This is a genomic window from uncultured Nisaea sp. (assembly GCF_963974195.1).
Lineage (GTDB): Bacteria > Pseudomonadota > Alphaproteobacteria > Thalassobaculales > Thalassobaculaceae > Nisaea.
Genome location: NZ_CAXBDC010000020.1, coordinates 1 through 51,907 on the forward strand (window position 1 = coordinate 1; position 51,907 = coordinate 51,907).

42 protein-coding genes are annotated in these 51,907 nt (G+C 60.7%); 21 read left to right on the forward strand and 21 right to left on the reverse strand.

Translation table 11 applies throughout. The features are described from left to right. Positions 1 to 172: 172 nt before the first annotated feature. The 4 genes from AAC126_RS06590 to AAC126_RS06605 form a co-directional block, all read right to left on the reverse strand. Entirely contained in the window at positions 173 to 1,405 is a 1,233-nt protein-coding gene (locus AAC126_RS06590; RefSeq protein WP_339851303.1) for an FAD-dependent oxidoreductase, read from the reverse strand. A 42-nt stretch (positions 1,406 to 1,447) separates the two neighbouring features. After that, entirely contained in the window at positions 1,448 to 2,524 is a 1,077-nt protein-coding gene (gene choV / locus AAC126_RS06595; protein WP_339851305.1) for a choline ABC transporter ATP-binding protein, read from the reverse strand. Beyond that, positions 2,521 to 3,363 (reverse strand): choline ABC transporter permease subunit, encoded by an 843-nt coding sequence (choW, locus tag AAC126_RS06600; RefSeq protein ID WP_339851306.1) that lies wholly within the window; start codon positions 3,361 to 3,363, stop codon positions 2,521 to 2,523. Before choW ends, choV begins: the two co-directional genes overlap by 4 nt. 84 nt (positions 3,364 to 3,447) lie before the next feature. After that, positions 3,448 to 4,389, reverse strand: coding sequence for a choline ABC transporter substrate-binding protein (locus tag AAC126_RS06605; RefSeq protein ID WP_339851308.1), 942 nt, complete (start codon positions 4,387 to 4,389; stop codon positions 3,448 to 3,450). 135 nt (positions 4,390 to 4,524) lie between these two features. On the opposite strand from AAC126_RS06605, the gene betI reads away from it, so the two are divergent. The 7 genes from betI (at position 4,525) to AAC126_RS06640 (ending at position 13,021) form a co-directional block, all read left to right on the forward strand. Next, the gene (gene betI, locus AAC126_RS06610) at positions 4,525 to 5,115 is read left to right on the forward strand and encodes a transcriptional regulator BetI (RefSeq protein ID WP_339851310.1); all 591 of its coding nucleotides are present in this window, start codon (positions 4,525 to 4,527) and stop codon (positions 5,113 to 5,115) included. Continuing rightward, positions 5,112 to 6,629 (forward strand): choline-sulfatase, encoded by a 1,518-nt coding sequence (gene betC, locus AAC126_RS06615; protein WP_339851311.1) that lies wholly within the window; start codon positions 5,112 to 5,114, stop codon positions 6,627 to 6,629. Before betI ends, betC begins: the two co-directional genes overlap by 4 nt. 5 nt (positions 6,630 to 6,634) lie before the next feature. Further along, entirely contained in the window at positions 6,635 to 8,284 is a 1,650-nt protein-coding gene (betA, locus tag AAC126_RS06620) for a choline dehydrogenase (RefSeq protein WP_339851313.1), read from the forward strand. A 23-nt stretch (positions 8,285 to 8,307) separates the two neighbouring features. Beyond that, the gene (betB, locus tag AAC126_RS06625; protein WP_339851314.1) at positions 8,308 to 9,771 is read left to right on the forward strand and encodes a betaine-aldehyde dehydrogenase; all 1,464 of its coding nucleotides are present in this window, start codon (positions 8,308 to 8,310) and stop codon (positions 9,769 to 9,771) included. Between the two features lie 68 nt (positions 9,772 to 9,839). Continuing rightward, positions 9,840 to 10,985, forward strand: a complete 1,146-nt coding sequence (locus AAC126_RS06630) for an FAD-dependent monooxygenase (RefSeq protein ID WP_339851316.1) — start codon at positions 9,840 to 9,842, stop codon at positions 10,983 to 10,985. Next, a complete protein-coding gene (locus tag AAC126_RS06635) occupies positions 10,982 to 12,604 on the forward strand; it encodes a benzoate-CoA ligase family protein (protein ID WP_339851318.1) in 1,623 nt (540 codons plus the stop codon). Before AAC126_RS06630 ends, AAC126_RS06635 begins: the two co-directional genes overlap by 4 nt. Before the next feature lie 12 nt (positions 12,605 to 12,616). Next, positions 12,617 to 13,021 carry a hypothetical protein gene (locus AAC126_RS06640; RefSeq protein WP_339851320.1) on the forward strand — a complete coding sequence of 135 codons (405 nt, stop codon included), beginning with the start codon at positions 12,617 to 12,619 and terminating at the stop codon, positions 13,019 to 13,021. An 18-nt stretch (positions 13,022 to 13,039) separates the two neighbouring features. On the opposite strand, the gene AAC126_RS06645 is transcribed toward AAC126_RS06640, so the two are convergent. From AAC126_RS06645 to AAC126_RS06675, 7 genes are all read right to left on the reverse strand, one after another. Continuing rightward, positions 13,040 to 13,849 (reverse strand): ABC transporter permease subunit, encoded by an 810-nt coding sequence (locus AAC126_RS06645; protein WP_339851322.1) that lies wholly within the window; start codon positions 13,847 to 13,849, stop codon positions 13,040 to 13,042. After that, on the reverse strand, positions 13,846 to 14,766 hold the full coding sequence (locus AAC126_RS06650) for an ABC transporter permease subunit (protein WP_339851324.1): 921 nt from the start codon (positions 14,764 to 14,766) through the stop codon (positions 13,846 to 13,848). The genes AAC126_RS06645 and AAC126_RS06650 overlap by 4 nt, the downstream gene beginning before the upstream one ends. After that, positions 14,767 to 15,924 carry an ABC transporter ATP-binding protein gene (locus tag AAC126_RS06655; protein WP_339851326.1) on the reverse strand — a complete coding sequence of 386 codons (1,158 nt, stop codon included), beginning with the start codon at positions 15,922 to 15,924 and terminating at the stop codon, positions 14,767 to 14,769. It abuts the gene before it with no gap. 175 nt (positions 15,925 to 16,099) lie between these two features. Continuing rightward, complete coding sequence (locus AAC126_RS06660) at positions 16,100 to 17,137, reverse strand: NADP-dependent oxidoreductase (protein ID WP_339851328.1); 1,038 nt, start codon at positions 17,135 to 17,137, stop codon at positions 16,100 to 16,102. A gap of 149 nt (positions 17,138 to 17,286) precedes the next feature. Next, the gene (locus AAC126_RS06665; RefSeq protein WP_339851329.1) at positions 17,287 to 17,910 is read right to left on the reverse strand and encodes an ATP-binding cassette domain-containing protein; all 624 of its coding nucleotides are present in this window, start codon (positions 17,908 to 17,910) and stop codon (positions 17,287 to 17,289) included. A gap of 2 nt (positions 17,911 to 17,912) precedes the next feature. Continuing rightward, positions 17,913 to 19,661: an ABC transporter permease subunit gene (locus AAC126_RS06670; RefSeq protein ID WP_339851330.1), complete on the reverse strand. Its 1,749-nt coding sequence runs from the start codon at positions 19,659 to 19,661 to the stop codon at positions 17,913 to 17,915. Then, on the reverse strand, positions 19,624 to 20,838 hold the full coding sequence (locus AAC126_RS06675) for an ABC transporter substrate-binding protein (protein WP_339851331.1): 1,215 nt from the start codon (positions 20,836 to 20,838) through the stop codon (positions 19,624 to 19,626). The genes AAC126_RS06670 and AAC126_RS06675 overlap by 38 nt, the downstream gene beginning before the upstream one ends. A 275-nt stretch (positions 20,839 to 21,113) precedes the next feature. Between AAC126_RS06675 and AAC126_RS06680 the strand changes: the two genes are divergently transcribed. From AAC126_RS06680 to AAC126_RS06695, 4 genes are all read left to right on the forward strand, one after another. Then, on the forward strand, positions 21,114 to 21,929 hold the full coding sequence (locus AAC126_RS06680) for an IclR family transcriptional regulator (RefSeq protein ID WP_339851333.1): 816 nt from the start codon (positions 21,114 to 21,116) through the stop codon (positions 21,927 to 21,929). Between the two features lie 44 nt (positions 21,930 to 21,973). Continuing rightward, positions 21,974 to 23,527, forward strand: a complete 1,554-nt coding sequence (locus AAC126_RS06685) for an AMP-binding protein (protein ID WP_339851334.1) — start codon at positions 21,974 to 21,976, stop codon at positions 23,525 to 23,527. A 196-nt stretch (positions 23,528 to 23,723) separates the two neighbouring features. Next, positions 23,724 to 25,187 (forward strand): DEAD/DEAH box helicase, encoded by a 1,464-nt coding sequence (locus tag AAC126_RS06690; protein WP_339851336.1) that lies wholly within the window; start codon positions 23,724 to 23,726, stop codon positions 25,185 to 25,187. A 76-nt stretch (positions 25,188 to 25,263) separates the two neighbouring features. Beyond that, positions 25,264 to 25,473, forward strand: a complete 210-nt coding sequence (locus tag AAC126_RS06695; RefSeq protein ID WP_339851338.1) for a cold-shock protein — start codon at positions 25,264 to 25,266, stop codon at positions 25,471 to 25,473. A gap of 58 nt (positions 25,474 to 25,531) precedes the next feature. Here the strand turns inward: AAC126_RS06695 and AAC126_RS06700 are convergent, their stop codons facing one another. From AAC126_RS06700 to AAC126_RS06710, 3 genes are all read right to left on the reverse strand, one after another. Further along, complete coding sequence (locus AAC126_RS06700) at positions 25,532 to 26,587, reverse strand: dipeptidase (RefSeq protein ID WP_339851340.1); 1,056 nt, start codon at positions 26,585 to 26,587, stop codon at positions 25,532 to 25,534. Positions 26,588 to 26,980: 393 nt separating this feature from the next. Then, on the reverse strand, positions 26,981 to 28,984 hold the full coding sequence (locus AAC126_RS06705) for a TRAP transporter fused permease subunit (protein WP_339851341.1): 2,004 nt from the start codon (positions 28,982 to 28,984) through the stop codon (positions 26,981 to 26,983). Positions 28,985 to 29,079: 95 nt separating this feature from the next. Then, entirely contained in the window at positions 29,080 to 30,240 is a 1,161-nt protein-coding gene (locus tag AAC126_RS06710) for a TAXI family TRAP transporter solute-binding subunit (RefSeq protein WP_339851343.1), read from the reverse strand. 282 nt (positions 30,241 to 30,522) lie between these two features. On the opposite strand from AAC126_RS06710, the gene AAC126_RS06715 reads away from it, so the two are divergent. Then, positions 30,523 to 31,305 (forward strand): DUF2189 domain-containing protein, encoded by a 783-nt coding sequence (locus tag AAC126_RS06715; RefSeq protein WP_339851345.1) that lies wholly within the window; start codon positions 30,523 to 30,525, stop codon positions 31,303 to 31,305. Here AAC126_RS06715 and AAC126_RS06720 read toward each other — a convergent pair. After that, positions 31,302 to 34,490 carry a response regulator gene (locus AAC126_RS06720; RefSeq protein WP_339851348.1) on the reverse strand — a complete coding sequence of 1,063 codons (3,189 nt, stop codon included), beginning with the start codon at positions 34,488 to 34,490 and terminating at the stop codon, positions 31,302 to 31,304. The two genes, AAC126_RS06715 and AAC126_RS06720, sit on opposite strands and share 4 nt — an antisense overlap. A 279-nt stretch (positions 34,491 to 34,769) precedes the next feature. Here AAC126_RS06720 and AAC126_RS06725 point away from each other — a divergent pair, with 279 nt between their 5' ends. Then, complete coding sequence (locus AAC126_RS06725) at positions 34,770 to 35,246, forward strand: VOC family protein (RefSeq protein WP_339851351.1); 477 nt, start codon at positions 34,770 to 34,772, stop codon at positions 35,244 to 35,246. Positions 35,247 to 35,249: 3 nt separating this feature from the next. Here the strand turns inward: AAC126_RS06725 and AAC126_RS06730 are convergent, their stop codons facing one another. The 6 genes from AAC126_RS06730 to AAC126_RS06755 all read right to left on the reverse strand — a co-directional run bounded on the left by AAC126_RS06730 (position 35,250) and on the right by AAC126_RS06755 (position 41,109). Continuing rightward, complete coding sequence (locus AAC126_RS06730) at positions 35,250 to 35,789, reverse strand: cysteine hydrolase family protein (RefSeq protein WP_339851354.1); 540 nt, start codon at positions 35,787 to 35,789, stop codon at positions 35,250 to 35,252. Between the two features lie 31 nt (positions 35,790 to 35,820). Continuing rightward, complete coding sequence (locus tag AAC126_RS06735; RefSeq protein ID WP_339851356.1) at positions 35,821 to 37,026, reverse strand: CaiB/BaiF CoA-transferase family protein; 1,206 nt, start codon at positions 37,024 to 37,026, stop codon at positions 35,821 to 35,823. A gap of 28 nt (positions 37,027 to 37,054) precedes the next feature. Further along, on the reverse strand, positions 37,055 to 37,690 hold the full coding sequence (gene upp / locus AAC126_RS06740) for a uracil phosphoribosyltransferase (RefSeq protein ID WP_339851359.1): 636 nt from the start codon (positions 37,688 to 37,690) through the stop codon (positions 37,055 to 37,057). Between the two features lie 97 nt (positions 37,691 to 37,787). Beyond that, positions 37,788 to 38,702, reverse strand: coding sequence for a DMT family transporter (locus AAC126_RS06745; protein ID WP_339851362.1), 915 nt, complete (start codon positions 38,700 to 38,702; stop codon positions 37,788 to 37,790). Between the two features lie 99 nt (positions 38,703 to 38,801). Continuing rightward, entirely contained in the window at positions 38,802 to 40,301 is a 1,500-nt protein-coding gene (gene glpD / locus AAC126_RS06750) for a glycerol-3-phosphate dehydrogenase (RefSeq protein ID WP_339851364.1), read from the reverse strand. A 13-nt stretch (positions 40,302 to 40,314) separates the two neighbouring features. After that, a complete protein-coding gene (locus AAC126_RS06755) occupies positions 40,315 to 41,109 on the reverse strand; it encodes a DeoR/GlpR family DNA-binding transcription regulator (protein ID WP_339851367.1) in 795 nt (264 codons plus the stop codon). Positions 41,110 to 41,471: 362 nt separating this feature from the next. Between AAC126_RS06755 and AAC126_RS06760 the strand changes: the two genes are divergently transcribed. The 8 genes from AAC126_RS06760 to AAC126_RS06795 all read left to right on the forward strand — a co-directional run. After that, entirely contained in the window at positions 41,472 to 43,208 is a 1,737-nt protein-coding gene (locus AAC126_RS06760; protein ID WP_339851369.1) for an ABC transporter substrate-binding protein, read from the forward strand. 175 nt (positions 43,209 to 43,383) lie between these two features. Continuing rightward, a complete protein-coding gene (locus AAC126_RS06765; protein ID WP_339851370.1) occupies positions 43,384 to 44,466 on the forward strand; it encodes an ABC transporter ATP-binding protein in 1,083 nt (360 codons plus the stop codon). Between the two features lie 12 nt (positions 44,467 to 44,478). Then, positions 44,479 to 45,570, forward strand: a complete 1,092-nt coding sequence (locus AAC126_RS06770) for an ABC transporter ATP-binding protein (RefSeq protein WP_339851371.1) — start codon at positions 44,479 to 44,481, stop codon at positions 45,568 to 45,570. Next, positions 45,567 to 46,430 carry a sugar ABC transporter permease gene (locus AAC126_RS06775; protein WP_339851372.1) on the forward strand — a complete coding sequence of 288 codons (864 nt, stop codon included), beginning with the start codon at positions 45,567 to 45,569 and terminating at the stop codon, positions 46,428 to 46,430. Before AAC126_RS06770 ends, AAC126_RS06775 begins: the two co-directional genes overlap by 4 nt. Before the next feature lies 1 nt (position 46,431). Beyond that, entirely contained in the window at positions 46,432 to 47,241 is an 810-nt protein-coding gene (locus AAC126_RS06780; RefSeq protein ID WP_339851374.1) for a carbohydrate ABC transporter permease, read from the forward strand. A gap of 14 nt (positions 47,242 to 47,255) precedes the next feature. Beyond that, positions 47,256 to 47,537 carry a DUF2160 domain-containing protein gene (locus AAC126_RS06785; protein ID WP_339851377.1) on the forward strand — a complete coding sequence of 94 codons (282 nt, stop codon included), beginning with the start codon at positions 47,256 to 47,258 and terminating at the stop codon, positions 47,535 to 47,537. Between the two features lie 261 nt (positions 47,538 to 47,798). Continuing rightward, positions 47,799 to 51,449: a DUF4347 domain-containing protein gene (locus AAC126_RS06790; RefSeq protein WP_339851379.1), complete on the forward strand. Its 3,651-nt coding sequence runs from the start codon at positions 47,799 to 47,801 to the stop codon at positions 51,447 to 51,449. Between the two features lie 81 nt (positions 51,450 to 51,530). Further along, the coding region (locus AAC126_RS06795) for a carboxymuconolactone decarboxylase family protein (protein ID WP_339851381.1) at positions 51,531 to 51,907 on the forward strand (377 nt) is incomplete at its 3' end.

A 51,907-nucleotide genomic window follows, 5' to 3' on the forward strand; every position in this document is an offset into this window, starting at 1 on the left:
GCGTGGGTTCTGGTATATCACACACGTTATGCCATGGAATACCTAAATTGCGATCTGAATGTCTTCAGCTTCCGCAGCCTGGCCGGCTGATAAGCATTGATAAATCAGGCCGCACGGTATCGTGGGACCAGACAAGCTGCGGAAATGCGGCCGGGTGCGGCAAAATGTGGTGTCAGGAGCGGGCCCGCTTCATCAAGCCACGCAGGTCAAAATCAGGGTCTGCCGCCTGCTCCGGCGTCAGACCCGCATCCAGAGCCAAAAGCCGGCGCCCGAGGGCATGGTCGCCGGCCTTGTTTACCGACTCGACGCAGCGCAGCTTGCCACCGGCGAAAAGAAAAGCGGAAAAGGAGCCGCTTTCCGGGTCGCCACGCAGGACGGCCTCCTCCGTGCCATCAGAAAGCCCGGCAATCTGCAATTTTGCATCGGCCTGATCGGACCAGAACCACGGCACCTCATGATACGGCTCCGCCTCGCCCAGCAGCGCCGCCGCCGCCGTTTTTGCCTGATCGACGGCATTCTGCACGGATTCGAGCCGGACCCGGCGCCCGACCTGCCAATGCGTGTAACTGGCACAGTCCCCGATCGATGCCACTTCCGGCACGGAGGTAAGCATGGTCGGGCCAACAGCAATCCCGTTCTCGATATCGAGACCAGCGGCTTCGGCCAGCTCCGTACAGGGCAGCACCCCGGTTCCCGAAATCACACAATCGGCATCGATCACACTGCCATCCGCGAGATCGGCGCCGGAAGCCAGCCCGCCGGACAGCCGAATGCCCGAGACGCGGGCGTTCAGCCGGATATCCGCCCCAAGAGCCGTCAGATAGCCGAAGAAATAAGCGGAGACCGCGGGCGAAACCGCCCGGGCCATCAGCCGTCCCTCCGCTTCAAGCACAGTCACCTGCTTGCCGAGAACGGCCGCCGTCGCCGCGATTTCGAGGCCGATGAAGCCGCCGCCGATGACCAGCACGGAGCTGGCAGCGTTGAAACCGGCCTTGATCGCCTGGCTGTCCTGATAGGTCCGGAGTTCCAGCACCCCCGGCGCGTCCATATTCGGGATCGGGATGCGGCGGGGGCGGGAGCCCACCGCCAGCGCGATCTTCGAGCAGGGAATGGCCGAGCCATCCGCCAGCCGCACTTCTCCGCCACTCAGGTCTAGCGCGGCCGCCGTCGCGCCAAGGCGCAGGTCGATGGAACGATCTGTATAAAATTTCTCGGGCCGAAGCGGTGTCGGCTTCGGATCGGGCTCTTTGATATAGCCTTTGGAAAGCGGTGGCTTCTGATAGGGCAGGTCCGGCTCGGACGTAAGCATGGTGAGGGGGCCGTCATAGCCCTTCTCTCTCAGGCTGGCCGCCAACTGAACGCCGCCGTGGCTGGCCCCGACGATCACGATGCCCTTATCCGACACGGCTTCCTCCTGCACTTTAGTTCATGTTTTGTGAGTCCTACCCTATTCCTTGAGGAGAGAGGAATAGATTTCGGCATCGCCGATCCGCCCGACCGGTTTTCCGTCCGCCACGACGATGATTTCTTCCCTGCTCTGCAATCGGCATCGCATCAGATCCGCCATCGGCGTGTCCGGCAATGCGACCGGCACGACTCCCGCCGCGATTTCCTCGGAGCCGATCATCTGCATGCCGCCCGGCAGAGGTGTCCCATCCGGAACCGGCGCCATCACCGAATCCGCACGCAACACATTCAGCGGGTTCATGTGAGAGACGAATTCGGCCACATAGGCATTCGCCGGGTTCATCACGATCTCATGCGGTGTACCACACTGGACAATGCGCCCGCCTTCCATGATCGCAACCTTCGATCCGAGTTTCAGGGCCTCGTCCAGATCGTGACTGACGAAAATGATCGTGCGGTGCAACTGCGACTGCAGCTCCAACAACTCATCCTGCAGCTTGGCCCGGATCAGCGGATCGAGCGCGGAGAACGGTTCATCCATCAACAGCACCGGTGCTTCCGTCGCGAAGGCCCGGGCCAGGCCGACGCGCTGCTGCATACCACCCGACAGCTCGTGTACCTTGCGGTCCGCCCATTGCTCGAGCCCGACCAGCGCAAGCTGCCGCGACACACGTTCGGCGCGCTCCGCCTTGCCGACACCGGACAATTCCAGCCCCAGCCCGACATTGTCCGCCACCGTGCGCCAGGGCAGCAGGGCAAAGTTCTGGAACACCATGGTAACGTGCTCTGTGCGGAGCCGGCGCAACGTCGCCTCGTCCGCGCTGGCCGCGTCGATTTCCTGCTCGCCGTCATGCACCCAGACGGCACCTCGGGTGACGGGGTTCAGGCCGTTTACCGCCCGGAGCAAAGTCGACTTTCCGGAGCCGGAAAGCCCCATGATCACGACGATCTCTCCCGGGTCGACCGTCAGGCTGCAATCATGCACGCCGAGGATCTGGCCGGTCTCGGTCTCGATCTCGGACCGGTCCATGCCCCGGTCCATCAGAGGCAACGCCTCCTCGGGCCGCTTGCCGAAGACGATATTCACCTTGTCGAAACGTACGGCGGGAGTCCTCATTTGCCGTCCTCCCCGCGTCCGCGGAACATCCGGTCGAGAATGATGGCGATCACCACAATGGCGAGGCCGACTTCGAAGCCCTTGGCGATATTCACCTGATTAAGCGCGCGCAGTGTCGGCACACCAAGCCCGTCCGCCCCGACCAGCGCGGCGATGACGACCATGGAGAGCGACAGCATGATGGTCTGGGTCAGGCCCGCCATGATTTGCGGCAGGGCATAGGGCAGCTCCACCTTCCAGAGCAACTGCGTGCGCGTCGCGCCAAAAGCCTGCCCCGCCTCGATCAGCATTTTCGGTGTCGAGGAAATCCCGAGATGGGTCAGCCGGATCGGCGCCGGAATGGCGAAGATCACCGTGGCGATCAATCCCGGCACCATACCGAGGCCAAACAGGATCAGCGCCGGGATAAGATAGACGAAGGTCGGGATCGTCTGCATCAGGTCAAGCACGGGGCGCATGGCGGAGAACAGCCAGGGCCGCCGGGCGGCGGCAATGCCGAGCGGAACGCCGAAGCCCATGCAGACAACGGAGGACGCCAGCACCAGGGCAACCGTCTCCGTGGTTTCTTCCCAATAGCCTTGGTTGATGATCAGCAGCAAGCCGACCGCGACAAGCAGCGGGAAGGTGATCGTCCGGCGCACCGCATAGGCGATACCGGCAACGATGACCACGGCCAGCAGCGGATGCGGTGTCTGGAGCACCCAGAGGATGCCGTCGATCATGAATTCAAGGCCGGCGGCAAGCCCGTCGAAGAACCAGGCGCCATGATCGGTCAGCCAGTCGACGAAGATTCTCGCCGCCTTCCCGACCGGAAGTTTGTTATCGGTCAGCCAATCCACGGAAAGCTCCCCCGCCCCGCCGTCGCTCTGTGACGCAACTAGAAGAGGCGGCACGCATGCCGCCTCCGTCCGAAATGTTATGCCTTAAAGACCGAGCGACTTGCGCACGGCCGGCAGCGCGGCCTTGCCGTCCACCGTCGTCACGCCGGAAAGCCATGCATCGAGGATACCGGCATTGGCCTTCAGCCATGCCTTGGCGGCATCCTTCGGCTCTTCATTATCGTTCAGGATCGCGCCCATGATCTCGTTCTCCATACGGAGAGAGAACATCAGGTTATCGAGCAGCCGTCCGACATTCGGGCACTCCGTGCCATATCCGGCGCGGGTGTTGGTCAGGACCGACGCACCACCGAGATCCGGGCCGAAGAAATCGTCGCCACCGGCGAGATAGGCCATCTCGAAATTGGCGTTCATCGGGTGCGGCTCCCAGCCGAGGAACACCACCGGCTCCTCTTTCTTCACCGCGCGGGCCACCTGGGCCAGCATGCCCTGCTCGGAGGATTCGACCACGTCGAAGCCCTTCAGGCCGAAAGCATCCTTCTCGATCATGTCGAGGATCAGGCGGTTGCCGTCATTCCCCGGCTCGATGCCATAGATCTTGCCGTCCAGTTTGTCCTTGAACTTGGCAATATCGGCAAAGCTCTTCAGGCCAGCGTCGTAAGCATATTGCGGCACGGCGAGCGTATATTTCGCGCCATAGAGATTGACGCCAACAGTCTCGACCGAGCCTTCGTCACGGTATTTCGCGATATCCCCTTCCATGGTCGGCATCCAGTTGCCGAGGAAGACATCGATATCCTTGTTTTTCAGCGATGCGTAAGTCACCGGAACGGAAAGCACTTTCACATCAGTCTCGTAGCCCATCGCTTCAAGTACCGTCGTGGTGGCTGCAGTCGTCGCCGTGATGTCGGTCCAGCCGACATCGGAAAATCGCACTATCGAACAGTTATCGTCGGCCATCGCGGCGCCGGATGACATGATTCCGGCCGCCAGAGCGATGGCGAATGCAGTTCTGGATTTCAGCATGATTGATGCTCCCTTTTAGGATTGCCCCCGTTATTAGCCGGGTTAGGCAAACATTATAGATGATCTTGCGCAAGATTTTTATTGATTGAGCAATCAATCAAAAATACGGTCCCCCGCGAAAGGACCCTGCCGCCCATGCCCAAGATCGGAATGGAACCAATCCGCCGCAAAGCCCTGATCAACGCCGCGATCGAGGCTATCCACGCACGCGGGTCCTTCGAGGTGACGATGAGCGAGATCGCCCGCCAGGCAGGCGTCTCGGCCGCCCTCGCCCATCACTATTTCGGCAGCAAGGACCAGCTTATCGTCGCGACGATGCGGCATCTCCTCAGTGAACTTTCCGTCGAAATCGTCGCGGCCCTGCGTTCGTCCCAAACGCCACGAGAGCGTCTGTCAGGGATCATCCGGGCCAATTTCGGCTCCGACCAGTTCCGGCCCGCAACCATTTCCGCCTGGCTTACCTTCTATGTGAAGGCACAGAGCATGGCCGATGCCCGCCGCGTGCTGTCCGTCTATGCAAAGCGGCTGCGCAGCAATCTGCAGCACGCGCTGACACAACTGACGGACCGGGAGAACGCCCAGCACATTGCTGAAGGCACGGCGGCCCTGATCGACGGTCTCTATCTGCGCCATGCATTGCTGGACAGCGATCCTGACCGCGCCGCCGCGATCAGGCTGACCGAAGATTATATCGATGCACAACTCACTGCCGGGGGAAACAAGTGACGAAGCAGCCCAATATCCTGATCCTGATGGTCGACCAGTTGAACGGAACACTCTTCCCGGACGGCCCGGCGGATTTCCTGCATGCACCGGCGCTGAAAGCGCTGGCGGCACGCTCCGTCCGGTTCAGGAATTCCTATACGGGCAGCCCGCTTTGCGCACCCGGCCGCGCCGCCTTCATGTCCGGCCGTCTGCCGTCCCGGACAGGTGTCTATGATAATGCCGCCGAATTTACATCCGACATTCCGACCTACGCCCATCACCTGCGCCGGGCCGGGTATTACACCTGCCTCTCCGGCAAGATGCATTTCGTCGGGCCGGACCAGTTGCACGGCTTCGAGGAGCGGCTGACAACGGATATCTACCCCGCCGATTTCGGCTGGACGCCGGATTACCGCAAGCCCGGCGAACGGATCGACTGGTGGTATCACAATCTCGGTTCGGTCACCGGCGCGGGCGTCGCCGAGATCTCCAACCAGATGGAATATGACGACGAGGTCGCCTTCAACGCCGAACAGAAGCTCTACCAGCTTTCCCGTGGCGGAGACGAACGGCCGTGGTGCCTGACGGTCAGCTTCACCCATCCGCACGACCCCTATGTCGCCCGCCGGAAATTCTGGGATCTCTATGAAGGCTGCCCGGAGCTGGAGCCGCGCGTCGCAGCCGTGCCGTTCGAGGATCAGGACGCCCATAGCCAGCGGCTCTACCTCGCCAACGATTACAAGAATTTCGACATCACCACCGAGGATGTCCGCCGCTCCCGCCAGGCCTATTTCGCGAATATCTCCTATCTGGACGACAAGATCGCGACGCTGCTGGACACCCTGAAGCGCTGCCGGATGGACGAGGATACCGTGGTTGTCTTCTGCTCCGATCACGGGGACATGCTGGGAGAGCGCGGGCTTTGGTTCAAGATGAGCTTCTTCGAAGGCTCCGCCCGCGTGCCAATGATGATCGCAGGACCCGGCATCGAAGGGCGCACCGTCACCGCACCGGTTTCGACAATCGATATCACGCCGACCCTGGCGGATATTGCCGGTGTCGATCTGTCCGAGGTCGCGCCCTGGACGGACGGGGAATCCCTGAAGCCGCTGATCGAAGGCGGTGAGCGCACATCTCCGGTCCTGATCGAATATGCGGCGGAAGGCTCCTACGCCCCTCTGATCTCGATCCGGCGCGGCCGCTTCAAATTCAATCACTGCGAACTCGACCCGCCACAGCTTTTCGATCTGGAAGCAGACCCGGACGAGTTGACCAACCTCGCCACCGACCCGGCCCATGCCGAAACTCTCGCCACCTTCCAGGCCGAGATGCGGGACCGCTGGGACATGGCGCAATTCGACCGCGAGGTCCGGGACAGTCAGGCGCGCCGCTGGGTTGTTTACGAAGCCCTGCGCAACGGCTCCTACTATCCGTGGGACTTCCAGCCGCTGCAAAAAGCGTCGGAGCGTTACATGCGCAACCACATGGATCTCAACACCCTTGAGGAGGCCGCGCGTTTCCCGCGCGGTGAATAAACCCCATGCAGGCAGATTTCGTGATCGTCGGCTCCGGCTCCGCAGGTGCTGTCATGGCCGACCGGCTTTCGGCCGACGGCAAGCATTCGGTCATCGTCGTGGAATATGGCGGAAGCGATTTTGGCCCCTTCATCCAAATGCCGGCCGCCCTGTCCTATCCGATGAACATGAGCCGCTATGACTGGGGCTATCAGAGCGAGCCGGAGCCCCATCTCGGCGGCCGCCGTCTCGCCTGCCCGCGCGGCAAGGTGATCGGCGGCTCCTCCTCGATCAACGGCATGGTCTATGTCCGGGGTCACGCCCGGGATTACGATAACTGGGAAGAGCAAGGCGCCACGGGGTGGGCCTACAAGGACGTACTGCCCTATTTCGAGCGCATGGAAACCAGCCATGGCGGGCAGGATGGCTGGCGCGGCACGAACGGCCCGCTGCATGTTAGCCGCGGCCCGCGCAAGAACCCGCTCTATCACGCTTTCGTCGAGGCCGGGCAGCAGGCCGGGTTCGAGATGACGGAAGACTATAACGGCGAGAAGCAGGAAGGCTTCGGGCCGATGGAGATGACGGTCTATAACGGCCGTCGCTGGTCCGCCGCGAACGCCTATCTGAAACCGGCCCTGAAGCGCCCGAACCTGACCATGGTGAGCGGCCTCGCCCGCCGTGTCCTGTTCGACGGCAAACGCGCCATTGGCATCGAGATCGCGCGCGGCAGCTCAATCGAGACCATCACCGCGAACCGCGAAGTGATCCTCGCCGCCTCCTCCATCAACTCACCGAAGCTGCTGAAACTGTCCGGCATCGGTCCGGCAGCCGAGCTGGCCCAGCATGGTATTGAGGTTCTGGCCGACCGGCCCGGCGTCGGTGCCAATCTGCAGGACCATCTGGAGCTCTATATCCAACAGGAATGCACCCAGCCGATCAGCCTTTATTCGAAGTTGAACCTGTTCTCCAAGGGCCTGATCGGCCTCGAATGGCTGCTGTTCAAGTCCGGCCTGGGCGCCACCAACCATTTTGAGAGCGCTGCCTTTCTGCGTTCGAAGGCAGGCGTCGAGTATCCGGACATCCAGTACCACTTCCTGCCGGTCGCGATCCGTTATGACGGGAAGTCGCCAGCCAAGAGCCACGGCTTCCAGGCCCATGTCGGGCCGATGCGCTCGAAGTCGCGCGGCACCGTCACCCTGCGTTCGGCCGATCCGAATGACGCGCCGGTGATCCAGTTCAACTATATGAGCCATGAGGATGACTGGGCCGACTTCCGGCACTGCATACGGCTGACCCGCAATATCTTCGGGCAGGATGCCTTCACGCCCTATCGCGGACGGGAGATCTCGCCGGGTGAGGATGTGGCAAGCGACGAGCAGCTGGACGCTTTCATCAGCGAAGCCGTCGAAAGCGCCTATCATCCGAGCGGCACCTGCCGGATGGGCGCGACGAGCGACCCGATGGCCGTGGTGGACCCGGAATGCCGGGTGATCGGGGTCGAAGGGCTGCGGCTCGCGGACAGCTCGATCTTCCCCCGTATTCCGAACGGCAACCTGAACGGCCCTTCGATCATGGTCGGCGAGAAGGCTTCCGATCACATTCTCGGCAAAGCCCCCTTGGCGCCCTCGAACAAACAGCCCTGGATCAATCCGCGCTGGGAAACCTCAGACCGCTGATACCGACAAGAAGGACAGACCATATGCGCGCGCAACCGACCGCCTCCCACTTCATCGCCGGCAGCCCGATGGAAAGCCCCAAGGGCAAGAGCTTCCCCAGCATCTACCCTGCCACCGGGGAGACCATCGCGGAACTTCATGCCGCCGATGCCGAAACCATCGACAAGGCTGTTTCCGGCGCGCGGGAAGGCCAGAAGGTCTGGGCCGCGCTCAACGGCGCGGAACGAGGCCGGGTGTTGCGCAGGGCCGCCGATCTGATCCGCGAACGTAATCGGGAGCTTTCGCTGCTGGAGACGCTGGATACCGGCAAACCGCTGCAGGAAACGCTAGTGGCGGACGCCGCTTCAGGCGCCGACTGCCTCGAATATTTCGGCGGCATCGCGGCGGACATTCATGGCGAATATACCGATCTCGGCGGCTCCTTCGCCTATACACGTCGCGAGCCGCTCGGTGTCTGTGTCGGCATCGGGGCCTGGAATTACCCGATCCAGATCGCCTGCTGGAAATCGGCACCGGCGCTGGCCTGCGGCAATGCGATGATCTTCAAGCCGTCGGAGATGACGCCGCTCACCGCCCTGAAGCTGGCCGAGATCTACAAGGAAGCCGGCCTGCCGGATGGTGTCTTCAGTGTGGTTCAGGGTTTCGGCGATGTCGGCGCGGCCCTGGTCAATCACCCGGGCGTGGACAAGGTTTCCGTCACCGGCTCCGTTCCGACCGGCGCGAAGGTTATGGCGGCGGCAGCCGAGGGATTGAAACAGGTCACGCTGGAGCTTGGCGGCAAATCACCGATCATTGTGTTCGAGGATGCGGATATCGAAAACGCGATCTCCGGCGCCATGCTCGGCAACTTCTATTCCAGCGGCCAGATCTGCTCCAACGGGACGCGCGTTTTCGTGCAGAAAAGCATCAAACAGAAATTCCTCGACCGGCTGCGCGAACGCACCGCGAAGATCCGTCTCGGCGATCCGATGAACGAGGAAACCCATCTCGGCCCCCTCGTCTCCAAGCCGCAGTTCGAGAAAGTGCTCGGCTACATCCAGATCGGCCGCGACGAAGGCGCCCGCGTGCTCATCGGTGGAGATGCCGCCACCGTCCCGTCTTTCCCCGACGGCTGGTTCGTCGCCCCGACCGTCTTTGCCGATGTGCAGGACAGCATGACCATCGCCCGGGAAGAGATCTTCGGCCCGGTCATGTGCGTGCTCGATTTCGACACCGAGGAAGAAGTGCTGGCCCGCGCCAACGCCACCGATTTCGGCCTCGCCGCCGGGGTCTTCACCAAAGACATCCAGCGCGGCCACCGCGTCGTCGCGGGGCTCGAGGCCGGCACCTGCTGGATCAACGCCTACAACCTGACCCCGATCGAAATACCGTTCGGCGGCGTGAAAAAATCCGGCATCGGCCGCGAGAACGCCCGCGCCGCCATCGAGCATTACAGCCAGCTCAAGAGCGTCTATGTCGAGATGGGAGACGTCGACAGCCCCTATTGATCGACGTTTGGTTGCGCTCCGCTGGCACTGCCGTAATGATATCCCCAAGAACTTAGGGGGTAGCGCCAATGCGCATCGAAATTATCGGCGGCGGGCCAGCCGGGCTTTATTTTTCTTACCTTGTGAAGCGGCAGCGGCCAGACTTCGAGGTAACGCTTGTCGAGCGCAACCCGGAAGGCGCGACCTTCGGCTTCGGCGTGGTGTTTTCGGACCAGGCGCTGGCCTTCATGGCGGCGGATGACCCCGAGACCCATGACGCGATCCTGCCCGCGATGGAAACCTGGCGTAATCTGACGCTGGATCTTGAAGGCGAGCGGATCGATATCGACGGAATGGGCTTTGCCGCCATCGGACGGCTCGACCTGATCAAAATTCTAACGGAACGGGCCCGGAGTGTCGGTATCGAGCCTCGCTTTGAAACCGAAGCTGACAACCTGTCCCGGCTGGAAGATGCGGACCTGATCGTCGGGGCAGACGGGTTGAATTCGTTCATTCGCGGTGATGGAACGGAATACGGCATGGAGATGCCGCAACTCGAGAACCGCTTCATCTGGTACGGCACGGACCGGCCGTTCGATACCCTCACCCAGTCGTTCCGGCGCTCGGTGGACGGGCCGTTCAACGCCCATCACTACCGCTACACCCCGACCCTCAGCACCTTCATCGTCGAGACGGACGAAGACACCTGGCAGGCCGCCGGTTTTGACGGCATGGGCGAGGCGGAAACCAAGGCCTATTGCGAAGCCATCTTCGCCGATGTGCTGCAGGGCCATAGCCTGATCGCGAACAATTCCTATTGGCGCCGCTTTCCCAAGCTCTCCTGCAAGAGCTGGTACAGCGGCAAGCATGTGCTGATTGGAGACGCAGTCCACACGGCGCATTTCAGCATCGGCTCCGGCACCCGCCTCGCGATGGAGGATGCCCTTGCGCTCTCCAAGGCCGTGCTCGCCACTCCGGATGACATTCCGGCCGCACTTGCCGCCTACGAAGCCGCCCGCAAGCCGATTACCGAAAAGATCGTCCGCGCGGCGAATACCAGCGCGGCCTGGTACGAGGATTTCGCCAGCCACATGGACCTGGCCCCGGCCGACTTCGCTTATTCCTACATCCAGCGCAGTGGCCGCATGGACGATGAAAGGCTGCAACGCCTGGCACCTGAATTCTTCGCCGCCTACAGCCCGCACTGGAGCGGCGATGCGGGAGCCCGGCCATGACACCCGAGATGATTCTGGACCGGGTTCCGAGGGATGCGGCGGAGACAGTTGAGATCGGGTTTTCCGTACCAGAGACCTACAACGCTTCAAGCCTGCTATTCGACAATCTGGCACAGGGGCGCGCGGACAAGATCTCGGTCTATTCCGACAAGGGAAACCGCACCTATGGCGCCCTGGCCGAAGATTCTTGCCGGTTTGGCAACGGCCTGCTTGCGCTCGGGCTTGAACGGGGCGACCGGGTATTGCTGCTGATGGCGGACACCCCGGCTTATCCCGCTGCAATCTTCGGCGCCATCCGGGCGGGCCTTGTGCCTATTCTGGCCAATACCCTGTCGACCGCCGATCTGATCTCCTTCTATGTCGAGGATGCCAACGCCAAGATCCTGATCTTCGATGAAGAACATGCTGACACGGTGACGGCGCTCGACGCCTCCGTGCTGACCTCGCTCACCGCGATCTCGATCAATGGCGCGGGACCATCCGGCGTGCTGGAAGCTCTCAATGGCACCATCTGGCTGGCGGAACAGAACACAGATCTGGAAGCTGCGCCGACCGGCCGGGACGACCCCGCTTTCATGATGTATTCCTCGGGCTCCACCGGACGCCCGAAGGGCATTCTCCATCTGCAGCATGATGCGCTCTACACGGCCGAAAGCTATGCCCGGCACATTCTGAAAATCGGCCCGGACGATATCTGCTTTTCGATCCCGAAGATCTTCTTCGCCTATGGCTTCGGTAATGCGCTTGCCTTCCCGTTCCATGCAGGCGCAAGCGTTATCCTATTCTCCGGCAGGCCCAAACCGGATGCCGTCTTCAGCATGGCCGCACGCTTCAAACCAACCCTGTTGTTCGGCCTGCCGACCCTCTACACCGCAATGATCAAGGACCCGTCGGCAGCAAGCGCGGACCTTTCCTCCGTCCGCATGTGCATCTCGGCGGCGGAAATCCTGTCGCAGGAAATCTTCGATGCCTGGAAGGGCCGTTTCGGGCACGAAATCGTGGAAGGACTCGGTTCAACCGAAGTGCTGCACATCTATCTCTCGAATACGGAATCCGAAAAGAAGATCGGCTCTGCCGGCAAACGGGTGCCCGGATACGAGGTCATGCTGGCAACACCCGAAGGTGCTCCGGTTGCGGCAGGAGAAGATGGTGTGCTGTCCGTACGCGGCGATTCAAACGCCCCCTGCTACTGGAACCGTCCCGACAAGACGGACGAGACCATGCGGGACGGCTGGATCTATACCGGTGACCGATTCCGCTGCGACGAGGACGGGTTCTATTTCTTCCTCGGCCGGATAGACGATCTGGTGAAAGTCAGCGGCCAGTGGGTCTATCCGCTGGAAGTCGAGCTTTGCCTGAACGAGCACCCGCAAATCGTCGAATGCGCCGTCGCCGCCGTCCAGATGCCAGATCGCCGGACCATCCTGCGCGCCTTTGTCAGGCCAGCCGCAAGCACTACACCGGGCGATGATCTCACCGTCAGCCTGAAAACCTATATCCGGCAGACCCTGCTGCCCCACAAGGCACCGCGCGATTTCATCTACCTCGAGGACCTGCCCAAGACCGGCACCGGCAAAATAGATCGCCAGGCACTGCTCAGGCTCAGAGGCAATGTCTGACCGGTCTGCTCATTGAAAACAATACTTCTCCAGCCGCTGAAAACACAAAACAGATACACGACATCTCCTATAAGAAAGTCTTTTGATCACATGATAAAGCTCATAGTCTTCACTTTTGTCCTTGCTCTTGGCGCCTGCAACACCACACACAATGGCAAAAAACCGGGCGAATTCGAAAATTTTCAAGACGCCAAGTTCTATTGCATCAACCAGGTAAGCGGCCCTGTTCGCGTTGAACTGATTAATGGTGGAGTTTTGGGCGCAGCCATTGTCGGTGCGCTCTCCGGACTCCAGAATAATTGGGTCGAAACCGGCACTCGCCCCGTTTACGAAGACTGCATGGCGCAATATGGGTATCAGCAGGAAGCCTTGGAAGAACGGCCTGATGATTATGTTCCCCCGGCGCCAGTTTCCTGACTGGATTTTATAGAATACCTAACTGCCCGATGACCGCCTGATCTGGATCCAGGTCGCCGCGCCGGCGGCGAGCGCGACGGCGCCGATCAGGAGTGTGGCCAGTGCATTGATCTCCGGCGTCACGCCAAGCCGGACCTTGGAGAAAATCACCATCGGCAGGGTCGAGGAGCCGGGTCCGGAGACGAAGCTGGCAATCACCAGATCGTCGAGCGACAGGGTGAATGCCAGAAGCCAGCCGGAGGCCAGCGCCGGGGCCAGCATCGGCAGGGTCACGAGCAGGAACGCCGTCATCGGCCGCGCGCCGAGATCGAGCGCCGCTTCCTCGATCGAGCGGTCAAGACCGCTTGCCCGGGACTGCACGACGATCGCGACATAGGCGGTTGAAAAGGTGATGTGTGCGATCAGGATCGTGTCGATACCGCGCCCGTGCGGCCAGCCGATGAACTGCTCCATGGAGACGAAGGTGAGCAGCAAGCTGATGCCGATAATCACATCCGGCATGACAAGCGGCGCCGCGATCAAACCGGTAAAGAGCGTCCGCCCGCCAAAACGCCCGAACCGGGCAAGCGCCAGCCCTGCCATGGTGCCGAGCAGGGTCGCCCCGGTCGCATTGATCATGGCGATCTTCAGGGACAGCCAGGCCGCGTCCAGGATCTGCTCGTTCCGGAACAGTTCCAGATACCATTTCGCCGACCAGCCGCCCCAGACACTGACCAGCTTCGAGGCGTTGAAGCTGAAGACGACGAGCACGACAAGCGGCAGATAAAGGAAGGCAAACCCGGCCACCACCACGCCGAGCAATGCGACTTTCCCGCCCCGCGTGCTCATGCCCGTTCCTCCCGCCGTGCCTCGACGACCTGAAACAGCATGATCGGCAGAACCAGCACCAACAGCAGCACCACTGCGAGTGCTGATGCCAGGGTCCAGTCCCGCTCGCTGAAGAACGTGTCCCACAGCATGCGTCCGATCATCAGCGTATCGGATGCACCGAGCATGTTCGGGATGACGAACTCCCCGGTTGCCGGGATAAAGACCAGCATCGCCCCGGCTATGATTCCCGGTATGGAGAGCGGCAGCGTGACCAGGAGAAACGCTTTCCAGGGCCGGCAGCCCAGATCCTCCGCCGCCTCGACCAGAGACCAGTCCAGCCGCTCCAGCGTGGCGTAGAGCGGCAGGATCATGAATGGCAGATAGGTGTAGGAAATACCGACATAGAGCGCGAAATCCGTCTGCAGCATCCGGATCGGCGCATCGATCAGGCCAAGGTGCAGCAGCAACCCGTTCGCCAGTCCTGTATCGGCCATGATCGTCTTCAGCGCATAGACCCGCAGCAGGAACGAGCTCCAAAACGGCAGCATGACCGCCATCAGCAAAAGATTGCGCACAAGCGGCGTTGCCCGGGCAATGGCATAAGCCATCGGATAGCCGATCAACAATGTCACCAGAGTCGATATGCCCGCGATCCAGAGCGAATTCAGATAAGCCGCCCGGAACAGCACATCATCCGCCAGCAGCTGGTAATTGAAGAACGATCCCTGATAGCCGCCGTCAGCACCGAACAGGGGTGAATAAGGCGGCTGCGCGATCATCGGCTCCGACAGGGAAATCCGGAACACGATGGCAAAGGGCACAAGGAAGAAGATAAACAGCCAGAGATAGGGGATCCCCGTGACCGCCCCCTTGCCGGAGAACCAGAAGGTCCGGCGGCGCGCGGCCGCGACCTGCAAACGCTCCGCGACCGCCATCTACGCGTCTCCAAGCAGCAGGGCGTTTTCCGGCGCGAACCAGATATCGACCCGGTCATCCCAGTCGACATCACGCTCGGCTGCATTCTCGCTGTTCGCCCGGGTGACCTCGACCAGCGCCCCATGGTCCGTCCGGACCCGGTAGGAGGTAACATCCCCAAGATAGGCAAGTCCCTCGACACTGCCGCCAAGGCGGTTTATCTGGCCGCCGGGCGCCCCGCCTTCACGGGCAATGCGCACCTTTTCCGGCCGGACAGCAAGCGCCCCTCTTGCCCTGGCGGGAACGTCACCCGCAGCGGCAAAAAGCGGGCCCTCCAGCCCATCCACGGCCAGTTCAGCGATCCCGTCGTCCCGAATAGCTGAAACGGTCCCGTCGAACAGGCTGATGTTACCGAGGAACGCCGCCACGAACCGGGAACCCGGCTTTTCGTATAACTCAGAAGGCGTGCCCACCTGCCGGACCTGCCCCTTGTCCATGACAGCAGACCGGGTCGACAGCACCATGGCCTCTTCCTGATCGTGCGTGACCACGATCATGGTGATGCCGGTATCGTCGGCCAGCTTCATGAGCTGGTATTGCGCGTTCTCGCGCAGCCGCTTGTCGAGAGCGCCCAGCGGCTCATCGAGCAGCAGAAGTTTCGGACGTTTCACGATGGCGCGGGCCAGAGCCACCCGCTGGCGCTGGCCGCCGGAAAGTTGATGCGGCTTGCGGCCCGCGAAATTAGTCAGTTCAAGCTGTGCCAGCGCATCCCGTACCCGGGTTTCGAGCTCCTCCCCCCGGATACCGTCGCGCTTGAGGCCGAAGCTCACATTCGCCGCCACACTCATATGCGGGAACAGGGCATAGCTCTGGAACATCATGTTGACCGGCCGCTCATAGGCCGGCAGAGCGGTCACGTCCTGCCCGTCGATTTCGATGCGGCCTTCGTTCGGCAGCTCAAGCCCGGCCAGCATGCGGAGCAAGGTTGTCTTGCCGCAACCGGAACCGCCCAGAAGGCAGAAAATTTCCCCGCGATATATGTCCAGGTCGACGCCGGAGACGGCTTCCACGCTGCCAAACCGTTTTACAACGCCACGGAGCCGCACCACCGGCTCGTTCCGGTCCGGTGCCTCCCATGGCCGGTTGGCATATGCATCGGTTATTGCTTGATCTGACAAGGCTCGCCCCCGAAAGCCGTGTGCCGGTTATCTAGTGCTCCGGCAATGAAATGTGAGGGTCCGGCTTCGCGGCGGCGCTGTCAATCGCAACGCGCGCCGATGGCATATTCTGTCAGACGGATACGCCATCGGCACATTGTTGAATGTGTCCTTACCCGATCACCCTCAACGGCGTTCAGGAAGAGACAGGATCGGCGCCGACCTTCACCACGAGCTTGCCGAAATTCTTCCCCTTGAGAAGTCCGACGAACGCCTCGGGCGCCTGCTCGATACCGTCCACGATATCCTCGCGATACTTGACCCGGCCCTCCTCGATCCAGCTCGCCATATCGCGCGCGAAATCCGGATAATCGGACGCGAAATCATAGACAATGAAGCCCTGAATGCGGAGCCGCTTGGTCAGCACGGCGCGCATCAGCGTCGGCACATACGTTTCCATCTCCGGAAAGTTCGTCGCATTGTAAAAAGCGATGGTGCCGCAGACAGGCATCCGGGCGAACTGGTTGAACAGCGGGAAAACCGCGTCAAACACCTTGCCGCTGACATTCTCGAAATAGACGTCGATCCCGTCAGGGCAGGCCTTGGCAAGCTGCTCCGCGAAATCGGGCGCCCGGTGATCGACGGCGGCATCGAAGCCGAGCTCATCGATCAGATAGGCACATTTCTTGGCGCCCCCCGCGATCCCCACGGCCCGCGCACCGCGGATCTTCGCAATCTGCCCCACGGCGGAGCCAACCGGACCGGATGCAGCGGCAACCACCACCGTCTCGCCCTCTTTCGGCATGCCGATATTCTTCAGTCCCGCATAGGCCGTCAGGCCCGGCATGCCGAGCACGCCAAGTGCCGTCGAGATCGGCACGGAGCCACGCGCGACCTTGCGTACGCCGCTGCCGTCGGACAGCCCGTAACTCTGCCATCCCGCCCGGGCAAGCACGATATCGCCGGGCACATAATCCGGGTTGTTCGAGACCATCACCTCGGCAACGGTCTCCCCTTCCATGACACCATCGATGGGCACCGGCGCAGCGTATGATTTCGCATCGCTCATCCGGCCACGCATATAGGGGTCGAGAGAAAGATAGATCACCCGCAACAACATCTCGCCCTCACCCGGCACCGGGATTTCGGCCTCGTCCAGACGGAAATTCTCCGCAACCGGTGCGCCATCAGGACGCGATGCCAGCAGCCAGCGGCGATTGACTTCGTTGCTCATGAAAAGGCCTCCCAATTCGAGTGAAGGACTTGGATAGCGCCATGAGCCGCAGCAGGTCCAGCGCCGATCCGTGTCCGCTACCTTCGCGATTAGGATCGGCTCCCGGTCTTCACCTCTGATCGTACTGGCGATTTCCTCACGGAAACGCTCTAAAGGGCGAGCTCCAGCACCGGGCCTCCGGCGGCCTCGGCATCTTCCGGATCATGCGTTACCAGGATCGACGGCAGCCCCGCTTCCCGCAGACGCTCGAAGGTAAAGCGCCGGATATCGTCCCGGAGATGACGGTCCAGTTTGGAGAAAGGCTCGTCCAGCAAGGCCGCCCTCGGCTCGGACAGGAGCAGCCGGAGCAAGGCCACGCGGGATGCCTGCCCGCCGGACAGGGTTGCCGGATCGCGATCCGCAAATCCCTTCAGACCGAACCGCGTCAGCGCCTCTTCGGCCCTTACGCGCCGCCCTGAAACATCAGACGGCATGCCGAACAGAAGATTGCCGCCCACGCTCAGGTGCGGAAACAGCATCGGGTCCTGAAACAACAGCCCGACATGCCGTTTTTCCGGCTCCATCTCAGTGATATCGGCGCCGTTGAGCAAGACCGATCCGTCCGCCGTAAACGGCGCGCCGAAAAAACCTGCAATATAGGACAGCAGCGTCGATTTGCCGGAGCCGGACGGCCCCATCACCGTGAGCACCGATCCCGGTTCTATCGCGCAATCAAGCGCCAGCAGCTCCTCGCCGCCAAGCGCGATCCGGACATTCTTCAAAATCAGTCCCACCGTCACCGGTCTCCCCCAATCATGCCCCTGCGGTTGCGCCAGATCACCCGTGGCGCCGCCAGCGCCAGCGCGAACCCGGCAACGGGCAGGATTGCCTGTGTCAGTGCCCATGCTCCAATCAGACGCCTGTCGCCGCCCGCAGCCAGCGCGATCGCCTCCGTCGTTACCGTCTCCACCCGGCCGGCTCCAAGCAGGCGCGTGGCCAGATACTGGCCGACACTGATCGCGGCACCAACGGCAAAGGCAGTCAATAAAGGTGTCAGCAGCATCGGCAGGCGCACGCGCCAGAACGCACCGGCGGCGCTTTGGCCAAGTGTCCGGGCGATCTTCGTCCAGGCCGGGTCCTGCCGCCGGTAGGCTTCCGACAGCGAGAGATAAACATATGGCAGCACGAAAATGACATGCCCCGCCGCGACCAGCCCGCCACCCGGAGGCGCACCGGCGATTTCCGCCAGCAGCACCAGACCGAAAATAAAAGCGATCTGCGGCACCAGTAGGGGCACATAGATCAAGAGTTCCAGCAACCGCCCCGACCGCTCCCCTTTCCGGCGCTCGTTCTCAAGCACCGCGATAACCAGCACCAGGGAAAGAGCCGTCGTCAGCAGGGCGATCCAGAGCGTCGCAAAAACCGGACCCGCCGCCGTTTCCCCGACCGACTGCCAATGCGCCAGGGTCCAGCGGCCCGGCAAGGCATCGGGGAACCGCCAGACCCGGGCGAATGCATTGATACCGAGCGCGGCAATACCCAGAGCCGAAGCGAGGATGAGTGCCGGAAACGTCACCCGTCCCAGCAAAGCCAGCCCGGCATCACCGCTTCTCCGCCGCCCCGTGACAAGCCATCCGCGTGCCATCCGCGCGACACAGAACTCCATCAGCGCCCAGATCGCGATGGCCAGTGCGGTCACGGCAAATTGCAGGATGGCGCCCGCCGCCGCGATCATCCGGAAATCGAGCTCCGGATCGTTCGACCAGCGCAGAACCTGCACGGCCAATGGCGGCGGCGCGACCGGACCAAGGATCAGGGCCACATCGATATTGGCGGAAGAATAGGCAATCACGGCATAAAGCGGCAGACGCAACAAAGGATAGAGCGCCGGTACGACGCTTTTGAACCATGCGGAGATCCGTCCGTAGCCGAGAGACCGTGCCAGCCGCATCCGCTGTCCCGCATGGATCTGGGCAAGCGGCGCCAGCGCCATCAACAGCAGGAAGGGCACTTCCTTCATGATCAGCCCCGCCATCAGGGATAGCCCCCATTCGTCCTGCACGATCAACAGATCCGGCGGGCGCTGCCACCCCGTCGCCCAGGGTGACAGCAGACGGGCGAGAAATCCGGACGGCGCAATCAGGAAAGCCAGTGCAAAAGCCGCCGCCGCATGCGGAACAGCCAGCAACGGGGCAATTGTCTGCCGCAGCCAGGTGAAGGCGCGTGTCTCGAAGAACACGGCAAGAAACAACAGCGCCAGCACAAGCGCCACGGCAACCGTTACCAGCCCCGAAGCAAGAGACAGGAAGACCGATCCGGCAATCCCCGGCCAGGCGAGTAACGCCCGCCAGGCATCAAGCCCGAACGTGTCATGTCCGAGCGCCGGGAAGAACCCGAAGGACGGCACCAGAGCCCCGAATATTCCGGCCAGAACCGGGCCGGTCAGAATGGTGGCAACCAGATAGGGGGCGATTTTCAGCATATGGCCGGCACCAGCGGTGAGAAGCTCACCGTACTCCGTACCGCCGCGTCCATTCCGCCTCAAGAGCTTCGATCCAGCTCGGATGCGGCTCGGCCAGCATTGTACCGAGTTGATCCGCGGCAAGGGCGGCCGGTCCGAGGTCGGTGGCGCGGAACGCATCCGCCTGCTCTTTCGTCAACCGCCCGAGTGACAGAACCGTATCGGATCCCCAATAGGCCGGGTCCTGCTTGCGCATCTGCGCTTCAGGAGAGAGCAGGAAATTAGCCAACACCATGGCGGCATCGCTATGGGCCGCATTGAAGGGAATGGCGACGAAGTTGACATTTCCGATCGTGCCCGCATCGAAAACATAATTCCGGACGGTCTCCGGCAGCTCCCCGCTCTCGATCCCGCTGGAGGCTTCGGACTGGCTGAAAGCGAACGCGATGTCGATCTCTCCGTCACTCATCAGGCGGCGCATACCGCCGGCATTCTTCGGAAAGCTGCGCGCCTGCCGCCAGAGAGAGGGGTGAAGCTGATCCAGATATGCCCATAGCGGCCGGGAGACCTCGGCGAAATCCGCTTCCGACACCGGCTTGTAGAGGGCGGCCCTGTCCGCCGCGCGCTCGATCAGAACCTGTTTCAGGAAGGTCGTGCCCAGAAAGCTCGGCGGCAGAGGATAAGTGAAGCGGCCCGGATTTTCCTGCGCCCATGCCAGCAACGCGTCAGTATTGCTGGGCGGGTTCGGCAGCACATCCGTATCGCGATAGAAGACCAAACGGGCCCGCGCCCATGGCATCTCCAGCCCGTCGACCGGGACGCCAAAGTCGAGAGCAAGGTCCGGGCTGTTCGCCGGATCGGTCAGTTTGTGATTCGGCAATTTGTCGAGCCACGGGCCGAACAGGAGGCCATTCCGCTTCATCGCGGCGAAATTCTCGCCATTTATCCAGATCAGATCGACGGCACCGCCCTCGGAACGGCCCGCCGATTTCTCGGCAAGAACCCGGGCAACGGCTTCCGCCGTGTCCGTCAACTTCACATGCACGACCGAAATGCCATACCGCGCGTCCGCCTGCTCCCCCGCCCAGTCGATATAGGCATTGACCCGGGGATCGCCGCCCCAGGCGTTCCAGTAAACGGTCTGGCCGCGGGCTGCATCGAGCACCTGCTTCCAGTCCGCATCGTCAGCCAAAGCCGGGGCGTAAACACCAGCAAGGCCGAGAACCAGCGTAAGTGCAGCGAAACTATGTCGGAAGAGCACGGGGGAACTCCATTTCTGGCGTGAACAGGTATGCCGCGCGCACGCTAATACAGCACACCACCAGACCGAAATGACAACGCCGCGAGGGCAGTTCAGCGCCATTTCCACGCAGGATACGAAGCGAATGAATGCGCTTTAATTTCGACACGCGGAACGTTGTTCCGCAAATTGACCTGCGCGCCGGACATGCATATCCTATAGAGAACCGTCCGAAACGAGAGACGGAGCCAAAGCCGGAAGGCTTCGGCGTGGAAATAAGGGAACGACCAGGCACGATGTCCAACAGCACCGACCAGAATGACGACGGCAAGGACCGGCAGTTTGTTACCGCCCTTGCACGCGGTCTCGAAATCCTTCGTGCTTTCAAGCCTGGCGATGGCGGTCTCGGGAACCAGGAACTCGCGGAACGGACCAATCTGCCGAAACCGACGATCTCGCGTCTGACCTATACTTTGACGACTCTCGGTTATCTGACCATGGAAGAAAGCACCGGGCTTTACCAGCTGGGGCCGAGCGTGCTGTCTCTCGGATACTCGTTCCTTTCGAATCTCGATATCCGCGCCCGCGCCCGGCCTCTGATGCAGCAGATGGCCAATGATGTCGATGCGGCGATCTCGCTCGGGACCCGCGACCGGCTTGAGATGCTGTATCTGGAAACCTGCCGCGGCGATGGCGCCCTGACCCTTCGCCTTGACGTCGGCTCCCGCATTCCGATCGCGGAAACCGCCATGGGACGGGCATTCCTGGCCGGCCTGCCGGCCGATGAACGCGGCTATCTGATGGAGCGCATCGCGCACAAGGATCCGGAGCGTTATTCCAGGGTGAAAGACGGCGTCGATCAGGCCGTCGAGGATATTGCCGCCTACGGCTTCACGTTCTCCCTCGCGGACTGGCACAAGGATGTGCATGCGGTCGGCGTCCCCGTGATCATGCCCGATCGCTCCGCTGTCTTCGCCCTCAATTGCGGCGGCCCCAGCTTCCTCCTCTCCAGGGAGAAACTCGAGAACGATCTCGGACCACGCCTGGTCCGCCTCGCGGAAACATTGACCATGGGCGGTCAGGGTTTTCGTGTCGTCGCCTCGAACAGCTGATCCCACCGACCACCAGCACGTCTGCCGACCTGAACGGACCTGAGATGACCAAGAATTTCGACCGCAGCTTTTCCAAAGGCTCGTATCTCCACGCAATTATCGACCGCAGAGCCGAGGATGCCGCCGACCGTATTCTCTTGAGCGACGCGGAAATCTCGCTCGATGGGCGCGGTCTGAAACAGGCTGTCGATAAAGCCGTCACGGCGCTGACGGATTATGGCGTCCGGGGTGGAGACCGGGTGGTTCTGGTCAACGAAAATGCCGTCGCCCTGCAGGTTCTGATCTTTGCCCTGTCCCGGATAGGCGCCTGGAGCGTGCTGATCAATGCCCGGCTGACGCGCAACGAGATCCTGAAAATCACAGAGCATGCCGGAGCCCGGACCACGCTCTACACCACGGGCGTATCCCCGGACGCGGCAGCCCATGCGGAAGCCGCCGGAGCGGTGCCGTTCGATATCCCGCCCCTTGCAGGCCTGCGGATCGCACCGCTGGATGAAACAGCCGTGGCCGAGCCGCTTGGCAAGGACGGTGCCGATCAGGTCGCCGCGCTGATCTATACATCGGGTACAACCGGACAGCCCAAGGGCGTCATGCTGACCCATGACAACCTGCTGTTCATCGCCGAAGTCTCCGGCAGCATTCGCGCCATCGGACCGAATGATCTGGCCTATGGCGTGCTGCCGACCTCCCATGTCTTCGGCCTGGCCTCCGTATTCCTTGGCACCCTTGCCCATGGCGGGCATTTGCACACCGTCTCGCGCTTCGCTCCGAAAGAGGCCGCGCGGGCCCTGGCCGAGGATGGCGTGACCATCTTCCAGGGCGTTCCGGCTATGTACGCTCATCTTCTGGAACTGGCGGCGAAGAACGGCACCCCCCTGCCCGCCCCGAAACTCCGCTATCTCTCGGCCGGTGGTGCGCCGCTGGACCTCACGATCAAGACGAAGATCGAAGCGATGTGGAAGCAGCCGCTGCACAATGGCTACGGCCTGACCGAAACCGCCCCGACCGTCACCACCACCAGAATGGATAATCCGGCAACCGACGACACTGTCGGCCCAGCCATTCCGGGCGTCGACTTCCGGATTGCCGACCGGGATACGGGGCTGCCGAAAGCCACGGGAGAGGTTGGCGAGATCTGGGTGCGCGGCCCGAACGTCATGAAGGGCTATTATCGGGACCCGGCACAGACAGCCGACGTGATCACCGGGGACGGCTGGTTCAGATCCGGCGATCTCGGCCGCGAGGATGCTGACGGCAATCTCTACGTCGTCGGGCGCCTGAAAGAACTGATCATCCGGTCTGGCTTCAACGTTTACCCGGCTGAAGTCGAAGGCGTGCTCGCGCAGCATCCCGATATCGCATTGTCAGCCGTCGTCGGCCGCGTCGCCGGAGATAATGAAGAAGTCATCGCCTTCGTTCAGCCGATCGCCGGACGGACAATCGGCGAAGAGGCACTGAAAGCGCATATGCGGGCCAATCTCGCCCCCTATAAATGCCCCAGCCATTATGTCTTTCTTCAGGCCCTTCCGGCCACCGCGACAGGCAAAATCCTCAAGGCGCAATTGAAGCAGCAGGCAGACGCAATCGGGGCCGTATAACCGCCTTCACGCGGCTCCCCGGAACACCGCGCAATACAGCTCTGCGAAATCAATTCCTTGACTTATTTGGTTTTAACCATCACTCATATGGGCACCGCGGGGTGATCGCGCGACGGTCTTCAAAAGACTTTCTGTCACACCGCAATTGGATAAATCTCCGTTTGCTCCAAGTGCGCGTGGAAGACGGCTAAATACGATGCCCTGTCTGTGGACAGCGCTCCGTTGCAATGGACCAAATAACCCTGTGACTGCTACCAATTTCTCAGAACTCGCCTTGTGCGAGCCCATCCTGCGTGCTTTGAAAGACGCCGGATACGAAACCCCCACTCCCATCCAACAGCAATCGATACCCATGGTCCTGGACCGGCGCGACCTGCTCGCGATCGCCCAGACCGGTACGGGTAAGACGGCCGCATTCTCGCTGCCGATATTGCACCACCTTGCTGAATCGGACAAAGCCGGCCGGCGCAAGCTGCCGGCAAAGACCGTTCGCGCCCTGATCCTCGCCCCGACCCGCGAACTCGCGGTCCAGATCGGCGAGAGCATCGCGACCTATACACGCCATCTCGGTCTGCGGAAGGTTGTCGTCGTCGGCGGCGTTGCCTTCGGGCCGCAGCGTGCGGCTCTCGGCCGCGGCGCGGATATCCTGATTGCCACCCCGGGCCGCCTGCTTGATCTCGTGACACGCGATTGCGTCAGCCTCGGCTCCGTCACGCATCTGGTTCTCGATGAAGCCGACCGTATGCTCGATATGGGCTTCATCAATGACGTGCGCAAAATCGCCAAGATGATCCCGACGGCACGGCAGAGCCTGTTGTTCTCCGCCACCATGCCGCCAAAGGTCGAACAGCTTGCCCAGTTCCTACTGAAAGAGCCCGGCCGCGTGGAAGTCACACCGGAACAGCTGACCGTGGAGCGCATTCATCAGACCGTGCATCACGTTCCGTCCTCCGCCAAGCAGGGACTCCTGCTTGAGGTTCTGTCGAACCCGGACTTCAACAAGGTCATCATTTTCACCCGGACCAAGCACAAGGCCGACCGGGTGGCCAAGATGCTCACGGCTTCCGGAATCGAATCCGAGGCCCTGCACGGCAACAAGACCCAGAGCGCGCGCCAGCGTGCCCTGCAAAGGTTCCGTAACGGTGCCTGCCGTGCACTCGTCGCAACCGATATTGCTGCGCGCGGAATTGATGTCAGCGACATCACCCACGTGATCAATTTCGAGCTGCCGAACGAACCTGAAAGCTATGTCCACCGGATTGGCCGTACGGCGCGCGCCGGCACCGAAGGCGCCGCGCTGTCGCTCTGCGATCCGGAAGAATTCGCCTATTTGCTCGATATCGAACGTCTCACGGGACAGCGGATCGAAGTGATTGGCGGAACAGCTCCCGAGCGGCTTCCCGCCAATGACGGCGGAAACCGTCGTGGCCAGCGCCCGAACGGCCCCGGCAAAGGCCGTGGCCAGAAGCGGCGCGGCGGCCAGTCTTTCGCGAAGAAGGACGGCAATGGCGGCGGTAACGGCAACGGATCGGGTGAAAGGTCGGATCGCCGTCCGCAGAACTCCGGCAACAAGCCGAAGGCTCCGCACGGGAAACCGAATGGCGGCGGGGGTGAAAACACTCTCCGGCGCAAGCAATCGAAACGCCGCGAAGCTGCATAGCTGGCGTTCGAGTCACGGCCGGACCGGGGCATCGGTCCGGCCTTGAAACTGTCATTGATTTACGAAGGAGATGAAAATGGCGACAGGGACAGTTAAGTGGTTCAACACCACCAAAGGCTACGGATTCATTAAGCCGGACGACGGCGGCGCAGATGTGTTCGTTCACATCACCGCTCTGCAGACCGCTGGTCTGAGCGACCTGCCGGACGGCACCAAGATCTCTTTTGATCTTGAAGAAGATTCCCGCCGTGGCCGGGCTTTTGCCGCTAATCTGAAAGTCGACTAATCGACATTCGCGCCCCGGACCCGATCAGGGTCCGGGGCGGCATCTCCTGGTACGTGGACTAGAGACCAGTCCGTTCCAGCAGGGAGAGCCAGTTCTCCGCCGCAATCTTGCGGATCAGCGTCTCACCGTATCCTGCTTGCCTGTATCGCTCTATCAGCCGGGGCATGCCAGCCGCATCTCCCAGTGCCGCCGGCACCATGCAGCCATCGAAGTCCGAGCCAAACGCGACACCGTCCTCACCGAGTTTCTCCAACAGGTGATCCGTGTGCGCGACGATCTGATCCAGATCGGTTCGTTCGTCCTTGACGCCATCCGGCCGCAGGAAGCCGACATGAAAGTTGATGCCGACGAGTCCGCCACTCGCGCGCACGGCTTCCAGTTGCCGGTCGGTCAGGTTACGCGGAGACTGGCTGATCGCATGTGCGTTTGAATGCGACGCAACCAGCGGCTTGGTCGAAAGTTTCGCAACATCCCAGAAGCCCTGTTCGGTGATATGCGACAGATCCACCATGATCCCCATGGTGTTGCAGGCTCGGATCAGGTCACGGCCGGCTTCGGTCAGCCCGCTTCCTGTATCGGGTGAGCCCGGGAAGTCCATAGGCACACCATCGGCGAATGCATTCTTCCGGCTCCAGACAGGACCGAGAGAACGCAGTCCGGCCTGATAGAATGTGTGCAGGTTGGACAGATCGGGACTAAGGCATTCCACGCCCTCTATGTGAAGAATCATGGCCAGCTTTCCATCGGCCATGGCCTGCCGCGCCTCCCCCACCGAGTGCGCGATCACCACCTCGCCAGCGGACAGACTCTCTACCGCCAGAGCCATATCGATCATCTTGCGGGTGAAAGGTTCCGCGACTTGTTGCGACACCTCGGCGAAATTTCCGGGATCGTCCGGCGACAGATCGAGTGTGTCGTCGTCCCTAAAGCGGGAGGGCGTGAACATGGCAAACAGGCCACCGCAGAAGCCGCCCTTTCGGGCGCGCGGAAGATCCAGATGCCCCGTTCTGCCTGCTTCAAGGAAACTTTTCGCATTCCGGCCGCCATCGGCCAGAACGAGGCGCAGCAGCGTATCGTTATGGCCGTCAAATACAGGAATAAGGTCTGCGGACATGGCGTTTCCTTCAGAGCATGACTATTGGGGGAACGGAGGCCTCGGAATTGACCCGGCGCTTTGTGTCCGGTCCTGACAACCAGCCCCGTTCAAAAGAATTGCGGTCGTATCTTCGCGCCCAGCCGAAAATTTTTCCAGTCGCTTTCGGAGGAAGATGCTCCCGGTCTCCTGTCGAAATTTGTTCTTACTGGGAAATTCGTTTGAATTCGCAACTAAGCGACATCAGAAAGTCATGTAAAAGCAATCACTTCGTTACGCGACTCACTTAGAGAGAGCGGGCGGCGCGGCAGGCGGCGGATGGTAACGAAGGCGCAGGGGCACCAGCACGATCGATACCTTTCTCCGCAGGACGGCGCTCATGGAGCACCGTCCCCCGCCGCACCAAATCCCGCTCTATCCGATGGCCGCTTCCTCTCTCCGCCGCTTCGTCCGGGCGAAAAGAAGCACGGGAGCACACAGTACAATACCGATCAGTGTCATGTGCAGATGAGACACACCCGGGATGACATCTCCCGGAGCGGCAAAGAACAATCCCCCGATCAGCAGAAGAACCCTGGCCGCCATCGGAACCGCCCCGGAACCTATATTACCGAAACCGGCGATATAGCCCTGCAGCGCACTGCCTACGAGATAGACACCAAGCAGTGCGGTTGCCAGAACGACAATCACCTCGGCCGCCCCGCCCTCACCGATCAGCGCCGGATTCAACACGAAGAAGAACGGCACGAAATAGATGATGCTGCCGAGCCGCATGGCTTCGACACCGGCGGCAAGTGCATTGGTCCGGGCCATGGTCGCCGCGGCAAAGGCACCGAGGGCAACCGGCGGCGTGATGTAGGACACCATGCCCCAATAGAGGATGAAGAGATGCACCGCGAGCTCGTTCAGACCGGCTTTCACCAAAGCCGGGGCCAGTACCACGGCGAGGAAGATGTAGCAGGCCGTGACCGTCATCCCCATGCCGAAGATGAAGCTGGTGATTGCCCCCATGACCAACAGCATGAAGACGGAACCGCCGGCAATGAAGATCAGATCATTCACCAGCGTACCGGCAAGCCCGGTCGCCGAGAACGCCCCGACGATAAGGCCGATACCAAGCAACACCGCGACCAGTTCAGTCAGCCCGCGCCCGATGCTGTAGATCAGATTGAAGAAGCCTTTCAGATCGAACCGGTGCTTCTTCGAAATCTGGTTGATCACCAGTAGCAGGGCCGTCGCATAGAACGGCGCCCAGGTTTCCTGACGCAGGAACATCATCAGGAAAATCAGCAGTGCGAAGACGAAGAGGTAGAACCAGCCTTCTTTCAGCGTTTCCCGGATCGACGGCAATTGCTCGCGCGGAATGCCCTTCAGATTGTGACGGGCCGCATAGGCATCGATCTGGATGAACAGACCGAAATAGTAGAGCAATGACGGAATGGCCGCTGCCGCCGCTATTTCCAGATAGGGGCGGCCGAGGAAGGAAGCCATGACAAAGGCCGTGGTGCCCATGACCGGCGGCATCAGCACACCGCCCGTTGAGGCGCAGGCTTCCGTGCCGGCGGCATAGCGCGCCGGGAAACCCGTCTTCTTCATCGCCGGGATGGAAATCGCGCCGGTTGTCAGCACGTTCGAGATAACACTGCCGGAAAGCGAGCCCATGAAGCCGGAGGCGAAAATCGCCACCTTGGCCGCACCGCCACGCAGATTACCGACAAGCGCGAGCGCCAGATTGTTAAAGAACGCGCCGCCACCGGTATATTGCAGGGCCGCGCCAAAAATGATGAACCCGATCACCAGATTGCCGAAGGCCCGCATCGGGATGCCGAAAGAGCTCTCCGAGGAAATGATGTGATACGGGATCACGTCGACAAAAGGCTGCGAGAAACCGGAAATCGGCCCCGGCATGATGTCGGCGAATGTCGGATAAAGCGAGAAGACGAAGACGATCAGGAAAATCACCAGACCGCCAGCGCGCCGGGTCGCCTCCATGATGAGCACCCAGAACAGGAAGGAAACCCAGCGGGCCGTTTCCGGCGGCGCGTATTCCCATCCCTCTTCAAGGCTGAGGTCGGCGGTGTAGGCGAAATAGCCGGAGACACCCACGGCCAGCGCGGCCAGAACCCAGTCATACCAGGCAACCGAGGCGCCCGGCTCACCGCGCAGCGGAAACGACAGGAATGTGAGAGACAGGAACAGTCCCGCGAGCAGGAAGAGATAGCGTCCTTCCAGGATCACGACCCCGGCGAAGAACTGCAAGTTGAAGAGCTGGTTGACCGACAGCAAGACAGCCACCGCGGTGAACAGGATGAAAATCCATTTGGCAACGCCGCTCAGCGCGCGTGTGCGCTGCTTCTCGTCGACTTCGCCATTTTTATCGTTATCCATGCCGGATGACGGGGAAACTTGCTCACTCATGGGAGCGCCTCAACTCAAAAAAATGCTGCATCTGGAATCACCGGAGGACGGCGCGCCATGCGCCGTCCTCTGGCTTGAAAGAAAGTCCCGTGGTCTTAGAAGACCGCGTCGAGACCTGCGGCGTTCAGGGCCGCATGACGGGCGGTGCGCCATTCGTCGGCCCAAACGTCTTCGGCAACGTTCTTGGCGAGGAAATCGGCCCAGGCCTTCTGCAGGATGTCCTGACGCTTCAGAAGCTCGTTGTTGTGCGCGTCTTCCGCGTCACCCCATTTGCCAACTTCCTTGAAGAACTTGATGGCGCCCTTGTGATACGGCACGACCCATTTCAGGTTCTGCTTGTCCAGAGCCCAGCCGTCGATGCCCGGCGCCTTGCCGGAATAATCGGGGAACAGCTCAACCATCGCCTTCGTCATGTTGTAGACGAGGTCTTCATCCTGATCCGGATAGGCAACCAGAACCGGATAGGGATAAGCACCGGTGGCACCAGGGGCTTCTTTGGAAAGGGTAGCACCGACGGTGGCATTGATCGGCTGGAAGAACGGCGCGATCTTGTTCATGCGCGCCCAACCTGCCGTGTCGCTCTCCGGGGTCGGCGGCCAAAGCAGACCACGGGGGCTGGCTTCCATTTCGTAGGCCTTGCCGGAGTTGGTGGAGGCGAAGGCCGCGTCGACCTGACCGTTCACCATGCCGGCCCAGGACGCCCCGAAGCCACCAAACTCGACCTTTTCAACGTCATCCCAGGTCAAACCACCAAATGCGAGATAGGCCTCGGTGTTGACGTTCAGGGACGGCGATCCCTTGACCCAGGCAACGCGCTTGCCCTTCAAATCCTTGTATTCCTTGATGCCGACGTCATTGGCGACACCGACGGCAAGACCGCTCGCGCCATTGCTCATCATCAGTGTGCGGATCGGCTGCGGGCCCCAGCGCTTGGAGCCGAAATCGAATGCGCCTTCCTGTGCCATGAAGCTGGCACCGACGCCAGTGGCAGAGAACTGAACTTTCTTCTGGCGCAGCGGCTCGGTACGGGAAACGTCGTTCTTGCCCGGCAGAACACGCAGATTGACACCGAGCTTCGTTTTCAGTGCGCCACCGATGGCAACCGACTGGTTGTAACCGGCGGTACCGGTTCCATAAGCCGTCCAGGCCAGCTGGCTCGGCAGCTTGGCATCGGCCATGGCCGTACCAGCAAAAGCAACGGTGATAGCGGCCCCGGCGAGCGCAGCACGCCGGAATGAGTGCAGAGTAATGCCCATGAAATTCCTCCTTTAGGCTCCCTGGTGGCCCGGTTTCGCAATGACTTGCGGTCCGGTCCCCTTTGCAAAGTGCGACTTGTTTATCGTGTCACACGTTTGCGAAATTGCGTTTCGCAAACAAAATATCCGCAATTGCCAACCGGTCAAGCGATTGCATTCATGAAACGCTGACAATCAGGAATGAGACTATCCCGGACGCTGCATAGCCCATGCGCCGCGGTGACTTCCTATCAATCCCTGAAAGGCCTAGAATTACTGGAAAATATAATGGGAGGACGGGGCATGACATCCGAGGAGGCATACCCTCCAAAAATTATTATCCGGGCCGGAACGGTCGAAGATCTTCGCGCCGCGCTGCGTCATGGCTGGAAGGATTTTCTGCGGGCGCCGGGATTCGGATTGTTCTTCGGAGGCTTTTTTGCTTTCGGCGGCATCGCCATCCTGGCCATGACCTGGGCCCTGGGATTGTCCTACCTCGCCTATCCGACTGCCGTGGGCTTTTCCCTGATCGGTCCCTTTGCCGCTGTCGGATTATACGAGATCAGCAGACGGCTGGCCGCAGGACAGGATCTGACATGGAAAGGCGTCCTTACAGTCATCTACGCTCAACGGCGGCGCGAGCTCGGCTGGATGGCTTTCGTGACCATGTTCATGCTGATCATGTGGATGTATCAGGTCCGCATTCTGCTAGCTGTATTTCTGGGTTTTCAATCATTTACAAGTTTCAGCGGTTTTCTGACCGTAATCCTGAGCACTTTTGACGGTCTGGCTTTTCTTGTTCTGGGGCATGTTTTCGGCGCCATACTCGCGCTAATTTTGTTTTCAACGACCGTCATTTCGTTCCCGCTCCTGCTCGAACAGGAACATGATTTCATCACGGCGATGATCACCAGCTTCAAAGCCGTCACGATGAGTCCGCTCGTCATGATCGGCTGGGCCGCCTTTGTCGGACTGACCCTCTATCTGTCGATGCTGCCGGCTTTTCTTGGATTGCTGGTTGCGCTTCCCATTCTCGGGCACGCGACCTGGCATCTTTACAAGAGATTGATTTCTTTCGAGACTTAAGCGTTCTCTGCCAGATGCCGGTCAATCAGAACCATTTCGGCTTCGATCCGCCGCAATAATTCCTCCAGCGCCGCGGAGCATTCCTCCGTGGGGGCATTCTCTTCCTTGAAGCCGCTCTCAACCAGTTTCGACTGCTCGAAAATATCAGTCAGCCGCAGATTGCCAGCGACCCCCTTGATCTGGTGCGCATAGCGATGCGCGCTTTCACTATCCCCCGTATCGACATGCCCGGCAAAGACAGCCCGCGCATCCGCGAAACTTTCCCTGAATTGACCAAGGAAGCGGCCCACCATGGAGGCATCGCCAATCATCTTGGCAAGCGGCTCATAGCGCGCGGCAAGTTCGTCTGACGTCAGCGCGGTTTCGTTATTTTCGTTAATCACGGCATCCTCTTCCGGCCCAGTCTGTTCGCCAGAAGACCCCGCTTCACCACCGGGTTCTGGCATCGCCCCTTGATCCTCAATGTTGCACCACTTCCAGAGAGCCGCGAACAATTTCTTGTTCTCGACGGGTTTCGAGACATGATCCTGCATTCCAACGGCGAAACATTTTTCCCTCTCGTTCGCCATCGCATTCGCCGTCATCGCGATGATCGGCAAATCGTCGAATTCAGGTTCTTCCCGGATGATATCCGTCGCCGCATAGCCGTCCATCACGGGCATCTGAATGTCCATCAACACGGCATCGAAAGCCGCACGCCCGCCGGCTCTCAGAAGGTTCAGCGCCACCAGACCGTTTTCCGCCTGCGTGACCTTGACGCCCGCCTTGCCCAGTACTGCCTCCGCAATCTCCCGATTGATCGCATTATCCTCAACCAGCAACACCCGCAGCCCCCTCAACCCATCAGGAGAGGCCGGTGCGCCATTGTTTCCGAGAACGAGTTCCGCCTTATCAAACAAAAGCGCAACGGCATCGAACAGCGCCGATGCATTGATCGGTTTCGTGAGAACATCCAGAGCGCCGGCCTCTTGCGCCGCGTTTTTCAGGGATTTCGAATTATCGGCCGAAAAAATCAGGACCTGGGGACGTTGACCGCTCCGGGTCCTTGCGGTTTCACAGATATTTCTGCACGCCATCAGGCCATCGATGCCCGGCATCCTGTAATCCAGCAGAAAGGCGTCGAACGGCCCCGCTTCTGCCGCGGCTCTAATCGCTTCCGCTCCACCTTCCGCGAGATGTGTTTCAATCCCCATCTCGGACAGCATCTCATACATAAGCAGCCGTGCCGTTTCGCTGTTATCGGCGACGAGAACGCGCTTCCCTCTGAGATGCTCAAACGCCTTGATTTTATACGGGGAGGAAGCCGTTCCGATTGCGGTCCGTACTCTGAAGTGAAACGTGCTGCCTTTACCCGGCACACTCTCGACCCAAATCTCACCACCCAGCAGGTCAGCAAGAGAGCGGCTGATTGACAGGCCGAGCCCGGTGCCGCCAAACCGCCGTGTGGTCGAGGGGTCAGCCTGGGTGAAGGGTTTGAAAATATTCCCGACCTGCAGGTCCGTCATCCCAACACCGGTATCCCGCACGGAGAAATGCAAGGTCACATGGCGGTCCGCGATGGCCTCGGCTTCAATGGACAGAACAACCTCACCCCGCTCGGTGAACTTCACCGCATTGCTGAGGAAATTTAGCAGGATCTGTCCTATCCGAACCGGGTCCCCCTTGAGGCTCATCGGCGTGTCCGGATCGATGTCGATCCTGAAACCCAGCTCCTTTTCAGCCGCCCGCAGCGATATCACATCACTCAGGCGCCGGAGTTCGACATCCAGGCCAAAATTGACGATCTCAAGCGTCATTTCGCCCGCTTCGATCTTCGAGAAATCGAGAACGTCCTTGACGATGGACAGCAAAATTTCGGATGACGCCTCAATCTTCGCCATATAGCCACGCTGCTTTTCATCAAGCTGCGTATCGGCTAGCAAGCGGCTTAGTCCGATGACCCCGTTGAGCGGGGTTCGAAGTTCGTGACTCATGTTCGCCAGGAACATCGACTTCGCACTGTTTGCAATATCGGCAGCCTCGCGAGCACGCTGCAGCTCAGCTTCCTGCGCCTTCAATTCAGAAACATCGATCCGTAGTCCCACCCGGCTGCCATCGCTCGTACTGCTCTCGATGACCCGCACCCATCCGCCTTTGAAAGCACGATCAAACCGGGCGATATCGTGCGAGCGGTGCAGCGCGAGCCGGTTTTCTATCCATTCTTCCGTTGAAGCTTCCGTGATCTCTAATAATCCGGAATCGGCAACCTTGCGTAACACATCCTCGTACCGAAGCCCGACTTTCGCTTCTACGCCAAACGTTTCCAGGAATGTCGCATAGTGGGAGTTAAACAGGGCGAGACGTTCATCCGCATCGTAAAGGCAGAAGCCATCCGGCACGGCTTCAATCGCATCGGTCAACTGCCTGTGCGCGTCTTCCGCCCGGCGCTCGGCCTGTTTCAGTTGCGTAATGTCCAGGCCGAACCACGCAACAGCACCATTCGAGAGTTTCTGCTGGTGAATCATCATGTGCCGGTCGCCCGACAATTGCAGATAATGGGAGTGCTCAGGCAACCGGTGTGTTGCAAGCCTTTCGAGAATCCACTCTTCTTCCCGCCCGATCGCAGCTATGACATGGCCATCATTGGCAACGGCGCGAAGGGCCTCCTCGAAAGAGATCCCGGGAACCAGCATGGACGCGAAGTTCTCATTCAGCTTGAGATAAGCATCGTTGCAGACGACCAGACGTTCGTCAGCCCCCCACAGGACAAACGGCTCGGTAATCTGCTGAATTGCTTCCTTCAGCAACCCCGCTTCGCGGCGGACCATGATTTCCGCGGTGATGTTCGAGGCGAAACCGCGATAGCCAAGAAAGACGCCCTGGGCATTAAAACGCGGAGCCCCGCTCGTCCGGATCCAGAGCTCGGCATGAGACGTGAGCCTGCGATAAACAAAACTGTCGAAAGGACGTCGGGCAGCAAGATCATCCAGATGGGCCTGCCAGACCTCGGGCCGGACGTTACTGCCGCCTACATCCGCGCGTGATTTGCCGTAATGCCATTCCGGCGATCGCCCTGACAGCCGCTCCACAGAGCTGGAGAGATAGATGAAATGATGGCTCTCGTCTGTTTCCCAGAACCATCCGTTCGAGACATCGGCGAACGCCTCAAGCCGGGCCATCTCTTCATCGAATTCATCACCAGCCAAGGACGAGTCTTTCCCGCGGTTCATAACCTGCTCCGAGAAGCCAGGAGGTTCTCGGCATATTGGTGCACTCGACATAGAAGCGTCAGAGATAAAGCACACTCAATCTTCGACCAGAAGAATAAAACTCTGTTCCTTAGCATCAGGTTAAATTTCAGGATGGGACAAGGTTCCAGCTATTGTTTTGCCGGGAAACGGCCCGTAAGGGACAAATCATCCGCCAATGGCAGATAATGCAAGGCGGGTAATAAACCGCCAAAGCATGCTGATCGGGAGGACACAATGATCAAGGGACTTCATCACAATGCCTACCGCTGCCGGGACTCAGAGGAGACCCGGGCATTCTACGAAGACTTCCTTGGCCTGCCACTGGTCCATGCCTTCGAGATCACGGAGACCAAAAGTGGGCGTGCGACCGGCACCTTGCATTCCTTCTATCAAATGGACGACGGCTCTGCCCTCGCCTTCTTCGAAGCGCCCGACCGGCCGTTCGAGTTCAAGGAGCAGCATGATTTCGATCTGCATATCGCGCTTGAGGTCACGCCCAACGATCTGAAAACCATGCATCAGAAAGGTAAGGATGCCGGGATCGAAACCCGGGGCGTCGCCGATCACGGTTTCATCGACTCAATCTATTTTCGCGATCCGAACGGATATGTCATTGAGCTCACCGCCAAGCGCGAAGGTCATGACGAAGCAATGGCGAGCAAGGACCATGCTCATGCGACATTGAAAGACTGGCAGGCGAAAAAAGCCTGAAGATCAGGTCAGCTCGATTTCTGCGGCTGGCAAAACCGTCGCGGGCCCGACCGGAGACAGGAAGTCGGCCCAAACGGCGTTATGATGCTCGATGATCTTGCCGGCCGAGAGATAGGGCCGGTCCGCCGTGGTATGCCCATCGGACGGCACGACTGTTCCGTAGCGGCGGGCGAGCGCCGACCTGACCGTCGTATCGATGCAGAAGTCCGAGGCGCATCCCGTCACGATGACCTGGTCGATCTTCTCCCGCTCCAGCAGCGCCTCAAGATCCGTTTCAAGAAAGGCATCGCAGGACGTCTTCCGCAAGATCATATCGTCCGGAGCCTGCTCCAGCTCCGGCAGAAGGTGCCAGCCGGGCGCGTCCGGGTGATGCGGATCGCCCTCCGGGCCATCATGCTGCACATAGATCACCGGCATGCCGTGCGCGCGCACTTTCGCCGCCAGCCGGTTGATCCGCTCAATCGTTCCCAACGTGTCATGACGGGCTGAATAGGGTGTAAAGGAGCCAAGCTGCATGTCGATGACGATCAGGGCTGTTCTCATGCCTGCCTCCTTGAGGGCAATCAGCGTTGCGTCAAATCCCGCCGCTATCCCTCAATTGCGCAATCTCGCCGGAAGAATAACCCAATTCGGCAAGAATCTCGTCAGTCTGCGCGCCAAGTTCCGGCGGCGGCGCGGCCACGCGCGGGGCCTCGCCATCAATTTTAATGCCGGGAACGACAATGCTGACATCCCGGCCGACGCCCGGCACCTGCTCGAAAGTCTCCACCAATCCCCGATCCGCGATCTGCGGCACGGCGAGGACTTCCGGAACGGTCAGCACACGGCCGGCAGGCACACCGGCCTCGTTCAGGCGGGCCTCCCAGGTCACCGCATCGTCCTGCATGAAGGCTTCGGTCAAGAGAGCCGCCAGTGCCACCCGGTTTTCCAGACGGCCGGACCGGGTGGCGAAGCGTGGGTCGGAAATCAGCGCCTCACGATCCACGATCCGGCAGACCGTCTCGAACTGCTCCTGCTTGTTGGCTGCGAGATTCAGCAGGCCATCACCGGTCTCGAACGTCCCCGACGGGCTGGACGTCACATTATCATTGCCGACGGCTTGTGGCGGCTTGCCCGCGATCAGGAAATTCGACACCGCCCAGCCCATCGTCGCCAGCACGGATTCGAGCATCGCAACGTCAATGAAGCGCGGCTCCGTCCGGTCCTTCTCCGCCAACGCCGCCGAAACGGCCAGAGCCGCCGTCAGGCCGCCAATAGTGTCCGCAACCGGAAAGCCGACCCGGTAGGGCGCGGTATCCGGTGCGCCGGTAATGCTCATGACACCGGACATGCCCTGGATGATCTGGTCATAGGCGGGCAGATCCCGCATCGGCCCGTCCTGCCCGAAGCCGGAAATCGCACAATAGACAAGATCGGAGCGGGACTGTTTCAACACATCGAAGCCAAGCCCGAGGCGCTGCATCACGCCCGGCCGGAAATTCTCCACCAGCACGTCCGCTCCGGCGACAAGACGCCGGAACACGGCTTTGCCGTCTTCGGACTTCAGATTGATGGTGATGGAGCGTTTGCCCGCGTTCTGGGCCAGGAACGAGACGCCCATGAGGGCCTCGTTCAGCTCCCGGTCGGAGCCGAGCTGGCGGGCGAGGTCTCCGGTTCCCGGGACCTCCACCTTGATCACCTCGGCGCCGAGATGGGCGAGCTGATGACAGCAGAACGGTCCCGCCAGCACGTTGGTCAGATCAAGAACCCGCCTGCCGGCCAAAGGCTTTGATGATGTCATGCTCCCCGCCCCACCCGGATCGCCGCGCTTACTTCGTACCGTACATCCTGTCCCCGGCATCGCCGAGGCCGGGCATGATATAGCCCTTCTCGTTCAGCTGCCTGTCGATGGAGGCGGTGAAGACCGGCACATCCGGCAGTGCTTTCTGGAAGGTCTCGATACCTTCCGGCGCCGCCAGCAGGCAGACGAACTTGATGTTCGTGGCGCCCGCCTTTTTCAGCCGCTCAATCGCCGCGACGGCGGAGTTACCGGTCGCCAGCATCGGATCGACAACGATGAAAAGCCGCTCGTCCCGGTGTTCCGGCAGTTTCATGTAATATTCGACCGGCTCCAGCGTTTTCGGATCGCGATACAGACCGATATGGCCCACGCGCGCCGACGGCACCAGCTCAAGCATACCATCCAGCAATCCGTTACCGGCGCGCAGGATAGAGACAAAGCAGAGCTTTTTCCCCTCGAGGCGCGGCGCCATCATGGTTTCAAGCGGCGTTTCGATCTCGACGGTCTCGACATCCAGATCCCGCAACACCTCATAGGCAAGAAGGTGCGCGATTTCCTTCAGCAGAAGACGGAACTTGGAGGTGGCCGTATCGGTTTTCCGCATGAGGGTCAGCTTGTGCTGGACGAGCGGATGATCGACGACGGTGACGGGTTGTGCGCTCAAGGGCTCTCTCCTCTCGGGCCGGTCACTGACCGGGAACTGTCATATTTTCCCAGTCATACGCCGTCATCCGAAAAGGGCAAGCCCGGTTGCGCCAATTTCAGCTCTTCGTCCGGTTTGCCAGTGCGATCCCGCCGAGAACGAGGACAAGCGCGGCGGCATGATACCAGGCGAAAACCTCCCCCAGGATCATCACGGCGAGCCCAGCCGCGAAGACCGGCACGAGGTTGACGAACACCCCGGCCCGGCCCGGCCCGATCAGATCGACCCCGCGCAGGAAGAAGATTTGCGCCAGGAAGGACGGGAACAGGGTGACGAACAACACAATCCCCCAGCCCTTCAGCGTCGGCCACTGGAAATCGCCCATATAGGCCTCCAGAGCCGCAAGAGGCAGTGCCGTGACGAAGGCGGCGGCGGCCATGATGGTGAACATGGCAAGCCCGGACACATTCGGCCTCTTCCGGAGCGCCACCGTGTATCCGGCATAGAGGGCGCAGGCCATGACCATCAGCAGATCGCCGTGATTGAATTCCAGCGCGGCAAGACGCTCCAGCTCACCATGAGCGGCAATCAGAATGATGCCGACCATGGTCAACAGAACGCCCGCACCCTGCACCAGCGAGACACGCGTGCCATAGACAAGCAGAGCGCCGATCAGCACGAAAATCGGAATCGAACCCTGCAAAATGCCCATATTGATCGCCACCGTGGAATGGGCGGCGACATAGAACAGGCCGTTGAACATCGTGAAGCCGAGCGCGCCGAGGGCAAACAGGAACCAGAACCGCTGCTTCATCACCGGCCATTCCGCCAGCACCTTCTTGCGGGAGACGAATCCCATCAGGATCACGACACCGGCCCAGCGCAACAGAACCAGAGCCATCGGCGAAACCTCGCCAATGGCAAGCCGCCCAGCAACAGCGTTCCCGCCCCACATCAGTGTGGTAAGGGCGAGCAAAATATAGGCGTTCCCGTAGAAGGCGCCATTAAGGCCGCCCGCTTTCGGACTCAACATGAGTAGGCTCCCGGATGAGTGGTCCGGACAGAACGCCGGAACGCGGCAAGAATGAAAACAAACAGGCCGTTTTGCAACCCGGTTATGAAATAAAATTACCTATGCAGCGCTGGCCATCAGGTCCGACATGAAATCACCAAGTGCCTCGACTTGTTCGACCGTCAGACGAAGGCCCAGCTTGCTCCGGCGCCAGAGCACGTCTTCCGCCGAAACAGCCCATTCCCGGCGCATCAGATAGCGCACTTCGGCTTCACTCAGCCCAGCTCCGAAATCCCGTCCAAGATCCGCAAATGTCTTCGCGTTCCCGAGGATTTCGAGCGCGAAAGTCCCGTATTGCCGCTCAAGCCGAAGGGCCGTTCCGTCATCAAGAAACGGATAGCGCCGCTTCAGGGCATCGAGCTGTCCGGCAAAGTCGAGCACAGGGAAATCCCCGCCCGGCAGAGGTTTGGAGCCGCTCCATTCCGGCCCCTTGGCGCCGAGTGCTCCCTCGATCTTCTGCAGCACGGAATTGGCAAGGCGCCGGTAGGTCGTCAGCTTGCCGCCAAAGATATTGACCAGCACACCGTCTTCCGGCTTTCCGTCCTCGCGGAGGACATAATCCCGTGTCGCTTCCTGCGCCTTGGACGCGCCGTCATCGAACAGCGGGCGGACGCCGGAATAGGTCCAGACGATATCCTCGACCGCGACCGGTTTCTTGAAATATTCACCGGTGGCAGCACAGAGATAGGCGGATTCCTCCGGTGTGATCGCGACCTTCGCCGGGTCGCCCTCATAGTCACGGTCCGTGGTCCCGATCAGCGTGAAATCACGCTCATAGGGAATGGTGAAAAAGATCCGGCCATCGGAGTTCTGGAAGATATAGCTGCGGTCGTGATCGTAGAGTTTCGGCACGACGATATGACTGCCCTGCACCAGCCGGACATTCCGCGCGCCATTCTGCCCGAAGGCATTGCCAAGAACCTTGTCCACCCACGGTCCCGCCGCATTGACCAGCAGGCGCGCCTCGATATCGCGTTCCGTGCCCGTGCGCAGGTCCCGCAATGTCACCCGCCAGTGCCCGTCCTCGCGCACCGCTTTCACGACTTGCGTGCGGGTATGGATATCGGCTCCGCGATCCGCCGCATCGCGGGCATTCAGAACCACGAGGCGGGCATCGTCGACCCAGCAATCGGAATATTCGAAGCCCTTGCGAAAATCGTCTTTCAGCGGAGCGCCCGCCGCGTCCGTCTTCAGGTTCAGAACCCGTGTCGGCGGCAACAATTTGCGCCCGCCGAGATGATCGTAGAGAAACAGGCCGAGCCGGAGCAGCCAGGCAGGGCGCAGTCCCGCATGATGCGGCAGGACGAACCGCAACGGACGCACGATGTGCGGCGCCATGGCCCAAAGCACCTCGCGCTCCTCCAGAGACTCCCGCACCAGCCGGAACTCGTAATGCTCCAGATAGCGCAAGCCGCCATGGATCAGCTTGGTCGACCAGGACGAGGTACCGCTGGCGAGATCCGACATCTCGGCAAGACAGACGGAATAACCGCGCCCGGCGGCATCACGGGCGATACCGCAGCCATTGATACCGCCACCGATTACGGCGATGTCGTACATCGGGAGTTTCCTCTCAGCTTGAGCTTTGTTCACTCAGAATTCCGGGCGCGCGGGCAATCGTGACGCCATTGAGCGCGCAGAGTTCCTGAACGCTTTCCGGCACCTCGGCATCCGTCACCAGGACATCGATGTCCCTGAGATGGCCGATGCGCACCGGCGCGTTCCGGTCAAATTTCATATGGTCGGCGACAAGAATCGTGCGCCGCGCATGCCGGATAATTTCCTGCGCAACGCGGACCTCGCGGTAATCGTAATCAAGAATGCTGCCCTCTTCGTCGATCGCCGAGGCCCCGATCACCGCGTGATCGACCTTGAACTGCCGCATGAACTCAACGGTCGCCTCGCCGACGATGCCGCCATCCGTCCGCCGCACCAGACCGCCGGCGATGATGACTTCGGTGGAGGGGGATTCGCGCAGGATGTTCGCCACGTTGATATTATTGGTGATGACCATCAGGCCTTCACGTTCCCGCAAGGCAAAGGCCACCTGCTCCGTTGTCGTCCCGATATTCAGGATGACGGAGCTGTTGTCCGGGATCAGGGCAGCGGCAACCGCGCCGATCCGCCGCTTTTCCTCGGCCGCCAGGGTCCGCCTCGCATCGTAGGCGTAATTGATCGCACCTGACGGATAGACCGCGCCGCCATGCACCCGCTGCAGCAGGCCGGCATCGCAGATCTCGTTCAGATCCTTGCGGATGGTCTGGGGTGTTACATCGAACTGAAGCGCGAGATCATCGACCCCGACCCGCCCGTCCTGCCGGGCTTTCTTCAGGATATCGGTCTGCCGTGGCGAAACCGGATCCATCATGTGTCCTTTCGTTATCTTTCGTTCAGGACATTAAACAGTTCGAACGAACGCTCGAACGACCAAATACATAAATTTCACGCCGCCCCTGCCAGCGAAGCGCCACATATTCGTTTTCTTTCGATTAGCTGACAACCTTTCTCTGAAGCGTAAAAGCGCCTCGCGCAGTACAACGCACGATTTTAGCGCATCATCACATCAGGAAATTTATTCCATATACCTGTATTTATTATCTTTATTTGAAATAATCCATATTATTATTAATACTTTTTCCGGGTAAAAATATTCATTTTATCGCGCATGACTTGACCTTCGATTTTTTTCGTTTGATAGTCACCTCAGCTGATAAAGCTGGGAGGAAAATAATGAAGAAGACACTGATGGCCGCGGTTGCGGTCACGGCTCTTCTCGCCGTGCCGAACGTCGCAAAGGCGGGCATTGCGGAAGCCGAGAAATGGATCGATAGCGAATTCCAGCCCTCCACCCTCTCCAAGGACGCCCAGAAGTCCGAGATGGAGTGGTTCGTCAAGGCCGCCGAGCCTTTCCGGGGCATGGAAATCAACGTCCTGTCGGAGACCATCCCGACCCACGAATATGAATCGAAGACCCTGGCCAAGGCGTTCGAGGAAATCACCGGCATCAAGGTCAACCACCAGCTCCTCGGTGAGGGCGAGGTGGTTCAGGCCGTTCAGACGCAGATGCAGACGAACCGGAACCTCTATGATGCCTATATCAACGATTCCGATCTGATCGGCACGCATGCGCGCCTGCAACTCGCGGTCAACCTCACGGACTGGATGGCGGGCGACGGCAAGGACGTCACCAATCCCGGCCTCGACATTGACGATTTCATCGGCAAGTCCTTCACCACCGGTCCGGACGGCAAGCTCTATCAGCTACCCGACCAGCAGTTCGCGAACCTCTACTGGTTCCGTTACGACTGGTTCAACAAGCCGGAGCTGAAGGCCAAATTCAAGGAGATGTACGGCTACGAGCTGGGCGTTCCCGTGAACTGGTCCGCCTATGAGGATATCGCCGAATTCTTCACCGAACATGTGAAGGAGATCGACGGCGTCCGTATCTACGGTCACATGGATTACGGCAAACGAGCCCCCGATCTCGGCTGGCGCATGACCGATGCCTGGCTCTCCATGGCCGGTGCCGGCTCGAAAGGTCTGCCGAACGGCCGGCCGATTGACGAGTGGGGCATCCGGATGGAGGAAGGCTCCTGCAATCCCGCCGGTGCATCCGTCACCCGCGGCGGCGGAACCAACGGTCCAGCGGCTGTTTATGCCATCCGCAAATGGGATGAGTGGCTGCGGAAATATGCGCCTCCGGGTGCGGCGGACTACGACTTCTACCAGTCGCTTCCGGCCCTGAGCCAGGGCAACGTGGCCCAGCAGATCTTCTGGTACACCGCCTTCACCGCCTCCATGGTCGCGTCCAAGGCAGACGGCAACAACACCGTAGACGATAACGGTGTGCCGCTCTGGCGCATGGCCCCGTCCCCGCACGGCCCGTACTGGGAAGAAGGCCAGAAGCTCGGTTATCAGGATGCCGGGTCATGGACACTCTTCAAGTCGACCCCGGTCGACCGGCGTAAGGCAGCCTGGCTCTATGCCCAGTTCGTGGTTGCCAAGACCGTGTCCCTGAAGAAAAGCCATGTCGGCCTGACCATCATCCGGGACAGCGACATCAACGACAAATCCTTCACCGAACGGGCGCCGAAGCTCGGCGGCCTGGTCGAGTTCTACCGCTCGCCCGACCGGGTGAACTGGTCGCCGACCGGCGTGAACGTGCCCGACTATCCGAAGCTGGCCCAGCTCTGGTGGCAGCAGATCGGTGACGTCAATTCCGGCGCCTTCACACCGCAGGAAGCCATGGACCGTCTCGCCAGCGAGATGGATCAGGTGATGGCGCGCATGGAACGCGCGGACAAGGCCAACAATACCTATGGCGGTTGCGGCCCGCGTCTGAATGTTGAGAAGGATCCGTCCGAATGGCTCGGTAAGGGTGGCGCGAAGGCCCCGCTCGCCAACGAGAAGCCGAAGGGCGAAACAGTTTCCTACGATGAGCTGGTGAAACGCTGGGCTCAGAACTAGGACCGATCTCCCTAGCTCGGAGACTCCACTCCGCCGGGGCCGTATCCCTCGATCCGGCCCCGGATTTTTTCTTCGATGCCCGACGCGCCAAGGCGCTTCCGGCCAAAAGTGATTTACATGCGGACAGGACGAGCGGGACGGCCCGCACCACCATCCGCCGACCTCTCGATAGGCCATGACACTCACACTCAAAGGCGTAACCAAGCGTGTCGGTAACGCGGTGCATATCCACCCGGCCGACCTGACGTTCGAGCCCGGCAGCTTCAATATCCTGCTCGGCTCCACGCTCGCCGGTAAAACCACGCTGATGCAGCTGATGGCGGGGCTCGAACGCCCGCTGGAAGGCGAAGTCTGGTTCCATGGCAAAAACGTGACCGGCATGCCGGTGCAGCAGCGCAACGTCTCGATGGTCTATCAGCAGTTCATCAATTATCCGAATTACACGGTCTATGAGAATATCGCCTCCCCGCTCCGGGTGGCACGCGCATCGGAAGAGCTGATCCGGCAGCGGGTCGGCGACATGGCCGAATTGCTGCGCCTGACCCCGATGCTGGACCGCCTGCCCGCCGCCCTTTCTGGCGGTCAGCAGCAGCGCACCGCGATCGCCCGCGCATTGGTCAAGGATGCGGACCTGGTGTTGCTGGACGAGCCGCTGGCGAACCTAGACTTCAAACTGCGCGAGGAATTGCGCGACGAGCTGCCGCGCCTCTTCGCCGACCGCAACTGCATTGTGGTCTATGCGACGACGGAGCCGACCGAGGCCCTCCTCTTCGGCGGCAACACCGCCACGCTGTTCGAGGGGGCCGTCACCCAGTTCGGCCCGACCCGCGAGATCTACCGCAAGCCCAACAGCCTGCTCAGCGCCCAGGTCTTTTCCGATCCGCCGATCAACGTGATGTCCTGCGAGAAACACGGCGATCACTTCACCGATGCCGAGGGCGCACGCTGGGTTGCCAATGGCCCCGCCTCCTCTCTTTCGGACGGTCCCTACACGCTCGGCATCCGGCCACATTTCGTGACCACTGTCGCGGCAGGCGCAGACCCGGTGCCGGTTTCCGGCCGGGTCATGGTAACCGAACTCAGCGGCTCGGAAAGCATCATCCATTTCGCCAAGGGTGGCGGGACATGGGTTTCCCAGTCTCACGGCATCCATGCTTTCGAGGTCGGCGCAGAGGCCCACCTGCACGCCGATTTCGCACAGGCCATGTATTTCGCCCCGGACGGCGCGCTGGCTGCCGCCGCTTCGGCCCGGGCCTAGGAGAGAGAGACGATGGCGAAAATCACCCTCGACGATCTCCGGCACGCTTACGGCACAAATCCGCAGCGACCCGAAGACTATGCGCTGCAACAGCTCGACTTCACCTTCGAGGATGGCGGCGCCTATGCCCTGCTCGGCCCGTCCGGCTGCGGCAAGACCACACTGCTGAACATCATCTCCGGCCTGCTGACACCGAGCCACGGCAAGGTGTTGTTCGACGGCAAGGACGTGACAGGGTTTGCTCCGGACGAGCGTCATATCGCGCAGGTGTTCCAGTTCCCGGTCGTCTACGACACCATGAGCGTCTACGACAATCTGGCTTTCCCGTTGCGCAATCGCGGCGTCCTGGAAGCGGAGGTCGATGAGAAGGTGCGTGAGATCGCGGCCATGATCGATCTCGAAGACACCCTGATGAACCGCGCCTCGGGCCTCACCGCCGACGGTAAACAGAAGATCTCCCTCGGCCGCGGTCTGGTCCGCTCCGACGTGAACGTGATCATGTTCGACGAGCCGCTTACAGTGATCGATCCGCACCTGAAATGGCAGCTCCGCTCCAAGCTGAAGGAGCTGCACCAGCGGGTGAAGCGGACCATGGTCTACGTTACACACGACCAGACCGAGGCCCTGACCTTCGCCGACAAGGTGGTGGTGATGAATGCCGGCCAGGTAGTGCAGATCGGCACGCCGGTCGAGTTGTTCGAAACGCCGGGCCATGAGTTCGTCGGTCATTTCATCGGCTCGCCCGGCATGAACATCCTCGATTGCGAGGTGAAGGGCGGCCAGGCTTTCCTGCATGGCCAGCCCGTCGCGACCAGTAATGCAGCCATTGTGAAGGACGACGCCGAAGGCTCGCTAAGGCTCGGTATTCGCCCGGAATTCGTCAACCTCTCAGAGAATGGCAATGGTATCGCGGCCGATGTGGTGAATGTCAGCGACAGCGGCCGTTATCAGATCGTGGAAACGCGCATCGGCGATGCCCCGGTGAAATTGCTGGTGGCTGAAGGCGTCGAAATCCCGACCGGCAGAACCGCATTGTCATTCCGGGCCGACCGGACGCGGGTCTATCGCGACGGCTGGCTGGTGGCCGAAGGAGCAAAAGCATGAACAAGCTGCAGAACAACAAGGCCTGGTTCTTCGTTCTTCCTGTCTTCGCGCTGGTCGCCTTCAACGCCATCATCCCGCTGATGACCGTGGTCAATTACTCGATGCAGGAGACCTTCGGGAACAACGAGTTTTTCTGGGCCGGACTCATCTGGTTTCAGGACATCCTGCAATCCGACCGCTTTCATGCCAGCCTCGGCAGGCAGGCGATCTTCACCGCCAGCATCCTCGCCATCGAAATGCCGCTCGGCGTTGCCATCGCACTCTGCATGCCGCGCAAGGGGCCATGGGTTTCCGTCTGCCTCGTCCTGATGGCCCTGCCGCTGCTGATCCCGTGGAACGTGGTTGGCGCCATGTGGAATATCTTCGCACTGCCGGATATCGGCTTCCTCGGACATATGCTGAACGCCATCGGCTTCGACTTCAATTTCACCCGGCAGCCCGGCGATGCCTGGTTCACGCTGATCCTGATGGATGTCTGGCACTGGACCTCGCTCGTGGTGCTGCTGGCCTATGCCGGTCTCAGCTCGATCCCCGACGCCTATTATCAGGCCGCCAAAATCGACGGTGCCGGAGGCTGGGCGATCTTCCGCTTCATCCAGCTGCCAAAACTGAAGCGGGTCCTGACCATCGCCTTTCTGCTGCGTTTCATGGACAGCTTCATGATTTATACCGAGCCCTTCGTGCTGACAGGCGGCGGGCCGGGCAACTCGACCACCCTGCTCTCCATCGATCTGGTGAAGATCGCGCTCGGCCAGTTCGATCTCGGCCCGGCGGCGGCGATGTCGCTGGTCTATTTCCTGATCATCCTGCTGTTGAGCTGGGTCTTCTACACCGTGATGACGCGGAACGAGGAGCAGTGACATGAACGCGAAGAAAACCGCCGGATGGCTGGTGCCGAGCCTCTATATCCTGTTCCTGATGCTGCCGATCTACTGGCTGATCAACATGTCGTTCAAGACCACGAACGAGATCCTCGGCAGCTTCACGCTCTACCCGCAGGAATTCACGCTCGACAATTACATCACCATCTTCACCGACCCGACCTGGTACATGGGCTATGTGAACTCGATCACCTATGTGACGCTGAACACGGCGATCTCGGTCGCGGTCGCGCTGCCGGCCGCCTATGCCTTCTCGCGCTATCGCTTCATCGGCGACAAGCACCTGTTCTTCTGGCTGCTGACCAACCGCATGGCGCCACCGGCAGTCTTCGCCCTGCCCTTCTTCCAGCTCTATTCGGCGGTCGGCCTGTTCGACACGCATATCGCCGTGGCCCTGGCGCACACCCTTTTCAACATTCCGCTCGCGGTCTGGATCCTCGAAGGCTTCATGTCCGGCGTCCCGCGCGAGCTGGACGAGACGGCTTACGTGGACGGGCATTCCTTCTGGAGCTTCTTCCTGAGGATTTTCGTACCCACCATCGCCGCCGGGATCGGCGTCGCCTGCTTCTTCTGCTTCATGTTCTCCTGGGTCGAGCTGCTGCTGGCGAAGACCCTGACAGCGGTCGAGGCGAAACCCATCGCGGCGACCATGACCAAGACGGCAAGTTCGTCAGGCTACGAGCTCGGGTTATTGGCAGCGGCGGGTACGCTGACAATCATCCCGGGCGCCTTCGTGATCTATTTCGTCCGCAACTACATCGCCAAGGGCTTCGCCCTCGGGCGGGTCTAGGAAGGAGACAGCTCATGGGATTAAGCTGGATGGCCTGGACCTGGCCCACCGCCGCCTTCTTCATTTTCATCGCCTGCTGCCTCGGCACCATGACGATGCTGGAGCTGCGCAATCCCGGCGGCGCCCCGCGCGACGGCGTGCTCGGCCTGACGACAACGCGCGGCGACCGGCTTTTCATCTGGCTGCTCGGCAGCGCGTTTATCTTCCTGGCCTGGCTCGGGCTGGTGGGCACAGTGCTTTGGGGCCCGCTCGGGATCGCTCTGGTTTATGGGCTCCTGGTGTTTCGATACGTGTGACCACCCCATCGGCAGAAGATGCCATCCCGGCATGAACCGGAAGGGCCCTTCGCTCCTTCCGGTTTTTTTCATGCCAAAGGCAAATACCTTAATTATTTCATGTATTTAATCGAAACCGCCTCACGTCATGAACCGTGAAGGAAATTTATTAAATTTTTCCTATTTTTCAATGATTTGACAACGACAACCTGATCTGAATATTAATCGTTTAGATTTATAATACTCTTCTAATATCTCCTCAAAAACGAGTGGATCTGGCGCATGAAGAATTCCCGCGCACTGGTTTTCGTGGACCCTGCGGTCCGACAATTCGATATCCTTACAGCCGGCCTCAATCACGGCGCGGAGGTTCATCTCCTCCAGTCGGCAGGCGATCCCCTTGCCCAGATCGCGGACCGGGTCTCCACCGGCCGGAAAATCGACCGCCTTGTCATTGTCGCGCATGGTGAACCCGGTGCAGTGATGCTGTCCGGCACACGCATGGACCGTGAGGCGCTCGGCCATGCGGATATCGCACTCGGGCGCATCCGCGACAGCCTGGCACCCGGCGCCGAGGCAATCCTGGTTTCCTGCTCTGCCGGGGCCGGGCCGGAAGGGACTGCATTTGCGAGCGCTCTCGAAAACGCGCTCGGCATCGATATCGATCTTTCCACCTCCGATCTCGGTGGTGACACAGGCTGGAATGGATTGCCCGCCGCTAGTGCGCTGTTCGCGCGCCCGGCGCTGGAGGCCTATCCGCACCGGCTCGCCAGCTTCGACATGTCGAACATCACGGGCAGCGGCACCAACTCGGTGACGGTGACGGCCGACGACGGCACCACGACCATGACGATCACGCGGTCCGACAGCGGCACCATGACCGGCGACGATGACGAAGCCTTCAATCCGAGCGATCTCGGCGCCGGCGACAGCTATACGATCACCTTTAACACTGCCATCAATGTCACCTCCTTCGACATCAATGAAAGTATCAGCGTCGATACCGGCAGCCTCTATACCTTCACCGCAAATGCGGGAACGGCCGTCACACAAGACGATTTCGAGATCGACGATTTCACCCCTCCCTTCAGCACGAACCTTACCCCAACCGACTGGACCGGAATTACCTCGTTCGAAGTCGGCTACGAAGGCGGGGATGCCTGGCGGATCGACCTGGACAATATCGTCTTCACCCTGCCTTTCATCGGCGGAACGACGTCCGGCAGCGGCTTCAACACGACTAACGGTACCAATGTCGATGTAACCTTCGGGGCAGGCAACGAAACACTCATCATTGCCGATGCATCCCACATCACAGGAACGTCCGTCGCCGATGGTGGCGCCGGTACCGACACCATCCAGCTTGCCGATGGCAGCGATCTGACAGTTTCCGGCTTTACCCTGCAGAATTTCGAGATCCTCAAGCTGGCCGACAATGCCAGCGTGACCATGACGGCCGCACAGTATGACGGCTTCACGACGGTCAATGGCGGCAGTGGGAACGAGACCGTTACCCTGACGGATGCAAGCGGGGACGGGACGGTCACCGGTGCATCGGGCATCGAGAATTACGTCCTCGGCGCAGGCGGCCTGACATTCACTCTGGGGTCCGCCTATCAGAGCATCAACGGTAGCGCCGGAGCCGACACAATCTCCGTGGACTCCCTGACCGCAGTTGGAACGCTCTCGGGTGGCGCGGGCACAGACACATTGACGCTCGGCAACGGCGCGAACATTTCCGGCGCGACACTTTCCGGTTTTGAAAACCTGACGCTTGCAAACGACGCCAATGTAAGCATGAAGACAATGCAAATCGCGGGCTTCACAGGCACCGTAACAGCGGCGCAGAACGAAACCCTTACGCTTACCGATACGGGCGACATTTCCGGTGCAACCATCAATGCCTTCGAAACTATCGCGACCGGAAGCGACAGCGCCGCGCAGACGATCACGCTGACCGCAGCACAGGCCGACGGGACGAGCCTCAGCGCTGGAGACAGCGGGCTTGACCGGTTCAACGTGACCGGCTCGGCTGGCGGACAGAATGTTACCGGCAGCGCGGCAGGAGACCTCATTGATGGCGGCGGTGGCCACGACACTCTGAGCGGCGCCGACGGCGACGACACACTCTCGGGAGGGGACGGTTACGATTCCATCCTTGGCGGGGCCGGCAACGATGTTCTCTATGCCGGGGCAGGTGACGGCGGCTTCCTGCCCCCGGGCGAATTAATCAATATATACGGCATCGGCAACGAGCTGATGGGCGGAGACGGGAACGATGTCGTTTATGGTGGCGCGGACAATGATCGTATATCCGGCGATGCTGGCAACGACACGCTGTTTGGTGGAGATGGTCTTGACCTGATCGATGGCGGAGCGGGCGCCGATCTGCTTGACGGTGGCAGCGGCATCTCCTTCTTCACTGGATCCATTGCGGATTTTGACGGCGACACTATCTCTGGTCTGGACTACGACGACATCATCATTGTCGATGGCGCAACCGGGCTTGTCAGCAGCCTGAACGGTACAGCACTCGGCAGTTCGATTAATCTCGGCTCCGGTACAATCAATCTGGCTAATTTCGAAGCTGGGCTGACGCTCAGCGTGACAGAAACGTCCGGCTCCACAACTGTACAGTTCGTCAGACCGTCCTCCGGCGGCGGTTCCTCGGGTGGCGGATCTTCCTCCGGTGGCGAGTCGTCCTCGGGTGGCGGGTCTACCGGTGCTGGCGTCACTGCCGGCAGCGGGACGACGGTCAGTGCTCCGACGACCTCCAGCGATGGCTTGAAGACACAGCAGACCGTAACGACTTCAGCTGGCGGTTCCGGTACCACAACACTGACAAATGCCGGTGGCGGTAGCGGGACGACAGTGACCCTTCCTGCAGGCTCCGGCATGACGGTGACAACGCCGATAGCAACGGTGACGTCCTCGAATGCGGCCTCGACGGTCGCCTCGGAAAGCGGTGGAACGGCGCTGGATTCCAACACTCAGTCTTTTCTGGGCACACTCGCAGGCAACCAGGGCCTGGACGTCCGGACCATTATTCCAACGACCGTAACGGGCACTCCGGAAGATCCAATTGTGATCACCGGCAGTACCAACGCGACGCAATCCGAAGCGTTCGTGATTGACATTCGGAATTTGCCAACCGGAACGTCCCTGACACTCGACAATATTGAATTCGCATCGGTTATGGGCTCCGCCACGATCACCGGCGGGGCTGGGGAAAATTACGTCGTCGGAGACGATGCCACGCAATTCATTTCCCTTGGGCCGGATGACGACACCTTGATGGGCGGCGGCGGCGCCGACACGATCGGCTCCGGCGGCGGCGAGGATGTTCTCTACGGCAACAAGGGCATCGACCTTGTGTTCGGCGGCGAAGGTAACGATACGCTTTATGGCGGTCAGGACGAGGATACTGTATCCGGCGGCATCGGCAGCGACGTGCTCTATGGAAACAAGGGGTCCGACACGCTGATGGGTGAAAGCGACGCGGACAGTCTCTATGGCGGTCAGAATGACGATATCGTCTACGGCAATCAGGGGAACGACGTCCTGCATGGCAATCTCGGCAACGACACCCTCTATGGCGGCCAGGGAGACGATTATCTGGTCGGCGACAACGGGGCGGACTTGCTCGTCGGCAATCTCGGCAACGATACGCTTGTGGGCGGTGAAGGCGCCGACACGTTCCTCATTGAGGGCAGTGGCGGGAACGATCAGATCCTCGACTTCACGGTCGGACAGGACAGCCTGCAATTCGAGGCAGGGCTGAGTTATGAAGCCGCTGATGTCGGCGGAAATGCGGTGCTGACAATGTCGGATGGCGTCACAGTCACCCTGATCGGCGTACGGACATCCGATCTCGGCTTTGGCGGCTATGACGGTTGGGGCGGTTATGATGACTTCGGAGGAGGCCGCGCCTAGACTGGAAGGCGAACAGACCTTCCCTTGCCGGGAGCGGCCGCATCCAGGCCGTTTCAGGCCCTCTCGCCCGGAGATTTCCAGATGGACCGCCTACCCAAACTCGCGCCAGGCAAGCTCGATCCCGCCCAGGCAGAACTCTATGAAGCAATCACCGGCGGTGTCCGTTTCAAGTCAGGCCCGGGCATTGACATGATGGAGAAGAGCGGTGCCCTGCGCGGCCCGTTCAATGCTTGGCTGCACACTCCAGAGACCGGCGGAGCGGCACAAACTCTCGGCGTGAAGCTGCGGTTCGAATCCTCCCTGTCCGGCGCCATGCGGGAGACAGCGATCCTCACGGTCGCGAAACACTGGCGCTCCCAGTATGAGTGGTGGGCGCACGAGCAGATCGCCCTGAAGGAAGGCATGACACCCGACGAGATAGCCGCAATCAAACGTGGCGAGGAAGTTGTCTACGAACG

Coding starts and splice junctions, on each gene's coding strand:
- AAC126_RS06635 (WP_339851318.1), top strand. CDS start 10,982: ATGACACCCGAGATGATTCTGGACCGGGTTCCGAGGGATGCGGCGGAG.
- AAC126_RS06690 (WP_339851336.1), top strand. CDS start 23,724: ATGCCCTGTCTGTGGACAGCGCTCCGTTGCAATGGACCAAATAACCCT.
- AAC126_RS06660 (WP_339851328.1), bottom strand. CDS start 17,137: ATGAGCAACGAAGTCAATCGCCGCTGGCTGCTGGCATCGCGTCCTGAT.
- AAC126_RS06765 (WP_339851370.1), top strand. CDS start 43,384: ATGACACTCACACTCAAAGGCGTAACCAAGCGTGTCGGTAACGCGGTG.
- AAC126_RS06735 (WP_339851356.1), bottom strand. CDS start 37,026: ATGACATCATCAAAGCCTTTGGCCGGCAGGCGGGTTCTTGATCTGACC.
- AAC126_RS06715 (WP_339851345.1), top strand. CDS start 30,523: ATGACATCCGAGGAGGCATACCCTCCAAAAATTATTATCCGGGCCGGA.
- choV (WP_339851305.1), bottom strand. CDS start 2,524: ATGAGGACTCCCGCCGTACGTTTCGACAAGGTGAATATCGTCTTCGGC.
- AAC126_RS06700 (WP_339851340.1), bottom strand. CDS start 26,587: ATGTCCGCAGACCTTATTCCTGTATTTGACGGCCATAACGATACGCTG.
- AAC126_RS06730 (WP_339851354.1), bottom strand. CDS start 35,789: ATGAGAACAGCCCTGATCGTCATCGACATGCAGCTTGGCTCCTTTACA.
- AAC126_RS06785 (WP_339851377.1), top strand. CDS start 47,256: ATGGGATTAAGCTGGATGGCCTGGACCTGGCCCACCGCCGCCTTCTTC.
- betB (WP_339851314.1), top strand. CDS start 8,308: ATGCGCGCGCAACCGACCGCCTCCCACTTCATCGCCGGCAGCCCGATG.
- AAC126_RS06770 (WP_339851371.1), top strand. CDS start 44,479: ATGGCGAAAATCACCCTCGACGATCTCCGGCACGCTTACGGCACAAAT.
- AAC126_RS06645 (WP_339851322.1), bottom strand. CDS start 13,849: ATGAGCACGCGGGGCGGGAAAGTCGCATTGCTCGGCGTGGTGGTGGCC.
- AAC126_RS06605 (WP_339851308.1), bottom strand. CDS start 4,389: ATGCTGAAATCCAGAACTGCATTCGCCATCGCTCTGGCGGCCGGAATC.
- AAC126_RS06695 (WP_339851338.1), top strand. CDS start 25,264: ATGGCGACAGGGACAGTTAAGTGGTTCAACACCACCAAAGGCTACGGA.
- AAC126_RS06760 (WP_339851369.1), top strand. CDS start 41,472: ATGAAGAAGACACTGATGGCCGCGGTTGCGGTCACGGCTCTTCTCGCC.
- betA (WP_339851313.1), top strand. CDS start 6,635: ATGCAGGCAGATTTCGTGATCGTCGGCTCCGGCTCCGCAGGTGCTGTC.
- AAC126_RS06725 (WP_339851351.1), top strand. CDS start 34,770: ATGATCAAGGGACTTCATCACAATGCCTACCGCTGCCGGGACTCAGAG.
- AAC126_RS06710 (WP_339851343.1), bottom strand. CDS start 30,240: ATGGGCATTACTCTGCACTCATTCCGGCGTGCTGCGCTCGCCGGGGCC.
- AAC126_RS06780 (WP_339851374.1), top strand. CDS start 46,432: ATGAACGCGAAGAAAACCGCCGGATGGCTGGTGCCGAGCCTCTATATC.
- AAC126_RS06705 (WP_339851341.1), bottom strand. CDS start 28,984: ATGAGTGAGCAAGTTTCCCCGTCATCCGGCATGGATAACGATAAAAAT.
- AAC126_RS06650 (WP_339851324.1), bottom strand. CDS start 14,766: ATGGCGGTCGCGGAGCGTTTGCAGGTCGCGGCCGCGCGCCGCCGGACC.
- AAC126_RS06630 (WP_339851316.1), top strand. CDS start 9,840: ATGCGCATCGAAATTATCGGCGGCGGGCCAGCCGGGCTTTATTTTTCT.
- betI (WP_339851310.1), top strand. CDS start 4,525: ATGCCCAAGATCGGAATGGAACCAATCCGCCGCAAAGCCCTGATCAAC.
- AAC126_RS06790 (WP_339851379.1), top strand. CDS start 47,799: ATGAAGAATTCCCGCGCACTGGTTTTCGTGGACCCTGCGGTCCGACAA.
- glpD (WP_339851364.1), bottom strand. CDS start 40,301: ATGTACGACATCGCCGTAATCGGTGGCGGTATCAATGGCTGCGGTATC.
- AAC126_RS06745 (WP_339851362.1), bottom strand. CDS start 38,702: ATGTTGAGTCCGAAAGCGGGCGGCCTTAATGGCGCCTTCTACGGGAAC.
- AAC126_RS06680 (WP_339851333.1), top strand. CDS start 21,114: ATGTCCAACAGCACCGACCAGAATGACGACGGCAAGGACCGGCAGTTT.
- AAC126_RS06775 (WP_339851372.1), top strand. CDS start 45,567: ATGAACAAGCTGCAGAACAACAAGGCCTGGTTCTTCGTTCTTCCTGTC.
- AAC126_RS06755 (WP_339851367.1), bottom strand. CDS start 41,109: ATGATGGATCCGGTTTCGCCACGGCAGACCGATATCCTGAAGAAAGCC.
- AAC126_RS06685 (WP_339851334.1), top strand. CDS start 21,974: ATGACCAAGAATTTCGACCGCAGCTTTTCCAAAGGCTCGTATCTCCAC.